The sequence below is a fragment of the Tunturiibacter gelidiferens genome (genome assembly GCF_051013345.1).
In the GTDB taxonomy this organism is placed as follows: Bacteria; Acidobacteriota; Terriglobia; order Terriglobales; family Acidobacteriaceae; genus Edaphobacter; species Edaphobacter gelidiferens_A.
The window spans coordinates 346030-402329 of record NZ_CP132939.1 but is presented as its reverse complement, the minus strand read 5'-3'; the positions used below and the strand labels follow the sequence as shown (position 1 = coordinate 402329).

Here is a 56300-nt window from a genome sequence, read left to right as displayed (position 1 = left end):
GATAGGTGAACTACCGACTGGCTCCCGGCCTCGAGGCGATGCCACACTTCTCAGAGGCCGGGCCGCGAAGCCTCTTTTTCCGCCCGGGCCGACGCTTTCCTAAACAGAAGCGCCAGATTGCCCTAAGCTTCAAATTCAAGGAAAAGTGAATTTTCACACTCACTTTTTTCAGTCTGCTGCATCCTATTCCAGTACACATTTTCAACAGGAGATTTTTATGGCACTCGAGACCCTCACCTTCGACTTCAACGCAACCTTCTTCCCCCTGGGTCTGAACCTACTTGCCGCCTTTGAAAACAGCTCCCTTGATACGGCCGTGCAGTCCTCCACGACCGATTCCTTGAGCGCCGCAAAGAAAGCACTCGACGATGATGGTGACGAGTTTGAGGACGATGACGACGAAAAGGAAGAAGACGAGGATGAGGACGGTGAGTACGAGGATGACGACGAAGAAGTCGATGACGAAGAAGATGAGGATGAGTATGAAGACGATGATGAGGACGATGACGACGAAGAGGAAGACGACGACGATGACGATGTCGACGAGCTTCAGGTTGGACGGAGACGGTAAGCCTGCCGGTCAAAGCGCATCTTGTTAGGAATTTAGCTTCCCTCAGAACTCCGTACTTCTGCTGGCCTGCCTGCCTTAAATGCGTGTCAGGCCAGCACCTCCCCTCATCATTAGAATTGTGGTCTCAGCGGTCGGAGCGAGGGGTAGTAGCCCTCCTGTCCAACTCTTCGCCAGCCTGAAACGCCTCACCTGCTCTGCTCCGAAGCGGAATGCGCGGTGGAAGAACTCGGGTGTCGAGCCACCCACGTGCGGGCGCCTTGATTGCAGTGGGACTCAATCGCTGAGCACCGACTTTCCTGTCAACGAACCGGTCCGCTGGCCCGCCAACCCAGAGCTGATGATGAGCGCCCTGTTATCCTATGATCATTCGCAGCGTAGGCAATGAGAGACGCTCAGCCAGGTGCGAATTTGTACGTCCAACTTTGTATCTGAGGAAATTATGGCTGTATTAATCGATGCCATCGCCGTAAAACGCAAGATGTTCTTCGAGTTCGAAAACGTTCCGTTCTGCTGCCTGGAGTCTGACATTTCTACTCCGACGGCTCGGGGTGGGCAGACGTTGGTTCGTTTGCGGATGCGCAACATGCTTACACGCGCGGTCTTCGATAAGACGTTCAAGGCCAGCGACAAGTTCAAGGAACCGGACCTGCAGACGGTTGGAGCATCCTACCTCTACAGCGACGGAGATGGCTCGTACTTTCTGGACCAGGAGAGTTTTGAAACTCTCTCCCTCAGCGATGAGATTGTAGGGGATGCACTGGACCTGCTGGTTGAGGGGGTTCTGATTCAGATCGACAAATATAACGGCAATCCCATCGGGCTGCAGCTGCCGGTCCAAGTGGAACTGTCTGTTGCGTACACCGAACCAGGCGTTCGCGGCGACACTTCGAGTGGAAGCGTGACTAAGCCAGCCAAACTGGAGACAGGTGTGGAGATTCGCGTACCGTTGTTCATCAAGGAAGGCGAAAAGATCAAGGTGAATACAGAGACGCGAGAGTTCGCCGGGCGAGCCTGATTCATCGGAGCGCTGTTTGCGGAGTCGGGGATCTCTCGAAGGGATTGATGGATGCCTGACTTGCCTAAGTGCTCTTTCGAGCACAAGATGTTATGGAACGTCTTGCCGGAACGCAATCCCAAGGGGGATTCGTGGAGCGCTGCGATCAGCCGCCGATCAAAGAAATCGATGTGCTTTGGATTGCCGCGGGGCTAGGTTGCGACGGAGACACAATCGCGATGACGGCCGCAACGCAGCCCAGCATTGAGGATGTGGTCCTAGGGGAATTCCCTGGATTCCCAAGGTGAACTTCCATAATCCTTTTCTATCTACCGAAGTTGGCGAAGACTTTCTGTGCCGCTTCCATCTGGCTGCGGAGGGGAAGCTGGAACCCTTTATCCTTGTGATTGAGGGTTCCATCCCGAATGAGAACAATAAACCGGAGGGGTACTGGGCGTCGCTCGGCACAGATGCGACTACCGGGCAGCCAATTACGACGTGCGAGTGGATCGACCGTCTGGCCCCCTATGCCTGGGCGGTGATTGCGGTTGGAACCTGCGCGACCTACGGGGGAATTCACGCGATGGCGGGCAATCCAACCGGGTGCATGGGGCTGCCTGACTATCTGGGATGGCAGTGGAGATCAAAGGCTGCGGTGCCGATCGTTTGTGTTCCGGGATGTCCTGTCCAGCCGGACAACTTTATGGAGACTTTACTGTATCTGCTTTACATGGCTACCGGACATGCACCTATAATTCCCCTCGATGAGCAGTTGCGTCCTACCTGGCTCTTTGGCAGCACGGTGCATGAGGGCTGCGATCGTGGTGGTTACTACGAGCAGGCGCAATTTGCAGAACAATATGGTTCGCCGTTGTGCATCGTGAAATTGGGTTGCTGGGGGCCTGTGGTCCAGTGCAATGTCGGCAAGCGTGGATGGATGAGCGGGATTGGCGGCTGCCCGAATGTAGGAGGCATCTGCATCGGGTGCACGATGCCAGGATTCCCGGATAAGTTTATGCCATTTATGGACCAGCCACCCGGATCGCTTCTGTCCTCAGCAGCTATTCAGACTTATGGACGAGCAATTCACGCTCTGCGCAAATTCACCCAGGCATCGCTGAACAAGGTGCCAAGCTGGCGGCAGCAAAGTACTTCCTAGGGTAAACAACGCTGATCACGAAGCGCCAAGCAGAAGGGAGCGAAGAATGGCTTCACTTGCAAAGGCCGACTGGGAAGACCGCAAGGCTACTAGCGTTGAAGACATCACGCTGCTGCCAGACCTGAGCGGGGCGGAGGCGGTTCTGCTCGAGTTGGCAAGTCTGTTCGAGGGCAAAATACAGTCTTCACCCTCCGAGAGTGAGCAGCCAACTGACGATCCATCAACGCAGGCCCCTGAGGTTCACACTTCGAGCCTCGAAGCCAAATACCGCGCGCTACTGGAACAAATTCCTGCCGTGGTTTTCATGGTCTATCTGGATCGCGGCATCAGCGAGGCCTACGTCAGCCCTCAGATCGAGGCTGCGCTCGGGTTCTCACGAGAGGAGTGGCTGGAGGACCCTATCCGCTGGTATGAACACATTCATCCGGACGATAAGCAGCGCTGGAGCCTGGAGGCCGCGGGCATGTTTCTCTCAGGCAAGCCGCTGCGGTCGTCCTATCGTGTGATCGCACGCGATGGGCACGTGATCTGGTTCCACTGCGATGCGAAGATGATGCGCCGGCCCGACGGCCAGCCTTGGTTCATTCACGGTGTAGCCTTTGATATCTCTGACCTGAAGCACACGGAGGAGGCGCTCCACCAGGAGCGCAACGTCGTCTCTGCCATTCTCGACACTGTCGGTGCGCTGGTCGTTGTTCTCGATCCCGATGGACGCATCACGCGATTCAACCGAGCCTGTGAGCTGACCACTGGATATTTGCTGGAGGAGGTTCGGGGCAAGCGCATCTGGGATTTTTTCTTGTCCCCGAGGAGGTGGACCGCTTCAAGTCAATTTTTTCGCAACTGAGCGCGGATCTGTTACCGGAGGACTACCAAAGCTATTGGGTAACGCGGCACGGGACGAAGCGGCTCATTGCCTGGTCAAGCACCATGTTGCCGGGCAATAATGGAACGCCGAACCACATCATCGCTACCGGCATCGACATTACCGAGCGCGAGCAGTTGGAGAAAGCTCTCCTGAACATCAGCTCAAGGGAGCAGCGGCGCATCGGTCAGGACCTCCATGACGGTCTGGGGCAGCATCTGACGGGCATCGCCTTTATGGCGAAGGTTCATGAGGCGAAGTTGGCGGAAAAATGCCTGGCCGAGGCCAGCGATGCAGCCAAGATCGTCCGGCTGGTGAATGAGGCGATTTACAAGACGCGAGAGTTGGCGAGAGGTCTACTTCCAGTCGTCTCCGATGCCCATGGACTGATGTCAGCGCTGCAGCTCTGGGCTGCGGAGGTAGAGGATATCTACGGAATATCCTGTCGTTTCGAGTGCGAAGCTGCCGTTTTGATCTATGACGACGCGATGGCCACCCACCTCTACCATATCGCTCAGGAATCCGTGAACAACGCCTTGAAGCATGGCCACGCACGTAAAATCCTTATTCGCCTGTCGGGTGAGAATGACCGCGGTACGTTGTCGATTAATGACGACGGAGCCGGCATCGACGAACGCCGCGAAAACAATCATGGCATGGGACTTCACATCATGAACTATCGAGCAGGCGTGATCGGCGGAACGCTCGAGGTTGCACCTGAGCTGCCAGGTGGAACGACAGTGATCTGCATCTTCCCGCTCAAAGCCGGCAGGTAGACTATGGCCGCGACAAACATTCCGGAGCAATCTCATGTGGGCAAGAGGACCGTCTTCGTAGTCGACGACCATCCACTTTTGCGTCAGGGACTGGCTCTATTGATCAACCAGCAGAAGGATCTTGAAGTCTGCGGCGAGGCCGAAGAGGCGCAGGCTGCGATGCAGGCGATCTCTCAGAAGAGGCCAGACATCATGATCGTAGACATCTCTCTCAATGGTCCTGATGGGTTGGACTTGCTCAAAAATATTCGAGCCTCTTATCCAGATCTACCGATATTGATTCTCTCCATGCACGATGAGGCTATCTATGCGGAGCGTGCACTGCGCGCTCGCGCGAACGGCTACATCATGAAGCAGGAGGCTACGGAGAAGGTGCTGATTGCCGTGCGCCGCATTCTTGGCGGCGAGGTATATCTAAGCGATCGCATGGCCAACAAGATGCTTCAACAGTATATTGGGGGCTCTCCGGCGGCGCTCCACTCTCGAATCTCCACGCTCTCTGATCGAGAGTTGGAGGTGTTCTGCTTGATCGGCGAGGGCCGCGGTACGCGCGAAATTGCCGAGGAGTTGCACCTCAGCGTCAAGACCGTTGAGACCTATCAGGCTCACATCAAAGAAAAGCTCCACCTGCACAGCGGGCGAGAGCTAATCCAGCATGCAATTCAGTGGAAGATCGACGAGAAGACAGGTTGAGAGGTTGAGTGTCTGTGAGACCCCGAGTTAGTCCCTGTTGGGCTAGACGGCGCGACGTTTCGTTCATGTCAATTTCTTTGCAATATCTGGATCCGATGCTATTCGCATAGCAAACGTTTTTGCAGAATTCGCATCGGGTAATCCCCTATTCCCTGGTAAGTAAAAAGTATGAGAAAGAAATAGGGCCAGTCCCGCTTGCGGGTTCTGCATGGCGACCTCTCTACTGGCTACGCTTCGCCGATCGCAGGAGAGTCCCGCCCAAGCGATTCGCACCTCAGGTTGGCGTCTCGGGACGCGGCCTGCATCTTCAGCAAGACCAGCCCAAATCCGAAGAGGAGAACCAGATTATGGCTCAAGAAACAGTTCCTTACGGCCGAGTCACTCAGAAGAATCCTGCTGTGGCTGAACTGCATATTCTGTGGATTACCGCTGGTCTGGGTTGTGATGGAGACTCAGTATCCATCACCGCGGCTACACAGCCTAGTATCGAGGACGTTCTCCTGGGAGCGATTCCCGGTCTGCCCAAGGTCCACCTGCACAATCCTGTGCTCGCGTACGAAGTTGGCGATGATTTTATGAAGTACTGGTACATGGCAGAGGAGGGAAACCTCGAACCTTTCGTGCTGGTAGTGGAGGGGTCCATCCCCAACGAAAAGATCAAGAAGGAAGGCTACTGGGCCGCACTGGGAACAAATCCGAACACGGGCCAGCCGATTACTACCAATGAGTGGATCGATCGTCTCACACCCAAAGCGCTCGCTGTCGTGGCCTGCGGCACCTGTGCAACCTATGGAGGTATTCATGCGATGGAGGGCAATCCCACGGGCTGTATGGGGCTCGCGGATTACCTGGGCTGGGATTGGAAGTCCAAAGCTGGCCTTCCGATCGTAAATGTTCCAGGGTGCCCGGTGCAGCCTGACAATTTTATGGAGACACTTCTTTATCTCCTTTATCAGGTGGCCGGTCTAGCGCCGATGATTCCTCTCGACGATCAGCTGCGGCCAACATGGCTGTTCGGCAAAACAGTTCACGAGGGTTGCGACCGAGCGGGATACTACGAGCAGGGCGACTTCGCCACTTCCTATGGTTCACCGAAGTGCATCGTCAAGCTGGGGTGCTGGGGGCCTGTGGTGAATTGCAACGTACCGAAACGCGGCTGGATGGCGGGCATCGGCGGTTGCCCCAACGTCGGCGGTATCTGCATTGGCTGCACCATGCCGGGTTTCCCAGACAAGTTCATGCCGTTTATGGATGAGCCGCCTGGCGGCAAGCTGTCGAGCGGCGCGATCGGCGTCTATGGCAAGGCGATTCGAGCTTTGCGTAAGCTGACCAACGACACGGTAAACAAAGAGCCGAAGTGGCGGCATCGTCGCGCGGAACTGACCACAGGCTACCAATCCAAATCCTACTAACGAAGCCAAGGAGAGATCACGATGGGTACGATTACCGCTGTACATACAGAGGCAGAGGCCGACAAGAGCCAGTTGGTAGAGATGAACTGGGATCCGATTACGCGGATCGTCGGCAGTCTCGGCATCTTCACGAAGATCGACTTTGGCAAACGCAAGGTTGCAGAGTGTCACAGTACCTCTTCCATCTTTCGCGGCTATAGCATCTTTATGAAAGGCAAAGATCCGCGCGACGCGCACTTCATCACCAGCCGTATCTGCGGTATCTGTGGTGATAACCATGCTACGTGCGCGACGTATGCGCAGAACATGGCCTTTGGTGTGCGGCCGCCGGCCATCGCAGAGTGGATCGTGAACCTGGGCGAGGCCGCCGAGTACATGTTCGACCACAACATCTTCCAGGACAATCTCGTCGGCGTGGACTTCTGCGAGAAGATGGTGAAGGAGACCAATCCGGGCGTCTGGGAAAAGGCAACAAAGACCGCTGCGCCACATGCGGAGCTGCATGGCTTCCGCACCATCGGCGACATCATGACTGCTCTTAATCCGTTCACGGGATCGTTCTATCGCGAGACGCTACAGGTGAGCCGCTACACGCGCGAGATGTTCTGCCTGATGGAAGGCCGTCATGTGCATCCTTCCACTCTGTATCCGGGCGGCGTAGGTACGGTGCCTACCGTGCAATTGTTTACGGACTATATCGTCCGGCTGATGAAGTATGTGGAGTTCATGAAGAAGGTCGTGCCGCTCCACGACGATCTCTTCGACTTCTTCTACGAAGCTCTCCCCGGATACGAAGAGGTTGGCCGTCGGCGGATTCTTCTCGGATGTTGGGGCTCGTTCAATAATCCCGACGTCTGCGACTACACCTATCAGAAGATGACGGATTGGGGCCGCGGGATGTTTGTCACGCCGGGCGTCGTGGTCGATGGCAAGCTGGTAACGACAGATCTGGTGGATATCAACCTGAACATCCGGATTCTGCTGGGCAGCTCCTACTACGACGACTGGCAGAACTCCGAGACCTTCGTCAGGAAAGATCCGCTGGGCAATCCAGTCGATCAGCGCCACCCCTGGAACCAGAGCACGCTGCCCAGGCCGCAGAAGCGCGACTTCAAGGATAAGTACACCTGGGTGATGTCTCCGCGTTGGTATGACGCGAGGACAAAAGACTACCTTGCACTCGATACGGGCGGCGGTCCGATCGCGCGCTTCTGGGCAACCGCGTTGGCCGGCATTGTGGATATTGGCTATGTGAAGGCAACTGGGCACAGCGTCAAGATCTACCTGCCCAAAACTGTATCTCTTCCGGAGGTAGAGCTTGAGTGGAAGATTCCCAAGTGGAGCAATGCCATTGAGCGAGATCGCGCTCGGACTTACTTCCAGGCTTACGCTGCGGCGGCTGCACTTTATTTTGCCGAACAGGCGCTGGCGGAGTTGCATGCCGGCCGCACGAAAACCTGGAACGATTTCAAGGTGCCCGAAGAGGCGATCGGCTGCGGCTTCCACGAAGCGGTGCGCGGAGTCTTGTCACATCACGTGGTGATCCGCAATCACAAGATCGCCAACTACCACCCTTATCCGCCTACTCCGTGGAACGCCAATCCTCGCGATATGTACGGAACTCCTGGGCCTTACGAAGATGCGGTGCAGAATACGCCGATCTTCGAGGAGAACGGGCCGGATAAATTCAAGGGAATCGATATCATGCGCGCCGTGCGCAGCTTCGATCCGTGCCTGCCTTGCGGCGTTCACATGTACCTCGGGAATGGAAAGGTACTTGAGACCTCCCACTCGCCGATGTTTGGCTTCCAGCCGTAGTTCGTGCTCGTGACGATCGAGAGTTGAAGGAGGCGTGTGGCTAACGACGGAGAGTTCCAAGAACAAGTCCGGCAGTTGGGTAAGTTGGTCGCGCAATTTGACGAGCTGCCGGATAGCGCCGCAAAGACTGCGGGCAGGGAGTTAGTGCAACTTCTTATGGAGGTGCATGGGAGAGGCCTGGAACGGGCGATGGAGATCGTCTTCGATGCTGGCAATTTTGCTCCAGGTATCGTTGACAAGATGGGCCAGGATCCAATGGTCGGTAACTTATTGTTGCTTTACTCTCTGCATCCGGACGAGTTCAAAACCCGCGTACAAAAAGCAATAGAACGCATGCGTCCTCGTCTACGCAAACTCTCCTGCACGGTTGAACTTGAGGGCGTGCACGAAGGTGCCGTTCGTGTTCGTCTGTCGACTTCGGGTCATAGCTGCGGATCTTCTACGACCGATCTGCGGTCGATTGTGGAAGGCGGAATGTATGAGTTTGCGCCGGACGTGACATCGTTAGAAGTTCTTGGGCTTGAGGAGCCAACACCTGCAGGCTTTGTGACACTGGAAAGTCTAATGGGTCAGCGACTCGCCGGCAATTCGCTGGGCGGCAATTTCCTGGAAAGAGAAGGTGTCGATTGAGAACGTCTTCGACTACTACGAAAAGGGTTTCGCTATGAATGAAGAGCCCCTGCCACCATTCGAACAGGCCTTCGGAGCGCTTCGTCAGTTCACCCGTGCGCGACGCTCCGCATCGCGTCCACTGGAGCAGTGCGAGTTGTGCAGCGCTGGACTGGAGCAGGACCACCCGCATTTGGTGGGACTGGCATCACGGCAGATACTCTGTGCCTGCGACGCATGCGCGATGCTCTTCGACGGAATGGAGAAGTCAAAGTATAAGCGTGTCTCCCGACGTGCTCAGTATCTGACTGACTTCGAGATCACCGACGGACAGTGGGAGAGCCTGCTCATTCCGATCAATATGGCGTTCTTCTTTCACTCGAGCATTGAAGGCAGGGTCGTCGCGCTCTATCCGAGTCCGGCGGGAGCGGTCGAGTCGCTGCTTCCACTGGAAGCGTGGAATGAGATTGCAATGGGCAATCAAGCGTTGAGCCGACTCCAGCCCGATATCGAAGCTCTGCTGGTCAATCGGGTAGGCCATGCTCATGGGCTTGCACGGGCAGAGTACTACATCGCCCCGATCGATGAATGTTACAAATTGGTGGGGCTGATCCGTACCAACTGGAGAGGCCTCTCCGGCGGAGCCGATGTCTGGTCAGAGATAGGCCGATTCTTCTCCGATCTGCGATCGAAGGCGGATGCGGTTAGCGGAGAAGCCAATGCCTGATCTAAGCTTTCAGATCGATGGAGCGAGCGTTGTTCCATTTGCAGCTGCGCCCACACTTGCATTCAGACTCCAGATCAGAAATGCAGCGGCCGATGAGACGATCCACACCATCGCTCTACGTTGTCAGATTCAGATTGAAGTGACTCGTCGACGCTATGCTGCAGAGGAGCAAGAGCGCATGCTTGACCTCTTCGGAACGCCCGACAGGTGGAGTCAAACGCTGCGCAGCCTGCTCTGGACCAACCTCAATATGGTCATTCCTGCTTTCGCAGGCTCAAGCACGGTTGCTGATCTTCACGTCCCCTGCACGTTCGACTTCAATGTCGCTGCCACCAAATATTTTGAAGGGCTAACGGATGGGGACATTCCTCTCAACGTCTTTTTTAGCGGCACAGTCTTCTATGCTCTGCCGGATAGGGGACTGCAGGTCGCGCCTATCTCCTGGGAGCAGGAGGCGAGATTCAAACTTCCAGTTAAGGTCTGGCGCGAGATGATGGATGTGTATTACCCCAACAATGTCTGGCTCAGTTTGCGTCGCGATGTGTTCGATCGCCTCTATCGCTACAAGATGCAGCACGGCATTCCCAGCTGGGAGCAGACGCTTGAACAAGTTCTCCCCATGGAAGTGGCGGTGAAATCGTGAATCTGGATCGGGTGGAAAAGATCGCTGAGGCTGTGCTTTACGAGGGATACATGCTGTATCCATATCGGCCGTCTTCTGTCAAAAATCAGCGACGCTGGAACTTCGGAGTGCTTTGCCCCCGGGCTTACTGCGAACTGCAGCAGGGATCAGAGGCATGGATGATGCAGACCGCGTGCCTAGTCAAGGCCACTCCATCCACAGCGCTCACCGTGAAGCTACGTTTCTTGCAGATAGTGAAGCGCTCAATCGGCAAGCTTCGCGCTCCAGGACAAGAGGAGCCTGAAGGTGTGGAACCGGAGTTCATTCCAGTCGATGGTCTCGAAATAGATGGCCGTGTCTTTCAGCCATGGCAGGAGGCTGTTGAACGGGAACACATCTCCGCAGCACTCGACCCTACGACGCTCTCGTCGCTTGCTTCTCTCTATCTGGCGTTTCCGGCGGGGAAAAATTTTGAGTATCTGCATGATGAGCAGGGAAGGGCTATCGGAGTGATTGTGCGCGAGTGGGAAAACCTGATTGCATCGATACAGTTCGGTTCAACACAGAGCCGGGACGGAGTGTTCAGGGTAACGGTCCTTGTCCGCAATCTCTCTTCCTTCGAACCTCTGGCAACTACGGACCGTGAAGACGCACTCGCGTTCTCGCTGGTGTCCGCCCATACTATTCTGGGGATAGAGCAAGGGGAGTTCATCTCCCTGCTCGATCCTCCGGCAGAGTTCAAAGATGTTGCCGCCCTGTGCAACAACATCGGGACATGGCCAGTGCTGGTTGGAGATGGTGCGCAGACTATACTATCGTCGCCTATCATCCTCTATGACTATCCGCAGATCGCTCCAGAGAGCGCAGGCAATCTCTTTGACGCAACCGAGATCGACGAGATTCTCTCCCTGCGAATCCTCACACTGACGGACGATGAGAAACGCGAGATGCGGCAATCCGACGACCGTGCACGAGAGATTCTGGAACGCACTGAGACTATGCCGGACGAGCAGTTCATGAAACTTCATGGCGTGTTGCGCGGGTTGACTCCACTCAAGCAGGAGGCGCGATGAATCAATGGGAATGGAGCCTTCTCGAAGATAAGGAGCAGGTCGACCATGTAATGATTGGAGGAGCCGAGGTGCGGACAGGCTGTCGCGTCCGCCTGCATCCCCATGAGGGTGGGGACATACTTGACCTTGCGCTACGCGGCCAGATCGCGACTGTCGAGAGCATCGAACAGGACTACGAAGGCCAGCAACACATCTGTGTGGTTCTCGAGGACGATCCTGGCCGTGACCTAGGGATGATGCGTCAGCCGGGTCACCGCTTCTTTTTCAAAGTGACAGAAGTTGAACCGCTCCCGGAAGAAGAACAGGGTGACAAAAAAGATGCTTTGCAACCCCGTATTTTGATCGCCGGCATCGGCAACATCTTTCTTGGAGATGACGGCTTTGGAGTGGAAGTTGTGCGTCGCCTCGCGGGCTGCAGGCTGCCCAAAGAAGTACGCGTTGTTGATTTCGGTATCCGCGGCTTTGACCTTGTTTACGCCTTACAGGACCGTTATGAGACCACCATTCTCATCGACGCCTATCCCCACGGACAAGCGCCGGGAACAGTCTCCGTAGTTGAACTGGACCCGAACGAAACTGTCGAACCGTCGGGCAACTTCCTTGAACCGCACAGCATGCATCCGATGAACGTCTTGCGCATGGCGAGCGCAATGCATGGGCCTCTAAAACGAGTTCTGTTGGTTGGCTGCGAACCGGCCACACTGGGTGGGGACGAAGGATATGTGGGTCTCAGTCAACCTGTTGAGGTTGCCGTGGAGCAAGCGGTGAAGACGGCCGAGACGTTGGTTAAGAGAATCCTGGAAAGCGAACCCGTGTGAGGGCTATTTGAAAAGAAAACTGCGGCAAAGGAGCGTCGATATGTCGATGCAACTGGAAGGGTCAACGACCGACGGAGTAGGCAACGATAAGGAAACTCTTTACATGCTGGGAGGTGTGGCCCTGGTGGTGTTTGGAGTTGGATTGATTCTTTCCAATCCGTCCATTCGCCGGTATATGTCCCAAATAGGAATCGGCAATCTCGCCCAGGTAGCGATGCCTGATGTTCAACGCTATCTAAAGATGCGGGCCATGTAGAGAGACACGGCGCGTAGCAGGATGGAGCCTGCAGCATTGTGACAAGTTCAATGGAAACAATAAAAAACACGCGGGTTCGTTACATCGTTGACGCCAGGACGAGCCGATTCACCGTGCAGGCCTTTGCCACTGGACTGTTGTCAGCAGTGGGACATAATCCGACTATCGGCGTCCGCAACTTCAGCGGCGACGTGAACTTCAGTTCGGAAGCGATCCAGGGAAGCGAATTCCGAATGAGCATCAAGGCGAATTCGCTGAGCGTTCAGGACGACATCTCCGATAAAGACCGCCGTGAGATCGAGAGGCTGATGAACGAGCGAGTGTTGGAGACAGCTAAGTATCCCGAAATCGTTTACGAAGCACCTCTGTTCTCAATCACCAGGATGGGAGAGTCTTTGTACACCGCCAATCTAGATGGCAGCCTGACGCTCCACGGCGTCACGCATAGGCTGCCGGTCACCGCTCGTGTCGCTATCTTCGGGACGGTGTTGAGAGCTTCGGGCGATTTCACTCTGAAGCAAACCGACTACGGGATCAGACCGATCTCCGTGGCAGGAGGAGCGATCAAACTCAAGGATGAATTGAAGTTTTGCTTCGAGATGGTGGCGCGGGAACAGGAGTGATAACTATGAGCTTCATGTTAGAGAATCGTGCGTCCGGGAAGGAGCTAGCCAATGTGCCTAGCCATACCAGGCAAGATTATCGAGTTGGTTTCCGGTCCTAATCTTGTAGGCGTCGTGGAAGTAACCGGAGTGCGGCGCAAGGTCCAGCTTGGTCTGCTCGAAGATGACATGCCGAAGATCGGCGACTGGGTTTTAATCCACGTCGGATTTGCTATGTCCAAGATTAGCGAGCAAGATGCTGCAGAGCAGATGCGCCTGCTCACAGCTCTGGGCGAAGTCGAACAAGTCTTGGAAGAAGTGCGGGGGTATGGTCTGGAAGACGGCACAGACCGTGCCGGTCCGACCCCACTGAACGGGAGGCGTTACGCCTAGGGGAGATTGAGCATGCAATATGTGGATGAATTTCGTGACCCTGAACTGATCACCAAAGCCTCCGAAGAGATTCGCCGTCTCGCCGATGCTAAGCGGCATTACCGCATCATGGAAGTGTGTGGCGGTCACACTCATGCCATCTACCGCTTCGGGCTCAAGGATATCCTGCCTTCCAATATCGAACTTATCCACGGCCCCGGCTGTCCGGTCTGCGTCTTGCCCATGGGAAGGATTGACGATGGATTGGGTATCGCCGAAGACCCAAATACCATCTTCGCGGCCTTCGGCGACATGATGCGGGTACCGGGAGCGCACGGCAGTCCGCTGGAGCACAAGGCTCGCGGGACCGATGTGCGGATTGTGTACTCTCCTGCGGACGCGTTGGAGCTGGCTAGAAAATATCCTGAGAAAGAAGTCATCTTCTTTGCGATCGGATTTGAGACGACGGCTCCCTCCACTGCGCTCACGCTGATGAGCGCCAAGGCTGAGGGCATCCATAACTTTTCTGTCTTCTGTAATCACGTCACTATTGTGCCTGCAATCCGCGCCATTCTCGATTCTCCGGATATGCGTCTCGATGGGTTCATCGGGCCGGGGCATGTCTCAACGGTGATCGGTTGCAGACCTTATGAATGGATAGCCAGAAATGAAGGTAAACCCGTAGTTACTTCGGGCTTTGAGCCGCTGGATCTGCTGCAATCCATCATCATGCTTTTGAGGCAGCTACAAGCGGGCGAGGCCAGAGTCGAAAATCAATACAAGCGCGTGGTGCCTTGGGAGGGCAATCGCGCAGCTCTCAAAGCAATGGCCGAAGTCTTCGAGCTGCGGCCCTACTTTGAGTGGCGGGGACTAGGATTTATCTCCCAGTCAGCATTGCGTATCCGCGACAAGTACGCAGCGTGGGACGCTGAGCAACGCTACTCCGTCCCGGAGACGCGAGTGACTGACCCGAAGTCGGCACAGTGCGGAGAAGTGCTGAAAGGTGTTTTGAAACCGGCGCAGTGTAAGTTGTTCGGGAAAGAATGCACTCCTGAACATCCGATCGGCGCGCTTATGGTTTCGTCAGAGGGCTCATGCGCAGCATATTACAACTACGAGTACCGCAAATCGTTGGTTACCAGGATCAGCTCCGTGGCCTGAAGGTCGAAGCTACGGCGGCAAGTTCGCCATCTGTGGTTCGATTTCGCGATGCACAGATTGAGATGGCGCACGGAGCCGGTGGGAAGGCCAGCCGCCGACTGGTCGAGGGCCTGTTTGCGCCGCTTCTGTATCCCGGCTCTCGAGAGCCGCTGAGCGATGCGGCACATCTCGAGGTGGGGGCGCACGAATCGCCTTCACAACCGACAGTTTTGTCGTCAAGCCTCTACGTTTTCCCGGTGGCTCAATCGGCGAACTTGCCGTCAATGGAACTATGAACGATCTCGCAGTCTCCGGGGCCAAAGGCACTGCCATGACCGCGACCTTCATTCTCGAAGAAGGCCTTCCTACGGCGGACCTAGAAGCCGAAGTCATCGCGATGTCTAGAGCTCTTAAGCGGGCGGGAGTCGTGATGGCGGGTGGAGATACGAAGGTTGTCGAACGCGGCAAAGCGGACGGGATGTACATCACCACTGCAGGGATTGGTACGCCGCTACCTGGCGTCAAAGTTGATGCGCGTTCCGTACGTCCAGGTGACAAGATCCTCTTGTCCGGTCCGATTGGCGATCACGGAATCACCATTCTTCTGGCACGCGGTGAGCTCGACTTCGAAGCAGATTTGTCCTCCGACACGCGGTCGGTTCTGCCGTTGGTCGAAGCGCTGGCGGCAGAATGCGGCCCCGGAATCCGCTGGATGCGCGATCCGACGCGGGGAGGCGTAGCTACTGCTCTCAATGAGCTGGCGCGCGATAGTGGCATGGGCATTGAGTTGCTAGAAGAGGAGATCCCCGTGCACGATGCGGTTCGAGGCGCCTGCGAACTGCTTGGTCTGGATCCTCTCCACATCGCGAACGAGGGTCAGTTTCTTGCTGTCGTCTCTCCGGAGTATGCTGATATCGCGTTAAACGCGTTGCAGCAGACCGCGGACGGTGAAGAAGCCCGGATTGTTGGACAGGTCCGAGTCGAACCAGCCAATGCCGTTCTGGTCGTCACTCGTTACGGAGGCAGTCGGATGGTAGATATGCTGGTCGGCGACCCTCTGCCGCGGATTTGTTAGGACCTCGTATGCAAACCGCCGTCAATCTCGCAGCACACATCGAAGAACGGTTGCTCATGCGCAACGAGATTCTGGAAAGCTTTTTTCTCAAGAGGCTCGGTCATTGGCAGTGGCCTGTCGTGAGATGTCGGAACGCTTTCTAAGAGGCGGTCGTTTGCTGGCATTTGGACGCGGACCGTACTCGACCGATGCCCAGCACGTCTCCGTCGAGTTCGTTCATCCTGTGATCGTTGGCAAACGCGCTCTCCCTGCGCTCGACCTCTCAGCGCTCATGCGCCCGTGGATCGATGCCATTCTTCGCTCGGAAGATATCGTGATGGGCTTCGGTCCACCGGAGGGAGATCCTGAGGTGTGGGAAGCTTTAGCCTCGGCGGAGGCGCGAGGTGCGATGACCTTCGCGTTGCCCGGCCCAAACGGATTCTACGCACTCAAGGCAGTGACTCAAGACCCCTTCATCCACCAGGAACTGGTCGAAGTTTTTATCACACCTTATGGGAGACGGTTCACGTCTTTTTGGAACATCGCGAGCTGGGTCAGGATGTGGGTCAAACAGAATTTCTCTATCCTTTCCTGGGCCAGAAAAAACAGGAGACTGCGGGCATCGTCGATGATGTCGCTGCTTCCATCCAAATGAAAGTTCACGACGACACCCTGTTGCGGACCCGCCTCGCCACAGAACAATCCGAACAGATCGGTGCTACGGCTCTTGCAATACGAGATTGCCTGTTGCGTGGCGGAAAGTTGATTCTCTTCGGTAACGGCGGCTCCGCGACGGACGCGAACGATTGGGCGATGGACTGTGTGCGTCCTCCAATCGGATATCAAACCATCCCGGCAATATCTCTTTCTATGGAGCCAGCCAACATAACAGCGCTGGCCAACGATGTGGGTGTAGAGGTTATCTTCTCGCGCCAACTCCTCGCACACGCGAAACCGCAGGACGTCGCGATCGGAATCTCCACCAGTGGCGGTTCCCGCAATATCGTGATGGCCCTTGAAGAAGCGCGCAAGCGTAACCTGCTGACGGTCGCTCTCCTGGGCAACGACGGCGGAGAGATTTATCGCCGGGGGCTGGTTGACCATCCAATCATTGTTCGCAGCGACTATATTCCGCGCATTCAAGAGGTGCAGGCGTCCGCGTATCACGTGCTGCGGGAGGCGTTGGAGGTGTTGAGCCATGGCCAATCTTGAGCTCTATGGGAGTGCTCGATGCCCATATACGCAAGAGTTACGTGAGTGGCTGGAGTGGACAAGGCGCGTCTTCACAGAGTACGACGTGGAAGCCGATCCCGACGCACGTGCTCGCATGCATGCGCTCGATAGCAGCGTACGCACGGTTCCGGTGCTGGTGGAAGACGGCAAGGTAATTCAAGTTGGGTGGCAAGGCAGGGGTTGCGTCGTGGGGTCAGAATGAACATGGCAAGCGCCTGCTCAATTCGGGTACGCGGCGTGGTGCAGGGTGTTGGCTTTCGCCCTTTTGTGTACCGTCTGGCGTATGCCAACACACTGGCGGGGTGGGTACTCAACGGCGACCAGGGAGTGGAGATTCATCTCGAAGGCGCTGAGCAGGACATGGAAGTGTTCGTTCAAGAGATGCGAAGCAAGCATCCGTCGGCTTCCACGATCTCCGAAATTGAAGTAGAACCCGCACACTGCGAGGGGTTGAACGAGTTCACTATTCGAGAGAGTCACCGCGCCGGACGCCCTATTGCCCATGTCTCACCCGATCTCCCTGTCTGCGAAGACTGTTTGAACGAATGCTTCGACCCGTCGGATCGGCGTTATCGATATCCCTACATCAACTGCACAAACTGCGGACCTCGCTACAGCGTGATCCTCGCCTTGCCTTACGACCGAGCCAGCACCACCATGATGGCGTGGCCGATGGATGCATACTGTGACTCCGAGTATCACGATCCTGCGAATCGCAGGTTTCATGCCCAACCCGTAGCTTGTCCCGAATGCGGGCCGAATTTAACTTTCCGCCAGAACGGACTCGACCTTGCCAGGGGTTGGGATGCGATTCGAAGAACAGCAGAACTTCTCAGTGAAGGAGGAATCGTCGCGATCAAGGGGCTTGGTGGATATCATCTAGCTTGCGACGCACGCAACCCCATAGCGACCGCTGCCCTGCGCGATAGGAAATATCGCAAGGAAAAGCCGTTTGCCCTCATGGTCAAAGATATCGAGGCAGCATGCCGTCTAGTTTTTCTTACCTCCGATGCCGAGTGGTTGCTTACTTCCTCAGCTCGTCCGATTGTGTTAGTACAGGCTCGGTTCGAACTCGAAGGCGTGTCGCCTGAAAATCACGACCTCGGTGTGATGTTGTCTTACACGCCCATTCAGCACCTTCTCTTCGCTGCGGGCGCACCGGAGGCGCTTGTAATGACCAGTGCCAACCGCTCGAACGAGCCCATTGCCTATGAGGATGCGGATGCGCTGAGGCGGCTCTCCGGAATTGCAGATGCGTTTCTAATCGGCGAACGCCCGATTGCACGGAGAGTGGAGGATTCAATAGCCCGCGTCGGAGCATTCGGCTCGGTTATTCTTCGTCGCTCTCGTGGATATGCGCCGAGCGCGGTGGCGAAGCTGCCGATCAAGCGTCCAGTGTTGGCCCTGGGATCGGACCTAAAGAACACGATCACGCTGGTAGTTGACGGCCACGCTTTTGTGAGCCAACACACTGGCGATCTCTCGCATTATCAGGGATTCCACGCTTTTACAAAGACCATTGAGGATCTCATCTCGATGTATGACATCGATACTGGCGATCTGCTTGTGGTGCACGATTGTCATCCTCAATATGCTTCAACAAGTCATGCCGCTACGCTTCCGGCTCGGGAGACGCGGGCGATACAACATCATCGGGCTCACCTGGCTTCCGTCCTTGCAGAACGCGGCGAGTGGGAGAAGAGGATTCTAGGCGTGAGCTTCGACGGGACCGGCTTCGGCGACGATGGCAGCATCTGGGGCGGCGAAATATTTATCGGAAGTCTCGAAAGAGGTTTCGAACGCGCTGCCCACTTGCGCACAGCGGCTCTCGCCGGAGGTGATGGCGCTGCACAGTATCCAGTGCAGGCCGCAGCCGGGTTCGTTGTTCAGATCGATGGTTTGCCGGACTTGAGCGAGCCGCCTTTCAACTTTACCTCGCGCTATCGGGACGCGATTCAACTGATCAACCGTGATGTGCGCACCTTTTCGACGACGTCCATCGGCAGGCTCTTCGATGCGGCTGCCGCACTGTTGGGTTTTGTGAGAGAGAGTACGTTTGAAGGCCAGGCTGCCATTTGGCTGGAGCAACTGGCACGCGACTCTTCGGCCGCAGAAGCCTATCCTTTCCCCAACACGAATGAGGAACTCGATTTCCGCCCTCTGCTCGAAGCAGTCATCCGCGACCGGCTGCGCGGACGCGGACTATCTGATATCGCGCGCTCTTTTCAACGTGGGATAGCTGTGGGAACCACCGAGCTCATTTTTGAACTTTGCCACAGCCACGCGATTGATACGGCTGTGCTCTCGGGAGGCGTCTTTCAGAATGAACTGCTGCTCGAGGACATGAAATCACTCCTCCTACCCCACGGGCTCGAGATCTGGACGAACCACGCAGTTCCTCCTAACGATGGCGGGATCAGCCTTGGGCAGGCCGCGCTTGCTGCCTTCGGGAACTTCAACGATGCGAAGCATTCCGTTGGTGAAGGAGACCTTCATGCATGAGCTTTCGATTGCGATGAGCATCGTGGATATGGCACAGGAGGAGGCGGAGGGCCGCAACGTGCACATAGAAGCGGTCCACCTGGAACTTGGAGCTCTCTCGGGCGTGGTGAAGGAGGCGCTTCTGTTCTCTTTCGAAATAGCTTGCGACGGTACCCCGCTACAAGGCTCACGTCTGGTAGTGAAAGATGTGCCCATAGAGATCTACTGTCCGGCATGCAACATGCCAAAGTTCCTGGCATCGATGCAGTGGTTTTGTTGCCCTGACTGCGGTACCCCGGCGTCTGAAGTGATCCATGGAAAAGAACTCGTCATCACCGCACTGGAGCTTAAGCTATGAGCCCTGAACCACGCCTGTTAGAAGTTCGCAAAAACGTTCTCAAACAAAATGACGTGATCGCGCGCGCTCTGCGAGACCGGTTTCGTGCCCAGGGAACATATGTCATCAGCCTCGTCTCGAGTCCCGGAGCGGGTAAGACTACATTTCTCGAAAAGACTCTTACCCTGCTCAGGCCCCATTATCGGGTAGCTGCGCTGGTGGGCGATTTGGCTACTGAGAACGACGCAATGCGGCTCGCTCGCAGCGAGGTTCCCGTCAGGCAGATCACTACCGGCACGCTCTGCCACCTTGAAGCGTCTATGGTTGAGCGTGCATTGGAGGGTTGGAATTTAGGGCTATTCGAACTCTTGTTCATCGAAAACGTGGGCAATCTGGTCTGCCCCGCGTCCTATGATCTGGGGGAAGATCTGAGGCTGGTGCTGCTTTCCGTAACGGAAGGTGAGGATAAGCCGCTCAAGTACCCGACTATCTTCAACAGCGCCGACGCAGCGGTCATCACCAAAATCGACCTGGCAGCGGCGGTCGAATTCGATGAACTGACCACCAACGCGAACATCCAGGCCGTGCGGCCAGGGATGCGCGTGTTCAAAGTGTCGGCAAAGACCAACGAGGGGATGGACGGCTTCTTGCAGTTTCTTGCGCAAACACTTACTCGAAGCTCACAGAAGATTCCTGTATAGACGCCGGCATGCTGAAATGCATCGAAACAGGATACAAGCGGGCAACAAACTGGACGAGGTGATTTACATGATGAAACTTATAGCTGCCGCCGCAGGAATCGGCGCAATCGTAGTAATGATATTGATAGCTCCCGACGTATCCCGTTATCTCAGAATCCGGTCCATGTGAAATCCCTGAACAATCGCTCACGTGGCCCTCTTCTTTATATAGCGATGTGCCCGTAGTTTGGTTGTCAGGCCGCCTGAGGGGGCGGTGTGGCTATCAAACATGAACAAATATGAGAGCTCGCGACTGATAAGATTGCTCCCTCGCGAATACCTCTACCTCAACTATTACCGAACTCTTACCTGCGTCCTCTAGCCATGCTTCGTGTCCGGCGTTAGCCTCGACCCTAGAGGAAGGCATGCCATGGCGACTCTTGTAACCCAACCGCAAAAAACTGGCAGTCCCGAAATAGTCGAAGTGGTACAGACTAAGTCGACAGAGTTTAACTGGATTTTCTTTGTCGTCATTGCGGCATTTCATGTGGGCGCTATAGCAGCGCTGTTTACCTTTTATTGGTCTTCTGTCGTCATTTTTCTGGTGATGTGGCTATTCGGTCAGAATGTAGGCATTGCCATCAGCTATCACCGCCAGCTCACTCATCGCAGCTTCACCACGCCCAAGTGGCTGGAGTATGCCATGGCGATCTGTGGGACGATGGCGCTGCAGGGTAGTCCTACGTACTGGGTTGCCGTACATCGTATGCACCACCAGTACACCGACAAACCTGGCGATCCGCACTCTCCCCGGGATGGAAAGTGGTGGTCGCATATGGGCTGGATCCTGCGCGGCTCTGTTCATAGCGAAACCACAACGCTCACTCACTATGCGCCGGATCTGCATCGCGATCGCTTCTACCGATGGCTGGCCGTTTGGCACTGGCTTCCCATTACCCTGACCGGAGTTGCTTTACTGGCTGGGGGCACCGCTCTCGGCGGATGGAAGCTTGGCCTCTCGTGGTTACTATGGGGCACATTTCTTCGTATCACCATTGGTTTCCACGTGACTTGGCTGGTCAACTCGGCGACCCACTTGTGGGGTTCGCGCCGCTTCAAAACGCGTGACGACTCAACTAACAACTGGTGGGTTGCACTTTTGACCGGCGGAGAAGGCTGGCACAACAATCACCATGCACATCCTGTGTCGGCGAGCCATGGAATGGCCTGGTGGGAAGTGGATTTCAACTACTGGGGGATCAGACTATTAGCGTTGCTCGGTCTGGCAAAGAACGTAAAAGTGGCACATCTCCCGGAGGCACCTAGTACGCGATTAAGCTCTCTATGATTCTCAAACGAAAAAATCGCCTAACGGACAGTCATCGAGGGCGCTCGTAGGCGCCCTTCCATTTGGCGACAGCCATCTAGGGATAATCACCGTTCAAATCAATCGACTGTCTCTCCCGTTGTCCCGCTGTCGACATGGATCGTGCCCGGCGAGGAAGTCAAGCCACCTTGTCTTTGGTTATCGGGTGTCCAGTTGAACGTGTAGATTTTGCCGGCAGCGTAGGGATTAGGTTCGGTCCCCTCCGGATAATTCGCTGTGTTCGGCCATGTTTCATTTAGTCTCAACGACTTGTTGTGGGGCAGGTGTGGGCAGAAATACTTCGAATAAGTGCTGGTGAACACCCCTGAGACTTCAGCGACAAACTGGAGAGTGTCCGTAGCTTCCATGTTGATTTCGATTGGATCGCCTGAATCGGTAAGAGGAACAACAACGATCGACAAGATAATTCTCCTTTTGTTGAGGTGGCGTTTATTGAGTTAGAGTGATGGTTTGCTGGCATGAAATCCGGGGTCTCGCAGAAGATCCCGCATGTCCGGATCGTTTTCGAGTTGGCTCAAAGGAAAACCTTTGTGCAAGGCCATCTCGAGATAACCCAGCGCCTGTTTACGATCACCGCACATCTCGTAGGACCCCGCGACGTTCACGAGGATGCCGGGATCATCAGGGGAGAGCGCTATCGCCGTCTGCGCGTGTTCCAGCGCACTCTCCCGCAGTCCGTCCTTTGCCTGCATCACAGCCAGCAGCGAGTGCGCCTGCGCATCTTGTGGTTTTAGCCGGATATTCTGCTCCAGCAGCGGCACGATTCGTTCCCGCACCGCCTTGGCCTTTGAGCTGTCTCCAAGACGCTCATACGCGATGAGCAGGTTATTCCAAACCATGTAGTCGTTCTGATTCAATCGCAGAGCCTTCTCGTTGACCTCCGCGGACTCCCGATACCTCTGCTGAGCAAGATAGAGGCTTGCAAGATTTGCATATGCAGGATAAGTTGGCCCCAGTTCAACTGATCTCTTTAGAGCCTGCTCTGCGGCCGGAAGCGCCGCGCTATCTCCTGAATCCACATAAGTCGCGCCCAGATTGAGATACACCTCCGCATTGTCCGGAGTCATATCAATCGCTCTCCTCAGTGCAGCGATCGCATCGGGATATTTGCCTTGGCGGTCGTAGAAGTTACCGATGAGGTTATAGCTCTCCCAATCGTCGGGCTTCAGCGCGACTGCCTTTTTGTAAGCAGCCTCTGCATCGGCTACACGACCGGAACGCTCATACGCGCGTGCCATCCCCCTCATCGCCATCGCGCTTCGCGGATCGAGTTCGAGAGCATGTTGAAACTCCTGCAGTGCAAGCTCCCGCTTCCCACCCACGTCATGAATTCGTCCAAGAGTGACATAGGCCGCAGGCAAATTACTGTCGAGCTTGATTGCCTTTTCAAGGTTTCCCTGGGCTTCGTCGAGCCAGTGCTGATTCCTATCAAGTTGATACTTAAGCCGATATGCCTCTCCGAGCTGGCCGTAGCCGAGCGCGAACTTCGGATCGGTCTTGATCGACGCATTCAACACTTCGATTGCCTGATCCAGATTTCCCGCTTTGTCGTAACGCTGCATATAGCCCAACGCGGTCAGATAGTTCTCATATGCTGCAGGCACAACGGATCCGCCGGTATTGTGCAACATCTCGGCGGACACAGGCAGGTCCATCAAATGCGCGAGCCGTGATACCGCTTCATCTTGCAGCGCAGAGAGGTCTCCAATCTGATCCACAACATCGACAGAACCAATCAGGCGAAGATTCTCCGTATTGATCAGGTTGAGATTAAGATTTACGGCGGTTCCATCGCGTCGAATGCTTCCGCTGATTACCAGATTTGCGCCAAGCATTTTGAGTGCGGCGGCGGGGTCGGTCACTTTTAAACGCCGGATCTCGCTCGCCGGAATCACCCATAGTGCCTTGTTTCCAACATCGAGATCGGAAAGCTTCCCCGCGAGCGTATCCACCAGGCCTTCGCTCAGTGCTTCGTTCTCCGGATTGTTCCCGATGTTGGTGAAAGGAAGAACTGCGATATGCTCTTCCCCCACCCTTATGCGGGAACCAAGAAGTCGTTCGCGGATCCTAGGAAAGAGAAACAGACAGGCCAATAGAACGAGCCCACCGAGGCCGAGGCCCAGTGGCAGCCATCTGTTCCGAGGCTTTTGTGCCCTGGACCAGGTAGAGATGGAAGCTTGCTCCACATACTTGCGGATGTCGTTGGAACGATTCGTGGTCTTCCTGCCAGTCGCTTCTCTTAGGTTGGTTGAATCGTTCGAAAGCTCCGTTTGTGCGGCTTGCAGATCCGCCAGCATCTCTGAGCAATGCTGATATCGCTTCTCGGCGTCCTTCGAGAGAGCGCGGTAGATGATTCGCTGCAGTGCGATGGGCAAACCGTCAAGCGACTGCGGCGGCTCGCTAAGAATCGCAACCAGAATCGCCGGAATCGTTCCGCGCTCGAAGGGATTACGCCCCGTCAGCATCTCCGCTAAAACTACTCCAAGAGACCATATATCTGTTCGCTGATCGGTTCGATGGCCCAACGCCTGTTCCGGCGATACGTACTTTATCGATCCCACGATACCGCTCGCGGTCGCGGTCTCCGCGCTGATCAGGCGAGCGAGTCCAAAATCGACGATCTTAACAGACCTTGTGTTCGTCAGCATCACGTTCGACGGCTTGATGTCGCGATGCACGATTTGGTGCGAGTGGGCTTCGCATAGGCCGAGCGCGATCTCAATAGCGACCTCGACGGCTTCCACCGTGCTCAGCGGACCTTTGGCAATTCTTTGAGCCAGAGAAAGACCGTCATAGAAGCCCATGACGATAAACGCGTGGCCGTCCGTCGTCTCTTCGATGCCGTGGATGACGCCGATGTTTGGGTGATCCAGGGACGAAGCCATTCGAGCTTCGAGGACAAAGTACTCTCTCTCGCGAACGTCAGCATTCAGGAGGGTGGGTAGAAATTTGAGCGCAACCGTTCTCGCGAGCTTGGCGTCCCAGGCACGATAAACGACGCCCATTCCGCCTGCACCGGCGATGCCCAAGATCTCGTAGTTATTCCCAACCAGTTCTCCCACCGGGAGAGCGTTAGTAACCTCTGCCATTTAGATTTCGCTCACGTCCAGAAATAGGAGGCAGTTATTCAGGCTCGAAACCCTCCTAGGGTATCATTCAGAATCACGTGAGCTGCAATTAGGCCCTAGGCTATTGGCCGGTCATCAAAAGTAGATCTTTGCGGCAAGCTCGATCCGACGCGAGCCAGGGTTTGGATTCGGATGGTCAGGTTCGGCCTTGCGTGATAGTCGTCCTGGAGGTATATCGCCTGGAAATTTCCGGCATTCCCCCACAAATTCCTGAAGGTACTACGGCTGGCACTGAGAGGATCTCCCAGCAGAGAGTCAGCAAGTTGTCGCCGGAGTATGATCCGTTAAAGTTGAAGGTTCCTACCGAGTTGTTGCCCGCGACAAACGTGTTGGTATTGAGGGATAGCTCATAGCCAAAACGAACGTCGTGTTTTCCACTCGCGTAGCTCACGCGGTCGATATACTGTCACGAACGGCTCTTGTTTTGCTTCGGATAACTCTTATTCGCCTGGCCGTTGAAGTTCGAGTAGTTGGCGATCCGAGTGGCTGATGGAAAGCATTCACCAGGGCGATCGCAGGTACGCAGGGTCCAACTCCTTGCGTTTAGCCGACTGCCGAATGTTGCCCAGTGTGTACTGCTACGCTTTGAGCGGAAGGGCAACCGTTGGTTTTGTGATTTTTATGAGTCATCTGGAGTTGCAAGGATTCGAGAAACACTCATCTACCGTTCCAGCGAGACGGTCGTTTCGCTAGCTATGCGCGGTGGAGCAATCATAAATTACGAAAACCGCGTCCGTCTCTACCGGGAAATGAAAATCGGCCACGGCAGCATCCTGCTGAATCTCACCTCCGAACAGTACAACAAGCTGATCGCCGCGTAGGAATCTGCCGACTCATAAATCGGCTGTGCGTAGGCTTACCACATCACCCTGAGAGTGAAGGATTCCAGTGGCCGTGCTCAATGGCCTCGGAATCCTTCACTTTAACATCCACCACCGACAAAGTGCCTTGAAGTGGGCCACTGGGCGCTATATGGCTCGTAGATCTGTTAGACAGCAACGGCACGCACTCGACCACGCCATCGTAGAACTGCTTCCCTCCATCCGCCCACAAGACGCAACAAGTTAGGGAGAAGACGGAAATCACGGAAGAGCAATACTTACGAATCAAGGACAGCCTGCCGGTACAGCGGGGAAATGTGCGTTTATCCAATCTGCAGTTTCTGCGCCGAACGTGTGCACGACTCTGCCATTCTGCAGGAGGGGAACTTGAACAGATTCAGTTCTTGCTCGGCCACCGGTCTGTAGAAACCACAGAACGATATCTCGGTTCCCGGCAGAGACTTGTACAGGCAGTCAACGATCACCTCGGGATCAAACCGCAGTGCAGTTCGTAAGTGACTTTCCGGCCCATCCGGAATTGGCCTCTCGGTTGACATCGATGAGCGGAAACGAGCAGAAGACCGTCTTCGCGACACTCGTATCAAACTCGCGAAAGCTTCGCGGCTGACGACCGTCGCTGAACTTGCAGGCTCGATCGCTCACGAACTGAACCAGCCGCTCATGTCGATACTTGCAAACGCGCAGGCGGCGAAGAGGTGGTTGAATGCCGCTCCGCCAAATATGACGGACGTGAATTCGTCGATTGAACGCACTATACGAGACGCCCGTGCGGCTGACGAGACAATGAACATATTCGAGCACTCTTCAAGCAGGAGTCCTTCGAGAAGAAGGATGTGAACATTCCGAACATACTTCGTGAAGTTGTACGAGTTGTACAGGAGGACCCCCAAAAGCGTGACGTACCCATCGAGTGCCGGTTCGAAGAGTCTCTCCCTGTGGTGAATGTCGACCGGATTCAAATCCAGCAGGTCTTCATTAATCTGATCGTGAATGCTATTGAGGCATTGGAGGAACAACAAGTGGATGTTAATCCAAGTGATCGATAACGGGCCTGGAGTCGATGACCCGGACCGAATCTTTGACGCCTTTATGACAACAAAAGAGAAAGGCATGGGTATTTGCTTGGCGGTGTCGCGCACCATCGTTGAATCCCATGGTGGTCGGCTTTGGGCTGAAAATAACATAGCTGGCGGTGCAACCTTCAACGTGGCTTTGCCGCTAACTCACACGAATCGCATCACGCTTCAAACCCAGGAATGTGCTGAGCCGATCTGCCAGACTTGCTGCCTACACCGTGCTGGTACCAACCTAGGTTAGTGGCAATAGACCAACGCACCTATCGACGAGTTCTGGCCTTGTCGTCGCCTATCCGGAAACAATCCACCGACCGACTATCAGAACGTCGAGTCGTAGTTCCTTGAAAACCGGGGCGGTCTCAACCGGTCGGTGCAACACCATTTGATATGAATTCATTTTCTAAAGGTGGTGTTTATGGCACAGGAAAACGGAACAGGCTTTCCATTGAGCAGAGGACGGAGATGTGGCGCCGTTGGAAGTCGGGGCGAGTCGTTGCATGAGATTTGGCGCGCCTTCGGTAAGGGCATGGTTCCATTCGGTTCCTGTTGACGCAGCGCGGAGGTATCGTTCCTGCTGCTCGTCGGCGTTCACCGCGAACGCTGACGCTGGCCGAGCGGGAAGACATCTCACGAGGGATTGCTTCCGGTTCGTCGATTCGGGAGATAGCCAGCGGGTTGCAACGGCCTGTGTCGACAGTGAGCCGGGAGGTGGTGCGTCACGGTGGCCGGCCACTCTATCGAGCCAGCGAAGCCGACCGTCAGGCATGGAACTCAGCTCTGCGACCCAAGGTGTGCCTTCTTGCCATCGAAGAGAAGTTGCGGACGATCGTGGCCAGTAAACTGATCCTGGACTGGTCGCCGGAACAGATTTCGAAATGGCTGAAGGTCCACTCTTCCAACAACGAGAGCATGCGTGTGTCCCACGAAACCATCTACCGCAGCTTATTCATCCAGGCCCGCGGAGTGCTGAAAAAAGAGCTGGTTGAGCACCTCAGGTCCAAGCGGCTTATACGTCGCTCACGGCACTCGCGCGCTGCGGGACAGTCTCGAGGTCAGATCGTCGATGCCATCTCTATTAGCGAAAGACCTGCCGAGGTTGAAGACCGCGCTATTCCCGGTCATTGGGAGGGCGATCTGCTCGCAGGCAGCAAAAACAGTCATATCGCAACCCTGGTGGAACGACATTCGTGTTTCACCATGCTGGTCAAAGTGCCCAGCAAAGACACAACGACGGTCGTCGCCGCGCTGAGCAAGCACGTGCTCAAACTGCCCTCCACCCTGCGGCGCTCCTTGACCTGGGACCGGGGGCACGAGATGGCCAAACACAAGAGCTTCACGGTAGACACGAATGTAAAGGTCTACTTCTGTGATCCGCAGAGCCCCTGGCAGCGCGGCACCAATGAAAATACCAACGGACTATTAAGACAGTACTTCCCCAAGAAGACCGACTTGTCCGTCCACTCTCAAGCCGATCTCAACAAGGTAGCCCTGCGCCTCAATCAACGCCCGCGAAAGACCTTGGGCTTTGAAACTCCGGCGAGTAAACTGCAAGCCAGTGTTGCATCGACCGGTTGAGCCCGCCCGACTTATAGGAAACCTCGACAACGAAATTGCCGCAAACGGGACTTTCCGGGAGTTGATGCGGTTTTACTCGGCGCGTCGCAGAGTACCGTCCGGCAATCAACCATCGATCACATTGTTATTCAGAGTGGGAAGTTTGCCTGGTAAGGATCCAAACGTTGTGCTCATTCCCTTCGGACGTCACTTCCTGCTCGTCTTCCACCAAAGTGTTGCCGCCGTTTGGCAGGCCCTAATGCACGGTGTTTGTCGCCTTCTCTCCCGTGTCTGCGACGTACTCTTCCCTCAAAACGATCACATCACCTTCCCGATCTACTCGGGTCTTGATCGTAAGGGGCGGCTCACGCTTGATGCGGTACTCTTCTGCCCCTACGATCATCGAAGTTGCCCAGGTTTCGGGCTTTTTATGTAGGTATCGGTGTGTTCTGGAGAACTTCCACACTTTGCCGTCGTACTGAATCGTTGCGACGCTTGCGATGGGACGATGCTTCGCTTCAATCTTGTTCTGCTTCACGTCCAAATGCCACACACCACTAAAAAGGGGAGACCGTTTTGAGCGTGGGCTATAGCAAAGGCGATTGCGAATGCTAGCGCCAGTGCCCCTATGGTGGTCTTGTCGGTGTCAAGAGTCCGATCGGCGATGTTTTGATTGATCCGAGCTCTCAGCATTTACACCCAGTCGTCGAAGGCATGGGACGCTCCAACACACCATGTGACTGCCGAACGCGTGGTCGGTGTCCTGTATGTGAAAAATGTTGAACGAGGAATCCCTCGCTGATGGCTGTCGGCTGATTGGAAAGGTGAAAGCTCTTCCATGACACGACCAGCCACGCACTCAGGCCGGATGACTGCTTAGCCCGAGAGAAATTAACTTCATAACCTCCTCACGTCTTTCTGTGCGCTTCATTGCGCTGAAGATGTCCAAAAGTTTTATGACGGGCTACATAAATATGTAGCACTCTAGCGCGCAACGTTTCGGATGAATGGGGATCAAACTAATGTAGCGAAAAGGAGCTGTGCCAGTGGGGACAGTGATCACCGAAATCGCAATACTTCTTCTTGCGTGCGCCTGTGTCTGGAGTGACAGACCTCTCTAATCGCACTCGTGAGTCAGTCAAGCTCTGCCAGTTCGTCCCAGACTTTGTCCTGCTCTGATTTGGTGGTTGGCGATTCAGGCGGAAGAATGTTCAGCTCGGAGCGGTTTACGGGATTGAGTGCCAGCTGGCTCGAAACGTTTGCAAGCGAGTTATTCTCTGAGGGTTTGAAACAGCCCGTCCTCATTCGCACAATTAGCCGGCAACAGAAACGATCCCTGTTCGAAGACATCCGCTCTGGCCTTCAACCCCGGACAAACGGTCCCTCTCGTACCCGATAAGCCAAAGTCCACGCATGGCTTGGCACTCGGTCTTTGATGGTCGTGCCCGAGCGCGACTGGCACGCCGGCTCGGACTTCTGGCGTACAGATCGACTCTTCTGCGCTCGCTGCGGCATCGGATGCAGCCGACCGCCGTTACAACTCCGCGCGTGCTCAGGATCGATGACTGGGTCAGTTGATGACAGCAAGAATTCCTGAAAGATGTGCTTTCGGGCTATCGCAGGTGCGAGCAGGCTTCGTGCTGTCTTCACAGACTCTCACTGGCCGTTGCAACAGTTGGACCTCAGGAGCACCAACCAATGTATAAGGGACGCTGCAAACCCGCGCCACGGGGATCTTTCCCGGCGACACTGTTGCCACGTGCCTCCATTAACTCCGTGGGGTCTGATCTGGGCGCCTGGACGGAGCAGCTATGTTGAACTCCTGCCGATACAGCGTCACGACATCCTTCAGCCTCTCGTAGAAGGCATCTGCGCCAAACAGCTCCCGGAGCGGGTCGTGTGTATGGGTTATGAGCTCCTCCATTTCGTGTGCAACGACCAGGCGAATGCCTTTCGCCTTCAACTTCGCGTGAACCGACCGGAGGGTTTCAACCGCGGAGTAGTCGACATCGTCCACTGCGCCCGCGTCGAGGCAGAGCCAACGCAGGGGTGGCTCCGTGCTGCTCGCCAGCAACGAGACCTCATCCGAGAATTGCTGGGAATTCGCATAGTACAAGCTGTGCGTGAATCGGTAGATGACCAGACCGGGCGCGGCCTGAGCAGCCGTGGCCACTGGCTTCGGCTGCCAGCTGTCCGATTCGTCCGGCACGAGCACCGCGTTCTTCGGTCGATACCCGTGCCTCGTGTGGTCGACGAGCGACAACGCGATGGCGAGCAGGATCCCCTGTTCGACTCCAACGAACACGACGGTCAACGCGGTGACCAGTGCCAACCAGAACTCCGACCGCCGTTGTTCGAAGACCCTACGCATCCCAGCGAGATCGATCAGGCCGACTCCGATCAGAAATACGATGGCCGACAAAGCCGCCTCTGGCAGGTACATCAGCGCTCGAGTTAGGAAGAGCAGGATCAGCGCTACCATCGCCACCATCACCAGGAGCGACAGTTGGTTGCGACCGCCGGCGCTGTCGACGATTTGCGTTTTCGTTGGACTACCGTTGACGACGAAGGTGCCGGACAGGCCGGCGCCAATATTGGCCAGGGCCAGACCGACCAGATCAGTGTTCTCGCTGAACCTCTCGTCGTAGCGCGTGGCAAAGGCGCGAGAGGTTGCCGCGCTCTGTGCCAGGATCACCACAAACATCGCGAAGGCCGTCGGAATCAATGCCGCCATGACTTGCCAACTCCAGACGACCTTTGGCAGACCCAGGGGTGGCAGACCACTCGGAACAGCGCCGACCACATGCACTTGCTTGCCGAGTCCGAACGCCCAACTTACGACCAGGGCGCCGATCGCCGCGATCAGGGCTCCCGGAAGTTTCTTCGAAACCATTTTGAGGCCGACGATCACCACCAGCACGCTGAGCGTGATCATCAGCTCATAGCGGTTGACCTGTCCGACTTGTAGAAGGTCGTTCCAGACCTTCCCCAGCGTGCCGTGGCCGCCACCCTTCAGGCCAAGCATGCCGGCGATCTGTCCCAGCGCGACCTGAATGCCGACCCCGGTCAAAAACCCGATCAACACGGTGCGAGAAAGGAAGTCGGCCAGGAATCCAAGGCGCATGAGACGCGCCAGAATCAAGAAGCCGGCGGCCATCAGCGCAAGCACGCCGGCCAACGCCACGTATTCAGCCGAGCCGGTTGATGCGATCCCCACCAGAGCGCCGGCCAGGATGGCCGCCGTCGCTGAATCGGCGCCTACTACCAGGTGCCGTGAGGAGCCGAACAAGGCGAACAGCGTCGTGGGGATAAGCATGGTGTAGAGACCGGTGATCACCGGTGTGCCAGCGATCTTGGTGTAGCCCATCACCTCTGGAACGGCGATTGCGGCAAGCGTGATACCGGCAAGGATTTCAGCCGGAATCTGAGCGGCCGTAATCGGCAGTACCCCTGCAGGATGGGAAAGCGCGCGCGGGCGGAGTGATCGTGTGGTGAGGTCATGGCTGTCCCCCTATCGAAGCGGCTCTTAGTTTTGGAGCGCTTTGTGTGGCTCGTTATTGTTGGTAGACCAACCGAGGTCCACTAACCTGCTTCGCCTTGAGGTCGATATCCACCTCAACGTGGTCAGCGATCTTGATGAAGGGGATGCCGCTATTCATCCCGTAGTCCTTGCGGTCGAAGGCCATTGTGCCGGTGATCACGCCCGAACCTGTCCCCTTGCCAGAAACCGTCAGCGTCAGGGTTTCCTGCTTAGAGACGCCGCGTTCCGGACTCTTTCGACTCCGCCAGCCGACCATAGACGGCGGCATCCCTGGAGACTATCTAGTTGCCGTCCACGCGTTGCGGTTCGAGGGAGGCCTGGAATCGATCGCCCACCTGATTCTGCGTGGAATCGATTGCATCGATGGTGCGCACGGAGATACGCGTTCCTGCCGGGATGGTGACATATGCCGGTGTCTTCATGCCGGCATGCTCTGCCGGCTGCGGTTCGCTGGGAAGCGAAATCGTCGACGGCTTCGGCTGGTCACTTGCTGCCCTTTCGGAATCAAACTTGAGCGAAACGATGTCAGCGAGGTTGTACTTCTGCACTGAGGAGCCGACCTGGAAGCTGATCTCACTCTCCGTGCCACCCATGAACTTGCCCCTCATCAGGCTGCCATTCTTCAGTTCCAAAGAATCGGCCCACGCAAGGGACGCCCCCAGCCACAGGGCAATGACCAATCCGCAATTCAGCTTTAACTTCACGTTGGCTTCCCCTCTGCAGCGTTCCTGTTTCCTTCTCCTGGTTGGAGTCGATGGGATGGCTGGGGATCTCACGACCGTACGCACCTAGTTTACTTGGACATCTTTCCGGTTTCCTGTTCGGAGACCAGGTCGGTCTGCTCTGGCAGGGTTGACCGTTTCAAAGTCGCTGCCACATTGTGTGCCAGGTTCTGGGTAGCACGCAAGTTCCCCCGATGAACCGGACCTTGCCATCGACAACATTCTCCAGCACTACGTGGCCCTCTCGTGTGACCAACTGAATGCGAACGTTCAATTTGGTCGCTCCATTCACGGTAGTGACGGCCCGTCGAGTCTCGCTACCGGGCGTATATTTTTGCACTGTTGTCTTCAGAACGAGGAGACTGGGAACATCGTTCGCGTTGCGATCCCCGCTACGGAACAACTGTTTGAACTGCTCAGTTTTGGCTAGTTCTTCCAGGAGATTCTCGTAGATGGCACATCCGAAGGAAGACTCGAGGCCGACATCGCCGGGGTCCACCCTGTCGACCTGCACGCTCCATGGCTGGGCACCTCCGCTTTTTCCAACTGCGGAAGATTCCGCAAGCGCAGTTGAGACGAATAGCTGAAGCTGCAACGCGCCGAGCAGCAGGACGAGAGCCGCAAGTGCTCCGCGCTGCCTGTTTGGCCGGTAGAAGGCGGGCAGGCTAAACGTGGTCTTCGTTGCGGCAAGGGAAGTGTCTCTATTTGTTTTCATGCTTGACCTCGGGAGTGCTTTGCGTGGTGGCTCGGCCGTCCGGGGACGAGATGTGCGCGCCGTTGGCTACGAGGTCCTTCTTGAAGGTTTGTCCTTGCCCTTTGTCGAGTTGGAATATGGCACCGTGAAAACCACCGTTGTTATCAAGGTATTCAACTGTGAGGAAGTCATATTTCTTATGTGCGAAAAGGCTCACCACACGCCCTCCACCAAACGGAGCTGCGGTTTTGCCCAGCGTCATCGCCGTGCCGCCTACCTGCTTGTCTTCATCCTCGACAAAGATGTCCTGAATGGAGCTTATGTTCACCTGGGCAGTCGGACTTCCATCCCTCTGAAATTGCACCGCGTCACCCTGAATTTTTAAGTCTCCGGTGGCGTTATGCCGCGCACCTTCAAACCCCAGGACATGCGTGACATGGATGGCCGACCCTGGGACCGGACTTTGTGCTTCGCTCTGAGTCTGGCCTGTCAATCCCGCGCATAACGAGAGGAGAAGAGTCAGGCAGGCTAGTCCACGCCCAACCTGAAGCGAAGTAACCGGTGTCTGCCTGGACGGTATTGGATTACGATTCATGATTTCTCTCTTGTAGCCGCAATGATGGGATAACTTCTTCGATTCACAAAAACTCTCGCTCCGAGACGATCGGAGTGTAGGGAGCGTTGACCATCGTCGTCTCCGTGGTCCCAACCCCCATCGCGGGCGGATCCGGTGCGTGTGAGGCTTCTTGACCCAAGACCGGATGCTGAATGCGTATACACAGATGCAAATCAGGTTTGCTGGAATAAAGCCAAACTGAGACGTTCGAAAGCCGATCACGCAAACGATCATGCTGTTGACAATTGATATCAGAAGTCCCGTCCACGATTTCCGACCGAGGAGGACAGTCGCCAATATGGTGAGAAAGCAAGAGAGATAATCTAAATGAAACATGGCGACTTCGACCTCAGGTGGCATTCATATGAACCGCGTAGATTGCTTCCTCAAGTGCCATTGCGAACCTCTCGTCAGCTATTCTTGCGCTGTTCAATGATCAACCGGTCACCGCGCTTTGCACTGAGGTACGTCCAGAGCTACTGGAAGTGGACGCTGAACCGCAAGCTGCTGGCTCCCTTTACACCTATCGTCCATGTCTGCAGTGCCGAACGTCCTAACTCCACGTAATAGCGTGAGAGTAGCAGTCGCGCACCGGCGAAACAATTACATGTTCCTGTAATAAAGGTTGAATAGGACACATCGACTCGGCATTCTGTTCGCTTCAGCGCTAACCTGCGACTGTGATTCGCCATTTGACGAGACGAGTGAGTTCCGTTGCGGACGCCCTAGCTCATTCAATGACGAAGATCCTTGGCTATGCTGCCACCCAGTGCAAAGTTGTGATGCCATCCAGTGCAACGGAATGCGGCCAATATTCTCGGAATATATCTAGAGCTAGTTGCATAAATGCCTCAAGGTGATGAGGAGGCATGCGAAGTGGAAGAAGCCTTGAAAGACGGCAAGCAAGCGGTCGTAGCGGACCTGGATGCGGCGGAAGTTCTGCAGCCAGGCGTTGGTGCGTTCAATTTTCCAGCGTTTGCGGTATCGGCGCAGCTTACGTTTGTCTTCGAAGCGGCGATGACGGTTGTTGCTGCGGTAGGGAGCAATCAGCTCTGTGCCGCGCTTTTTCAGCCGTTCGCGCACCGGATCGGCGACGTTGTACCCTGCGCCATGCGCGCCAACATAGATCCTCGCGAGAACCTGCAATCGATCCGGTTCAAATACACGCAAATATTCGGCACCGCTCAAGACCCGCAGTAAGTCAAAACTGCTCAGGGTCATAACCACGCAGATGACAGCCTCCATCATCCTCCAGAGGACCGCGAGCAAGGCAAGATTCGGATTCACAGCCTTAGAACTACGCAGAGTGCTGTGATCAGTATTACCGTGGAGGTCATTTCAAGTAGATCGAAGGCGATACCTATGCGAAAGAGCCGTTCGTGCGCCACGATATTCCGAGCTGTTTCCGCGGCATTGTTGGCGACAATCAGACGGCCGCGGACATGCATCTCATCAAATACTGCTGTAAACCCGAACAGGTACATTGCGCTCACGACTTTTGCAGCTCTGCGTTGCGATTCGTCAATTGGTGGAGGATATTTTTGTGTCGGCGGATGGTGGAAGTTCGCGGCGGGTGCCGGCTATGACGGAGTTTGCGCGGGTGGATGGGGTAGGGTTTGGTGTCCGGGGAGAAGGTGGCGCTGTCTTTTGAGGGGAGTTCGGCGCTTTAGCTGTGATGTTTCAAGAGGGTTGGGCGTCAAAGAGTCGTGCTCGCGTATTCTATTGGGATATGCGGGTACAGGTTCTTTATTTTGGGGTGTTGAAGGAGATCTTCGGGCGCGAGAGCGAGGCTTTGGAGCTTGAGGATGGGGTTTCGGTGGCGGATTTGTTGAGGATTTATCGGGGCAGGGAGTTGGGAGCGGCTGGGTTCTGCGAGTCGATTGCTGTGGCGGTGAACCAGGAGTATGCGCGCGGAGAGGATGCGCTGCGGGATGGTGATGAGGTGGCTTTGCTGCCTCCGGTGAGTGGTGGAGCTGAGGACGTTCGATGAGGATCGAGATTACAGATGGGGTGATTCCGGCTGCGGAGATTGTGGCGGGGATCAAGGCAGGGTCGGATGGTGCGGTGTGTGTCTTCGACGGGATTGCGCGGGACAATACGCGGGGGCGGCGGACTCTGTTTCTGGACTATGAGGCTTATCGAGAGATGGCTCTGGGGCAGATGAGGGGGCTGGCTGCTGAGGCGGTGACGAAGTTTGGGGTAAGGGATGTGGCACTGGTGCATCGGCTGGGGCGGCTCGAGGTGGGCGAGACGAGTGTGCTGATTGTGGTGGCTTCGGCGCATCGCGGGGCTGCGTTTGATGCCTGCAGGTGGCTGATCGATACGCTGAAGCAGACTGTGCCGATCTGGAAGAAAGAACACTTTGTCGATGGTGCTGTTTGGGCTGATGGCGAGCCGTTTCCTGAGGAGATTGCGTCTAGCGTGACGGAGAAGCAGGGATGAGGTTTGCTGGGCTCGTGCTGGGTGGAGTGTTGGCGTTGCAGGCTCCGATTGAGCGGAGGCCGCCGCAGCAGTCGCAGGAGGTGCCGACGATTCGAGTGGAGACCGGCTAGTGAATGTGGCGCTGAATGTGGTGGACGCGAAGGGCGCTCCGGTGGTTGGGCTGAACAAAGGACGACTTTAAGGTGTTTGAGGATGGGAAGCCGCAGAAGATAGCGATCTTTGAGAAGGAGTCTTCGACGCCGCTGTCGATTGTGCTGGCGATTGATGCGAGCGAGAGCCTGCTGCGGGAGGAGCGGCTGGAGAAGAATGCGGCGAAGCGATCTGTCGACGCGTGAGAGCGATGGACCCCATCGACATGAGGGCCGCACAAGCGTCCGCTGTAGTCATTGAAAATAAATGGCACGAGCGGTAACCCATAGAAAAACTTTCGGAAATGGCCTAAGTGCTGACTCTTCGGCTGCTGCGGGCGATGGATACGCAAAGTCCTCAGCCAGATTGGCCTGGCAGGTTCCGGACTTGGCGATCCAGGAATTACCGCAGCCAGCGGGCCGTCGCTCCGGGGGCAGGCTCGACCGACCCGGCTGGTCGACAACCCGCTGTAGCTTTTCAGCAGGGTGTTTCCGGCTGTTTGGACATAAACGTGCTGGTATACCCGCAGGTGCACGAGCTCAGCGTAGTCGAGGGAATTCGGGAGATTGCGATGCGTCACGCTCGCTTAGCTGGAGTGTCGCGCATTCTATCGGTTCGAGTAATAATCGGTGAATTCTCGAGTTACGTGGAAGATGCTCTGGCGATGTTCTGGGATGAGGTTTGCAGGGGAACGGAAGCCGCTGGCGCACGGATCGAGTTTCATCGCATCCCTGGAGAGTCACTGTGCCTACAGTGCTCGAGCAGATTTGCCCGTAGCGGCAAGGACTTTCGATGCCCCGCTTGCGGAAGCGAGTGGTTGAAACCCATCATCGGCCAGGAATGTTACGTCGAGTCGATCGAGGTGGAATGAGCGGAAGGATGACATGACAGTGAGAACCATACAAGTTACACAGAACGTGTTGAGCGCGAACCAGGAGACCGCCGAGCGGAACCGGGCGGCGCTGGATGCAGCGGGGATTGTGGCGTTGAATCTGATGGCCTCCCCGGCGCGGGCAAGACTTCGCTGATCGAGAGGACCATTCACGCATTCGAAGGCCAGCTGCGGATCGGCATGATCAATAGCGATACGAGTCCGGCGGACATGGACGCGGAGCGCGCCGAGAAGGCGGGGGCTGTGACGGTACATCTGAACACCGCGGGCAGATGTCATCTCGATGCGGGGATGGTACGGAGCGCAATCGATTGTTTGCCGATAGACGATATCGACCTTCTCTTAATCGAGAACATCGGCAACCTGGTTTGTCCTGCATCGTGGCAACTGGGCTCGCACTTCAGCGTGCTCATTGCATCCACGCCAGAGGGCGACGACAAACCTTACAAATACCCGAGGATGTACAGCGGTGTGGATGCCCTTGTCGTCAACAAGATCGACCTCCTGCCGTATGTTTCCTTCGATCTAGACTACTTCATGAAAGGAGTCGAAGGTTTGAACCCCGGACTAGTGAGTTTTCCGCTCTCGTGCCGTTCCGGCCAGGGGCTCGGTCGCTGGTTCGACTGGATTGAGTCCGTAGCAGTTCGCAATCGCACGGCGCGTCCAACAGCTTTGAGATGAATGTCTTATGTGTCTCGCAATTCCCGGCAGATCGTGTAGCTCTAGGAGAAGGGCTGCATGCGGATGGGTCGGATCGATTAGGCCGGCATCACACGGAAGCCAGCCTGCAGCACATTGTCGATCGATCAAGGTGTCCGGCTTAACAATCGCAAGTTGCACTCTTCCACTTCGAACAGCCTCGACCACGATCGAGGTTCAACCGCCAATCGCGCTCATCGGACGCGGCGGAGCCACGAACTGCGTGCTGTTGATCGAGTGGCCTCGCCACTTAGCGCGCACGCAACCGAAGATCGCTTCGGCTATGGCGTCGTCGTCCGGGGACTGCAGCAAGGGCCGCAGGTCCGTCTCTTCAACGGCAAAGAGGCAGTACCGCAGCTTGCCGTCGGAGGTCAGGCGAAGCCGGTTGCAATTGCCGCAGAACGGCTTGGTCACCGATGAAATGAATCCGACTGTGCCGGCGCCGTCCGCGAACCGGAATTCAGTCGCCGGGGCGCGCTCGTCAGTTGCAGGCACGGGAACCAGTGGCCCGATCGCCCGTTCCAGAATTGCGACCATTACATCGGCCGAGAGCACCTTCTCCGAATTCCAGAGTCCCTGGGAATCGAGAGGCATGAACTCGATGAAGCGGACCTGCATTCCGGACTGGCGCCCAAACCGCGCGAGGGCCACGATGTCGTCCTCCGATTGCCCCTTCACGGCCATGGCGTTGATCTTGATCGATTCGTAACCCAATTCGCTGGCCGTCTGCAACCCTTGCATGACCTTCTCGAATGCGTCGCGGCGGGGGATGCGCCGGTAGGCGTCGCGGTCCATTGTGTCCAGGTGTACGTTGATGCGGCGCAATCCGGCGTCGTAGAGTTCCTGCGCACGATCGGCCAGTAGGACCCCGTTAGTGGTCAGCCCGAGACTCTCCACTCCGTCGATGTCCACCAGACGTTTTATGAGGACGCCCAAGTCCTTCCAAACGAGCGGCTCGCCACCGGTCAAGCGGAACTTGCGCAATCCGAGCCGCACGGCGACACGCACAATCCGCTCGATCTCGTCCACCGAGAGTAGTCCCGCACGCGGAGCGAAGATCGTTCCCGTCTCCGGCATGCAGTAGTAGCAGCGTATGTTGCACCGATCGGTGACGCTGATCCGCAGCTTGGTGTGTACACGACCGAATGCGTCGATGAGTGGCGTTCCGTAGACCATCTTAGACCCCACCCAGCGCGCCACGAGACTGCGAGCCAATTGGTGGAAGACGGCAAGGTAATCCAGGTGGGCTGGCAGGGTCGCGGCTGCATCGTAGGGTCAGAATAGACATGGCGAATGCCTGCTCAGTTCGTGTGCGTGGCGTAGTGCAGGGGTTGGTTTTCGCCCTTTTGTTTACCGTTTGGCGCATGCGAATAGCCTCGCTGGCTGGGTCCTCAATGGCGGCCAGGGAGTGGAGATCCATCTGGAAGGCGCCAAACGAGACATGGAGGCGTTCGTTCAAGAGATGCGAAGTAACCCTCCGTCGGCCTCCATGATCTCCGAGGTTGAGGTCGAACCCGCACCCTGTGAAGACCTGAAGGAATTCAGCATCCGCGAGAGCCATCACGCGGAGCGCCCTACGGTCCATGTCTCGCCAGATTTGCCTGTCTGCGAAGACTGCCTGAAAGAATGCTTCGACCCTTCCAACCAACGGTATAGATATCCCTACATCAACTGCACGAACTGCGGACCTCGCTACAGCGTCATCCTTTCCTTGCCCTACGATCGCGACAACACCACCATGAGTGATTGGCCGATGGACGCGTATTGCGATGCGGAATACCGCGACCCTGCAAACCGCAGATTTCATGCACAACCAGTAGCCTGTCCTGCATGCGGCCCGAATTTTGCTTTGCGCCAGAAGGGCGCCTTGGTCGCGTATGGCTGGAATGCTATCAAGAGGACAGCAGAACTTCTTTGTGAAGGTGGGGTCGTCGCGATAAAAGGGCTGGGTGGATATCATCTGGCCTGCGATGCACGAAATTCTGCAGCAAACGCTGTTCTGCGCGAGAGAAAGTTCCGCAAAGAAAAACCTTTTGCCATCATGGCCAAGGATATCGAGGTTGCAAGCCGGTTGGTTTTCCTCACTGCCGACACTGAGGTATTGCTCACGTCTCTGGCTCGTCCAATTGTGATTGTACCGGCTCGATTCGAGCTCGAAGGTGTTGCGCCGGACAATCGCGATCTCGGTGTAATGTTGCCTTACACACCACTGCAGCACCTACTCTTCGCCGCGGGCGCTCCGGAAGCGTTGGTTATGACCAGCGCCAACCGGTCGAGCGAACCAATTGCATATAAAGACGCGGACGCATTGCAGCGGCTCTCCGGAACCGCAGACGCGTTTCTAATCGGCGAACGGCCAATTGCGCGCCGGGTGGACGATTCAATTGTTCGAGCTGGTGCATTCGGCCCGGTAATTCTCAGACGTTCTCGCGGATATGCGCCCGGCGCGGTGGCGACGCTGCCGATTAAACGCCCTGTGCTGGCGCTAGGAGCGGACCTCAAGAACACGATCACGCTGGTAGTCGACGGCCACGCATTTGTAAGCCAGCATATTGGCGACCTCTCGCACTACCAGGCATTCCATAGCTTTACAGAAACTATCAAAGACCTAATCACGATGTATGACATCGACACTCGCGACCTGCTTTTAGTGCACGATAGTCATCCTCAATATGTTTCAACCATCCATGGCGCCACGATGCCCGCCAACGAGACACGAGCAATACAGCACCATCGAGCGCATTTGGCTTCTGTTCTTGCGGAGCGCGGCGAATGGGCGAAAAGGATTGTTGGTGTCAGCTTTGACGGAACCGGCTTCGGGGACGACGGTAGCATCTGGGGGGCGAGATCTTTGTGGGGAGCCTCGAAAGCGGCTTCGAACGTGCTGCACACTTGCGCGCCGCCGCTCTTCCTGGCGGCGATGGTGCGGCACAATATCCGGTGCAAGCCGCAGCCGGCTTTCTCGCACAGATCGACGGCTTGCCCGATCTAACCCAGCCGCCGTTCAACTTTGGCTCGCGCTATCGAGACGCGACGCAGTTGATCCGTCGTGATGTGCGCACCTTTTCAACGACGTCGATTGGGAGGCTCTTCGATGTCGCTGCCGCGCTGCTCGGTTTTGTGAGGGAGAGTACATTTGAAGGTCAGGCCGCAATTTGGCTCGAACACATAGCCCGGAACTCCTCAAATTTAACCCCTATCCTTTCCCGATAACTGGCGGGGATCTCGATTTCCGTCCGCTGCTAAATGCAGTCATCCGGGACCGGCTGCTCGGACGGGCAATATCTGAAATTGCGCGTTCCTTCCAACGTGGCGTAGCCGCGGGATCGGTCCAGGCAATTGTGCGGCTATGCCAGAGTCATGTGATAGATACAGTCGTACTTTCCGGAGGTGTCTTCCACAACGAGCTGCTACTTGAAGACCTGCGATCACTCCTCGAGCCCCACCGGCTTGAGATTTGGACTAACCACGCAGTACCTCCGAACGACGGAGGAATCAGCCTTGGCCAGGCGGCGCTAGCCACATTCGGCCACTTCAATGAAACAAAATCTTTCACTCTTGAAGGGGCGCTGCATGCATGAACTTTCGATCGCGATGAGCATCGTGGATATGGCACAGGAAGAAGCAGCGCGGCGCAAAGTCTATATCGAGGCCGTTCACCTCGAGCTTGGTGCTCTCTCGGGAGTGGTCAAGGAGGCCCTTCTTTTTTCTTACGAAGTAGCTTGTGGCGGCACGCCACTCGAGGGCTCGCGCCTGGTCGTCAAAGAGGTACCAATCGAGGTTTACTGCCCGGCATGCCAAATGCCCAAGACCCTGAAATCGATGCAACTGTTTTGTTGTCCCGACTGCGGCACGCAAACGCCTGAAGTCATTCACGGAAAAGAGCTGACTATCACTGCCCTGGAGCTGAAACAATGAATCCGGAACCGCGCATGTTAGAAGTTCGCAAGAACGTTCTCAAGCAAAATGATGTGATCGCACGTGCACTACGCGATCGCTTTCGCGCCCAGGGAACACTTGCGGTGAGCCTCGTCTCGAGCCCTGGCGCCGGCAAAACCACGTTTCTCGAGAAGACCCTTACCCTTCTCAAGCCGCGCTTTCGGGTCGCTGCGCTGGTTGGCGATCTGGCCACGGAGAACGATGCACTGCGGCTGGCGCGCAGCGAGGTGCCCGTAAGGCAGATCACTACCGGAACGCTCTGCCATCTTGAAGCAGCCATGATTGAGCACGCATTGGAAGACTGGAATCTGGGCCAACTCGACGTACTTTTCATTGAGAATGTGGGCAATCTGGTTTGCCCTGCCTCCTATGATTTGGGTGAGGATCTCCGCATGGTGTTGCTGTCAGTAACGGAAGGCGAAGATAAGCCGTTGAAGTATCCCACCATCTTCAACAGTGCCGACGTAGCGGTGATCACCAAGATCGACCTGGCAGCGGCAGTCGAGTTTGACGAGCGCGCAGCCAACGCAAACATTCAAGCAGTACGGCCTGGAATGCAAGTGTTCAAGGTCTCTGCAAAGACTAACGAGGGGATGGACGACTGTTTGCAATTCCTTTCGGATGCGTTGACAGAGCGATCGCAAAAAATGACCGTGTAGACGATGGCATAATGAAATGCATCCAAGAAGGAAGTTAGCAAGCAAATCGGTTGAAGCAGGAAAATCGGTTCGAGTCTCAAGACAGGCAGATCGCATGACGAACTTGCTGGCAGTAATTAGCGTCGGATTCCTTCTTGGAGTCCGCCATGCCACCGATCCCGATCATGTCATTGCCGTTTCAACGATCGTGAGCCGTCAGCGAAGTGTCCGGCAGGCAGGTCTAATTGGCGCATTCTGGGGAGTAGGCCACACCATCACGATCTTTCTGGTGGGAGTGGCCATTATTTTATTCAACCTGGCAATTCCGCCTCGCGTCGGCCTCGCTATGGAACTGGCCGTAGGCTTGATGCTGATTCTCCTTGGAGTCCTTAATCTCACCGGCGTCACGCAGTGGATAACCCATAGGTTTACACCGGTTCATAGCCACATCGGAGTGGGAATTGTGCACTCCCATGCCCACGAACATGAGGGTGTTCTCCACGACGAGCACATTCACAGCCACGCGCCGGAGATTCACGTGCATCTCGACCAAAAGCCCAGAGGTCCATTTCAGATTGCGTTGCGGCGGTTAGGGCTGTCTCAGTTTCTACGGCCCCTGGCAGTTGGACACATTCACGGACTCGCCGGATCGGCCGCCGTTGCTCTACTTGTCTTGACCGCAATTCGCGATCCTAGGTGGGCGATCGCCTATCTTCTGGTTTTTGGTCTGGGAACGATCGCTGGAATGATGCTGATCACAATGATTATTGGTGCGCCGTTTGCTTACACAGGCAAGCGGTTTGCACCCTTAAATCGCAGCCTCGGACTAGCATCGGGATTGGTCAGCATAGCCTTTGGCCTGTTTATCACCTTTCAGATCGGCTTTATGGACGGACTCTTCACCCCCACCCCCATTGGGCACCGCATTAATCAAAAGTTTTGTGGTAGTTCCGTGACGATCTCATCGGCCTGTTATCGCCGACTGAGCCAATTGTGCACACGGTGCACCGAAATCAGCAGATCGCCGGTGGCATGGAGAGCGTGCCGATAACGCAGCCCGATTCGTCGGATACGGGGTGCCGGTCGTTGAGAGGGCGCTTGAATGTACACCCAACCGGGCGACGCTAGTAGGCTATGGGACGCTGCAGCCTGACACTGCGCCCCTGGACACTTAGGGGAAAGACTACGAAAAGGTAAAGCAGAAATAGGATTGCAGTCGACCTTTGCCGCATTCGCGAGCTGGTGAAAGGCACCGTGCGGAACTGCCAAAAGAAAAGAACGGTGAGGAATACACACCACACTTCCAATACGATTGCATCACGAGGAACCGAGCCGCTTTGCTGAAGGCTGCGGGGTGTTAGGTCTAAGACAAAACATCGTACAGTTGAAAGGACCTTCGCTTCCATTGATCGCGAAGGGTGCTGGAGCACCAACGGGATCCGTTTGGATTGCGTCAACACAAAGCGGCCTGCTTATTTCTGGAGCGGTGCAGGAGCAGGAACCGCACTTTGCGGTGGGTAGAGCTGACCTACTGGCCTCGGACCATGTAGAAGTTTGGCTTGCAGCGGCGGAGGATCCACAGTTGCCGCTAATAGGCTGGGGAAACCAGTTCGGGGAGACGGACCTGGCATCTCCCGCTGAGTGCGACCAAACGTCCGATGGACTGGGGTTCGAGAAAAAGGGAGATGCGGCGACCCGGTGCAGAGCGTGGTACGACGCTCAGGTGAGCTATCGGGCTTCGTTACTGCGCATGTTCTCCCGCAGTGGGTGTTTTCGGGCGATCAGTTGTTGCACTCTTCTACCGTTGCGGAGATGTACGCGGCGCCAGCATATGCCCAGATTGATGGAGTTCCCGATGAGCTTGCGCCTCGCGATGGGTTGCGTGTTTCGATGGATCGAAGCTGGGCTTTACCGGCGGCGGGCTCGAAGCCGGGTGAACCGAACAGAATTTCCGGTTTTCAGTTTAGTTTGTTCGTTCCTTGGCAAGCATTTCCCCCGCAACGGCAGCTTTCATTACGTGACCTACGTTTGAAGGTAGATGTGTTTGCTAAGGCCCCAGAAGGACGCAAGATGGGAGCATACGCGACGACCGCCCCGCTTGGTGAATGGGGTAAGCCAGCGACGTTCAACAGGGTTCGCTTAGCGAAGCCGTACGAAATGGTTCTTTCGCCTTGCGGTGTTTCGCTCGAGGAAGAGGACCAGAGCGGCACTCCAGCGTCATGGCTTGAGCGTGTTGCCGCAATGCGACGGTAATCAGGAATGCAAACGGCGGTACGGGAACTACGATTACGAAAAAGCGAAAGGGGCTTCTCTCTTTCGAGATCTCGCCCCCCGCTTTCCGACATATAACCGGCGACAGGATTCTTCAGCACGACGGTTCGTGCCGTCGCCACACATTCCGGATGGCACCGGAGCGCTTCCAACTGCTCAGCCTTGGGGTGTTGACTAAGTGGGCGTCGAGTCTTCCCCTCGGACGCGAAGCCGTATACGATCCGCTCACGATTGGAATTCTAATCGTAACCGTAGTTCTTCTCCTCTTGCGCAAACTGGATAGCCTCTGGATCATCCTGGGGGCGACGGCACTGGAACTCGCTGCCGCATCGACACACGTCATCTCAGGATTGTAGGAGCAGCAGCTTCTCAGGGTTGAGCTCAACGTGCCACGGCAGAGGCCGTGATTGCAACTCACAGTAGGCGTCTTTAGCCAGTTCGACCTGTAGGTGGGGAGCTTCATCTCCAATCGGAGAGGTGTTCAAGTGCAGATATATGGTGATCTCGAAGGGAGCCTCACTGGTTGCGACAGGCCAGCAGGGGAAAGTATTGACCGCATCGGGTGTCTTTGTGAAGACAAGGTGATGAGCACGGATTCCGACATGAGTCATGGAATCGCCCACATCGACTGCTGAACTGAGCTGGCAGTTCCATTCTGCTACTTCAATTTCCCTAGAGGAGAGGCGCTTCGCTGCCGCAACATTCTTGCAGCCGGTGAGCCGCGCGGCTGTGACTGTTCCAGGCCGCTCAAACAACTCTTGCTTCGGGCCTGCGGAGATGATCTTTCCATAATTGATAACCGCGAGATCGACGCAGAAGCGAAATGCTTCCCCCACATCGTGCGTCACAAACAATACGACGCCTGCATATCCTGCAAGTGCTTCCCGTAGTTGCTCTTCCATTTGCCGTCTCAAGTGAGGATCGAGGGCAGCGAATGGCTCATCCAGCAGTAGGACATCGGGTGCGGTTGCCAAGGCGCGGGCGAGCGCGACGCGCTGGCGCTGGCCTCCAGACAATCGCCCTGGATAGCGATCGGACAAGTCAGCGATATGAACGAGCTGGAGTTGACTTATCATTCTACGGCTGCGTTCTGAAGATTCGAGCTTGTTCAGTCCGAAAGCGACGTTTTCCGCAACCGTCATATGGGGAAACAGGGCATAGTCCTGGAAGACTACGCTCACTCGCCGCTCTGCCGGGGGCAAATTTACCTTGTCTGTGCTGGCGTACAGAACTCTTCCATTCACAACAATGCGTCCGCGGTCGGGAGTGACCAATCCGGCAATTGCGCGTAAGGTCATGCTTTTCCCGGACCCTGAAGCACCCAGCAAGCCGAGTGTGCCGCGATTGGCCATGAGTTGAACGTCCAGCGGAAAACTCTGCAACTGCATTGCAATCGCCATCTCAAGCCGAGCGCTTTGGACACCTGGGATAGTCTCTGCCGGGCTGGTCGCGATTGAGATAGGTCCAGTGGAAGATCCCGTGGTCGGCTGGGGTGGAGACGGCCGTCCCGTGCGCTCATAGTTCAGCAACGCGATGATCCCGAAGGAGAGCGCAATGATGAGGAGAACCCATACGGTTGCTGTCCGCATGTCCCCACCTTCAGCAGCGGAAAAGATAGCAATCGGCAGCGTCTGCGTCCGTCCCGGAATGTTGCCTGCCAACATAAGCGTCGCGCCGAACTCGCCCAACGCTCTGGCCGAGGCAAGCACGGTGCCGGCAAGTACACCCGGCCACGCCAGAGGCAAAAGCACCCGCCGGAAGACACGCCACTCCGATGCTCCCAGCGTGCGCGCAGCCTCAAGCAGAGTTGGATTTACCTGCTCGAATCCACCCAGAGCCGTGCGGTACATCAATGGGAAGGCCACGACAACCGCCGCAATTACGGTCGCGGGCCAGGAGAATGCGATAGTAAATCCGAGATGTTCGAGAGCCTGGCCGATGACGCTTCTTCGTCCAAAGGCGAGCAGCAAAAGAAAGCCAACTACGGTCGGAGGCAAAACAAGAGGGAGAGTCAAAACACCATCGATCCAGCCTCGCATGCGGCCTTTGGTCCCGTACATTGCTTTGGCAGCAAGAACGCCAAGCACAAAGGTGAACGCGGTGGCAACAACCGTCGTCGCAAACGAGATGCGCAGTGGAGATAGATCCAGAGGCATGGTTATTTCACCGCGACAGTGAAGCCATGCTTCTCAAAAATTCTTTTGGCGGTCGAACTCTTCAGGAACTCCTCGAATGCGATGGCCTCGGTCTTATGCCTACTCTCCTTCAAAACGGCGATTGGGTAGACGATGGGCTGATGGGTGTTCTCTGGAGCCGTGGCGACTATCCGCACCTGCGGCGCAATGAGTGCATCCGTTGCGTAGACGATTCCCACGTCCGCATTGCCCGTCTGGACATAACTCAGAACCTGACGCACATCCTTGCCGAACACCAACTTGGGCTTTATTTGATCGAAGAGGTGAAGAGCAGCAAGGGACTGCTGACCATATTGCCCGGCTGGGACGCTGGCGGGGTCGCCCAGCGCGATCACACGCACGTTGGGATTCGTCAGACCTGAGAAATCGGTGATGCGAGATTCCTTCGCAGCAACCAGAACCAAACTGTTTCGAAGGAGATCCGCACGAGTGCCCGGTTCCAACAACTCCTTTCGTTCGACATCATCCATCGGCTTCGCTGCGGCTGACAGGAAGAGGTCCACTGGCGCGCCCTGCTCAATTTGCTGAGTGAGTGTGCCTGATGATCCATAGTTGTTCTCCAGAGTGATCTCGGGATGCTGTCGCGCATAGGTAGTCTCGACCTCGCCCATCGCATCTTTGAGACTGGCCGCGAGAGAAAGAGTCAGCGTCGTGATCTTCGGATGCGAGTTGCATCCGCTCAAAGCGACGCAGAGGACGAGGAGAACAAAACAGATCGATTGTCGTTTGACCATATTTTTCATTACGGCAATTCCTCTAGAAAGCCTCCTCATTAGGTAAGGACGAATTGCCGGGAACAGCCTGCTGACATCATAATCGTCCGTTCCGAAAGACTCCGTGATGGCGTGCAGCAACAGCTTCCGACTCTCACGACTGACCATGCAACGAAGCTCTCGCCTGAATAAACGCGTAAGCGTCAAGAATACTGTGAGGTGCAATAAGTATTGCGGACAGAGTTTTTCAGCATCGTTGTCTGGAGTGGGCTCAATTTTGGACTGACTACAAGAAGATGACACTCGCACAAGGATCGAGTTGCGTGAACGCGACCTCCGCGATTGGAAGCAGAGAACCTGGGCCGACATTTATTTCAAGGGTGATGAAGCCTACGACGCACTTGATGCCTTTCAGGAACAGCACGGCGACTCCCCAACGCCGTTGCAAACCTACGATGAACTAGTCAGCTTTACCAAAGACAGAAATGACGTGATGAACCTGCTTCGTCGGGTCAATTCGATGGCCGCCCTCTTCCCCCAAAATGCGGTTATGAACGAACTCTTTGCCATCACTGGAGGAATGAAAGAGAACCCCCAACTTCTTTCCCCGAAAACCTCGAAAAGCTGTTCGAGGCCATAGAGAACGTGAGGCAGAAAGCGCTGATAAAGGACCCGGCGATCCTCGATTGACTACGTCTTCGGGCAATTCTCAATGCATGGCAGGTCGAAAGTTGAATGTTCACCTTGTTGGGCCGGGCGTCACGTTCGGTCAGATTTCCGCTCGGATGAAATAGTCCGACCGCTCCCAGCAATCACCCCCACAACGAAACAGGAAGGTTGACCGAGACCCTATCCTCAAAACACGAAAGCCCTCCGATTTTCGGAGGGCTTTTTTTCGTCGACTGCACGTGCTCGTCGACGCTATGATCTCGTCAGTGCCTTTTCGGTGTCCTGATTCGAAGTTGCTTTCGCTCCGAGTACTCTCTGTAAGTATCTGATTCTAAGAATGATGATTTGGTGGACCTGATCGGGATCGAACCGATGACCTCTTCCATGCCATGGAAGCGCGCTCCCAGCTGCGCCACAGGCCCACTCTCAGGAAGGACTCTTTCTATTCTGGCCGAGAGCTTCAGATTAGTCAATGTGCGCGGGAACTTATCCGCCATGCTCCGGTGTCTAAAGCTAATAGAGTGAGCGAGCACTCGGCCGCCGGCGGCGCAGTTTCTAACACCTTCTGGAGAGTCGCGCCCTCGAAAGTTGCATAGCGATTCATCACGTCGTAATGTAAAGGACACCCGATATGCAGGCGGGCACGATAGTGGGCAATCTAGCTAGCGCGATAGGCATCACCACCGAAGACGTTGCTCTCATCGCCGACCTAAAAGCCGGATCCGAGGAAGCCTTCGCTGTGCTGATCGCGCAGTACCATCAGCCGCTTTACTCTCTCATCGCACGCAGCCTCAACGACCCAGCCGACGCCGCAGACATCACGCAGGAAGTCTTCATTAAGGTATTCCGCAGCATCCGCGGCTTCCACGGAGAGGCCAGTCTGCGGACCTGGCTCTATCGCATCGCGCTTCACGAGGCCTCCAACCAGAGACGCTGGTGGTCACGCCACAAAAAGCAGGAGATCACCATCGACTCCTCCTTCGAGTCAGATCCCGACGCCGAAAATAGTCATCAGAGCCTTGCTTCTACACTCGCGGACCAGTCCGATTCTCCCTTCGACCACGCCGCCCAGGCCGAAGTTCGAGAGCGCGTTGAAGCTGCTCTTCGCCAAATTCCAGAAGCCTTTCGCACTGTAGTCATCCTGCGCGAGATCGAAGGCTTCGCTTACGAAGAGATCGCCGAGATCCTCAATGTCAACCTTGGCACTGTGAAGTCGCGACTCACCCGTGGCCGCGCCGCCCTTCGCACCATCTTGAACGCCGGCGTCGCAATCGCTGCAACCAATTCTGCGTCTTCCACAGACTCCCAGACATCCAAGTTGGAGGTGGCCCAATGACCTACCCGACCTGTCTGAAGTGCCAGTCTTCTTTCTCGGCGTATCTCGATGGTGATATCAGTGGACGCCAGATGCATAAGATCGCGTCGCACCTGGAGAGTTGTACCGAATGCAAGCAAGAGTTTACCGCGTGGCGTGCCACTCAGCAGGTGCTCTCAAGCGTAGGACCCGCGAAAGCCCCTGCAGACCTGGCGCTTCGGCTTCGGCTGGCCATATCGCATGAGCACTCCAAGCGCAAATCGAGTTGGATCGATACAGTTAGCCTTAAGTGGGACAACACCGTTCGTCCTATGCTTCTGCAGGTCTCTGCAGGTTTTGCAGGCACGGTCGCTCTCGTCGGCGGCATCGCGCTTCTGCTCGGACTTTTCGCTGCGCCGGAGCCCGTTATGGCAAACGACGAACCACTCGGCGCGATGACCTCTCCCCACTATCTCTACTCCTCAGTCAACCCGCACGCCATCGTCACCGATCACGACGGTGTCATCATTGTCGAGGCCAGCGTGAACTCAGAAGGTAAAGTCTACGACTACCGCATCGTCTCCGGGCCCGAGAGTCCAGTGGTCCAGAGCCAGGTGGTCGATCAGCTTTTGACCAGTGTCTTCCAGCCGGCCAGTGTCTTCGGCGCTCCGGTGCGCGGGCGCGTCGTGCTGACTTTCTCGGGCATCTCCGTCCGCGGCTGAAAGGCCGATCGCCCCACATCACCTTGATCCAAGAGTGGAAGTCCATGCAGAGTGACCGCGAACTTCTCGCCTCCGCCTACAAACACTTCAACGTCCGCGACATCGACTCCGTACTGAACCTCATGTACCCCGATGTAGATTGGCCCAATGGGTTGGAGGGTGGTCGTGTCCACGGTCACACTTCAGTGCGGGACTACTGGACCCGTCAGTGGGCCATCCTCGATCCTCATGTCGAACCGACAGGCTTTGCCTCCGACGCGGACGGTCGCACGATGGTTCAAGTCCATCAAGTCGTTCGCGATCTGGCGGGCAAAGTCCTTCTCGATCACATGGTGCAACACGTCTATCTTGTGCAAGATAGTCTTATTCGCAGCATGGAGATTCGCGAAAGTCCGCTCTCCTGAGCTGGCGCATCCCGCGGACAGGTTGCCTGTCATACCTTCGCTCCCATAAACTTCACGGGGAGCGTCGAATCCATATCGTGTCCTTTCCAGCAAAACCGTCTTTCTTTCGCCATCACGCATTTTTCGTCGCGTGCCTGGCGTCTTCCTTGCTCCTGACCCCGCTCAACGTCAAGGCTCAGTCAAGCTCCTCTAGTAGCAGTTCGGATGGGACTCCCGACGCGACGGTTTCGAAAGAAGCGCCGACCAAAGCCGCGCCCCGCATCGCTCAACCCGAAGCGGGTGGCTCTGCGATTACTCTGGAAAACAGCGAGCCTCTCTTCGATCTCGCTGTTGCGCTAAATGTCTGCGGATACGACGACGGCCTCGCCAACTCCGCCCCGGTGCGCCACAAGATTCGCGATGACATCAACGCACAGATTGCCGCCTCGGCCGACACCCGCACCAGCAGAGATGCGCTCTGCGCCTACGTTCGCGGGCACACCCTCGTCGATGCCAACCTCAACCTTGCCCAATACATCTCGCTGGCTCTCTATCTGTCGCCGCCCCCAGCCTCTCCCCGATCGTCGGTGAGACCGAGTTGCCACCCGACTCCACCCAGGTCGTCAACATTCTCCCCTGCTAAGAACCTTCGCCGACGACGTACACCTCCACGCAATCTGGATCGAACATCGCGCTGAGTATGAAGACCTCCTCAAGCGTGTCCACGACCCACTCACGCGCACAATTCTCAGCACCAACATCTACCTCCATCTCCCGGTCAGCAGCTACGACGGCCGCCGCTTCCTCGTCCTGCTCGAGCCCATGCTCTCTCCCTCCACCACCAACGCACGCATCTACTCGAACGACTACATCGTCGTCACCTCACCCGCAGGTGAACCTCTCGGCGCAGTCCACATGGACGACATTCGCCATAGTTACCTGCACTACGAGATTGAGCCGCTGGTTTACTCTCGGGCCTCGGCGATGGAACGCCTCCAGCCTCTGCTCAAAGCCGTTCAGGATGCGCCGCTCGACTACACCTACAAAACCGAGATCGTTCCCCTCATCACCGAGTGCCTGATCAAAGCCGTCGAAGACAGAACGATGGACGTAGGGATCCCCAAGCCAACCAAGCCCACTGCCGTAAAGCAGCGCGCCGAGATCGAGCAGTACAACGCCGACCTGAGCGCCTACGAGCGTGAAGCCGAAGCCACCCGCCGCAAGGCAGTCGACCTCGCCATGCGCCAGGGCTGGGTCCTCACCGAGTACTTCTACAATCAGGTCGGCCAGATGGAGAAAGAATCCGTCAGCCTCAAGGAGTACATGGGCGAGATGGTCTATGGCATGGACGTAGACCGCGAGCGTCATCATGCCCAGCAGATAGCCTTTCTGCCCTCCGGCAGCCGCGATGTCCTCCGTCGCGCCCCGCAGCAGCTTACCGGTCTGCAACTCGCCGAAGAGAAAATCTTCAAGGGCGATCTCGCCGGCGCCTCCGATATCGCCAACAAAGTACTCGCCGACCCCAAAGGGGACCACGCCCAGGCCCACTACGTCCTGGCTCGAGTCAACCTTATGCAGCGCCAGCCCGGGGCCGCCTTCGCCGACTTCCAGGAAGTCCTCGACTCTTCCAAGGATCCCCGAACCCTCGCCTGGTCGCACATCTACTTAGGCCGCCTCTACGATGTAAGAGACGATCGCAAGAAGGCTGTCTCCGAATATCAAGCCGCACTCACCGTCCGCGATGCCCAGCCTGACACCAAGGCCGCCGCTGAAAAGGGAATCAAGGAGCCCTTCGTCGCGCCAAAAGCCGCACACCCAGCCAAGGACGAGGACGATGACGACGCCCCGCTGGATCCCAGCGGCAAAGCCGAGAAAGACGCCTATCGTCCCCCGCCTCCTCGCTAGGCCATCGCCGTCCGTGGCCCGGATAAAGCCCTTGGCGGCATGGGAACTTCGCCCCGAACAGGTGTCCTTTTAACCGCCGCAGGAGTGAGCTTTCCCTGCAAATCCGCTTCATTCCTCTCCCAACGAGCGTCTACCCTTAGCACGCCGCACCTTCCGTCCGGTAAAGTAGAGCAGGGGATTCTATGACGACGCGCCACAGAAAGCCCGGACGACCGCAGTCGAACGGTGCCCCCCGGCTCTGTTCGACCACATCTTCCAGCGTCCCGACCTCCTCACCTGGGCCCTCACCCACCGTTCGCTCGCCTACGAGACCAACCCCGAAACTCTCCCCGATCCAGCCGCCGACAACGAGCAACTCGAATTCGTCGGCGACGCAGTCCTGGGCCTCGCCGTGGCAGAGGCATTGTTCCGCCGCTTCCCGGCCTCGCGCGAGGGAGAACTCACCCGCCTCCGCGCCTCTCTCGTCAGCCGCCGCCACCTCGGCGAGGTAGCCGCACGCATCGACCTCGGCTCGTTCCTCCGTCTCGGACGCGGCGAAGAACAAAGCGGCGGTCGCAAAAAACCCGCTCTCCTTGCCAATGCACTCGAAGCCGTCATCGCAGCCCTTTACCTCGACGGCGGCCTCGACGCCGCACGCTCCTTCATCGAAAAGCACATCATCGAGCCCGCTCTCCCAGACCTTCATATCGCCCTTGCCGGCAGCAAAACCTTTAGCGGCGCCATTGGCGACCACAAATCCGCCCTCCAGGAGCACCTCCAGGCTACCGGAGCCGGCCAGCCCCACTACGTCCTCACCGACCAAAGCGGCCCCGACCATCAAAAACGCTTCCGCGTCGAAGTCCGCATCGACGACAAATCCGGCGGTTCCCGTGCCCTCGCCGAATCCGAAGGCTCCACCAAAAAACAGGCCCAACAGGCTGCGGCCCGCCTGGCATTCGAGCGCCTCGTCGCAGAAGCCCGCATGGTGGCCGAGACCTCCTCCCTTGAGGTAACAGCGGAGGTGGTCGAATGACCCAACCCGCCGCCGTCTCTAACAATTCCGCTATCCAAGACCCTTCCACATCCAACACTCCACAAACTCGTCCACCGACCCCTCACCTGTCGCCAGGTCAGCCACGCCACCCGGCGCATCACGACAGACCCAGCGTCTTCACCGCACTCCAATCCCTTCTGCACCTCATCGTCATCGCCATCTTCATCATCAGCTTCTGCGTGCAGCCCTTCCGCATCCCCTCCGAATCCATGGAGTCCACTCTCCTCGTCGGCGACTTCCTCCTCGTCGACAAGCAGGCTGCGGCACCCGACGGCGCCGGCACCCTCCTTCCCGCCGCCGCCATCCGCCGTGGCGATATCATCGTCTTCCACGACCCCGTCGATGCCACCCTCCACCTCATCAAGCGTGTCATCGGCATCCCCGGTGACCACCTCCGCCTCCGCCAGGGCCGCGTCTACATCAACGACCACGTCCTCGCCGAACCCTACGCCGTCTATCGACCAAGTCCACCCGACAACTTCCGCGACAACTTCCCTCGCCTCCAGAGCGCCGACCCCGAGATCGACTCCCACTGGTGGATCCGCATGCGCTCCCTCATCGAGAACAACGAGCTCATCATTCCCACCGGCAATTACTTCGTTCTCGGCGACAACCGCAACGACAGCGAAGACAGCCGCTACTGGGGCTTCGTCCCTCGCGAAGCCATCGTAGGCAAACCCCTCGTTATTTACTTCTCCCTGCAGCCCCACGAAGCTGACGACTCCGACGCCCGCGGCAGCATAGCCCAATCCGCCACCGCTAATCCCAGCCGCCAGCGCGTCAGCAAAATCGACTCCGTAGTCGACTTCGCCCGCTGGGGCCGTACCTTCCAGATTGTCCGCTAGCTTCACACCCATCGCGTGGGGGAGATTTTAGGCCTCTCTTTTCGCGCATCCCGCTACAAAATGCTCGCCCGTGCTTGCATGTAACTTCGAAGACCTATTACTCAACTTCGAAAGCCACATATTGCAACACCGACTGGCGTTCTACCTCTAACGCCACGGAATCGCCAGGTTTGAAGTTCGCAAGCTGCTGCCGCAACTCCTCGGAGGAATTGAGCGGTCTCCCATTAATTGAGCGGACGACGTCTCCTACCTCCAGATTGGCGAGGGTAGCGGGTTCTCCCGCCAGAACACCGGCTACTACAACTCCACGCTTAGAGCGCAGCCCAGGCAAGGCTGCGGCGATAAGATCATTGAGGTCGATCACAAAGACGCCGAGAGCTGGAATCAAATCTTTCGTCGGATTCGTGAGGTCCGACAAGCTATCCACGATGGGGAGCGAATCGACGGTGTTGACGGAGAGTGTGACCGGTTTGCCGCCGCGCAAAACCTCCATGTGGAGTGGCGCTCCTCGCTTGTGCACATAGAGATAAGCGGTGTACTTCGGAAAGGAGTCGATCGGAACGCTATCTATCGTCTCCACAATATCTCCGGGGTGCAACCCAGCTCCTGCGGCCGGGCCGGCCGTATCGACATCGGAGAAGATCACACCATGATCCTGAGTTAACTTCAGGCCTGCTGCAAGATCAGGAGTGATCGCTTGTGCATGCGCTCCGATGGAAACGGAAGGCACAAATCCGTGCGCTTTCAATTCGTAATAGACGAAACGAACGACAGGTTCCGGAATAGCAAAGCCCAGACCCTCGCTTCCGCCTCCAGAGCTATAGATAAAGGTGTTGATTCCAATCAAATTGCCATCGCGATCTATCAGCGGGCCGCCGCTATTACCCGGATTGATGGGTGCATCGGTCTGCACGTAAACCATCGGGCGATCCAACTCAGGCTGTCTGCCCACCGCGCTTATGATTCCCTTGGTGATCGTGTGGTCCAGCCCCTGTGGCGATCCAATGGCAATGGCTGTCTGACCTAGGCGCACATGAAATGGCTCCGGCAATGCAATTGCGGGAAGGCCGTGAGCCTCGATCTTGATGACCGCGAGATCCGCATATCGATTCGTGCCTATCAATTTTGCCTCGTACACACGCTGCGGATTCGCCAGTTGAGTGTGCCACGTTACCAACTCGACTGTCGTCGGCGCAACGATCACGCGAATGCGAAGAGCGCCCGCGACCACATGATTGTTGGTAACGATGTAGCCGTCCGGATCGACGATAACCCCTGATCCAATCACGCGCTGTCGTTGCAAGGTCGCCTGATCCTGATCCTCGTCGCTACTCTCTGGTTTTCCAAAGCCGGTAACTTCTATTTGCACCACTGAGTGCATCACCCGTTCCGCAACTTCATCGATGGCCAGGTCGTACTCCCGCAAGATCGTCGACCCGTCGGCGGAGGTGCCGGTCGTCTCTGGGCTCTTCTGGCCAAGTACAGACAACGACGCGGAGATGCATAAAAGAGTAGAGAGGAGAGGGATCGCGAGTTTCATTCGAGGCTCCTACGAGCAAGCGGGCTAATAAACAATCTAAGCGCTGGTGGCTCGAGTGACGGACTTTTTTCGGCGGTGTCCCACTTCGAAATTTTGAGATCAAGAACAAAGATTGCGTACATCACTGGCACCTGGAGTT

67 protein-coding genes, 1 tRNA gene and 2 pseudogenes (1 of these 70 running past the window's edge) are annotated in these 56300 nt (G+C 56.4%); 54 read left to right on the top strand and 16 right to left on the bottom strand.

Annotated features, from left to right (window positions below; all coding sequences use genetic code 11):
• Positions 1-217 precede the first annotated feature (217 nt).
• The 26 genes from RBB80_RS02005 to RBB80_RS01880 all read left to right on the top strand — a co-directional run bounded on the left by RBB80_RS02005 (position 218) and on the right by RBB80_RS01880 (position 21640).
• On the top strand, positions 218-571 hold the full coding sequence (locus RBB80_RS02005; protein ID WP_433966675.1) for a hypothetical protein: 354 nt from the start codon (positions 218-220) through the stop codon (positions 569-571).
• 439 nt (positions 572-1010) lie between these two features.
• The gene (locus RBB80_RS02000; protein WP_433966674.1) at positions 1011-1586 is read left to right on the top strand and encodes an elongation factor P; all 576 of its coding nucleotides are present in this window, start codon (positions 1011-1013) and stop codon (positions 1584-1586) included.
• A gap of 283 nt (positions 1587-1869) precedes the next feature.
• On the top strand, positions 1870-2724 hold the full coding sequence (locus RBB80_RS01995; RefSeq protein WP_433966673.1) for a hydrogenase expression protein HypE: 855 nt from the start codon (positions 1870-1872) through the stop codon (positions 2722-2724).
• 46 nt (positions 2725-2770) lie between these two features.
• Positions 2771-3571, top strand: coding sequence for a PAS domain-containing protein (locus tag RBB80_RS01990; protein ID WP_433966672.1), 801 nt, complete (start codon positions 2771-2773; stop codon positions 3569-3571).
• Positions 3538-4365: an ATP-binding protein gene (locus RBB80_RS01985; protein WP_433966671.1), complete on the top strand. Its 828-nt coding sequence runs from the start codon at positions 3538-3540 to the stop codon at positions 4363-4365. Before RBB80_RS01990 ends, RBB80_RS01985 begins: the two co-directional genes overlap by 34 nt.
• A gap of 3 nt (positions 4366-4368) precedes the next feature.
• Positions 4369-5058 carry a response regulator gene (locus RBB80_RS01980; RefSeq protein ID WP_433966670.1) on the top strand — a complete coding sequence of 230 codons (690 nt, stop codon included), beginning with the start codon at positions 4369-4371 and terminating at the stop codon, positions 5056-5058.
• A 347-nt stretch (positions 5059-5405) separates the two neighbouring features.
• Positions 5406-6470 (top strand): hydrogenase expression protein HypE, encoded by a 1065-nt coding sequence (locus RBB80_RS01975; RefSeq protein WP_433966669.1) that lies wholly within the window; start codon positions 5406-5408, stop codon positions 6468-6470.
• A 21-nt stretch (positions 6471-6491) separates the two neighbouring features.
• The gene (locus RBB80_RS01970; protein WP_433966668.1) at positions 6492-8288 is read left to right on the top strand and encodes a nickel-dependent hydrogenase large subunit; all 1797 of its coding nucleotides are present in this window, start codon (positions 6492-6494) and stop codon (positions 8286-8288) included.
• 36 nt (positions 8289-8324) lie between these two features.
• Entirely contained in the window at positions 8325-8918 is a 594-nt protein-coding gene (locus RBB80_RS01965) for a NifU family protein (protein ID WP_433966667.1), read from the top strand.
• Positions 8908-9624, top strand: a complete 717-nt coding sequence (locus tag RBB80_RS01960; protein ID WP_433966666.1) for a DUF5947 family protein — start codon at positions 8908-8910, stop codon at positions 9622-9624. Before RBB80_RS01965 ends, RBB80_RS01960 begins: the two co-directional genes overlap by 11 nt.
• Complete coding sequence (locus RBB80_RS01955; protein ID WP_433966665.1) at positions 9617-10267, top strand: DUF6084 family protein; 651 nt, start codon at positions 9617-9619, stop codon at positions 10265-10267. Before RBB80_RS01960 ends, RBB80_RS01955 begins: the two co-directional genes overlap by 8 nt.
• A complete protein-coding gene (locus tag RBB80_RS01950; protein WP_433966664.1) occupies positions 10264-11319 on the top strand; it encodes a hypothetical protein in 1056 nt (351 codons plus the stop codon). Before RBB80_RS01955 ends, RBB80_RS01950 begins: the two co-directional genes overlap by 4 nt.
• Positions 11316-12137, top strand: coding sequence for a hydrogenase maturation protease (locus RBB80_RS01945; RefSeq protein WP_433966663.1), 822 nt, complete (start codon positions 11316-11318; stop codon positions 12135-12137). The genes RBB80_RS01950 and RBB80_RS01945 overlap by 4 nt, the downstream gene beginning before the upstream one ends.
• A 40-nt stretch (positions 12138-12177) precedes the next feature.
• Complete coding sequence (locus tag RBB80_RS01940) at positions 12178-12393, top strand: DUF6893 family small protein (RefSeq protein ID WP_433966662.1); 216 nt, start codon at positions 12178-12180, stop codon at positions 12391-12393.
• A gap of 50 nt (positions 12394-12443) precedes the next feature.
• Positions 12444-13016 carry a YceI family protein gene (locus tag RBB80_RS01935; RefSeq protein WP_433966661.1) on the top strand — a complete coding sequence of 191 codons (573 nt, stop codon included), beginning with the start codon at positions 12444-12446 and terminating at the stop codon, positions 13014-13016.
• Positions 13017-13067: 51 nt separating this feature from the next.
• Positions 13068-13388: a HypC/HybG/HupF family hydrogenase formation chaperone gene (locus tag RBB80_RS01930; protein ID WP_433966660.1), complete on the top strand. Its 321-nt coding sequence runs from the start codon at positions 13068-13070 to the stop codon at positions 13386-13388.
• A gap of 12 nt (positions 13389-13400) precedes the next feature.
• Entirely contained in the window at positions 13401-14528 is a 1128-nt protein-coding gene (hypD, locus tag RBB80_RS01925) for a hydrogenase formation protein HypD (RefSeq protein ID WP_433966659.1), read from the top strand.
• 187 nt (positions 14529-14715) lie between these two features.
• Entirely contained in the window at positions 14716-15582 is an 867-nt protein-coding gene (hypE, locus tag RBB80_RS01920) for a hydrogenase expression/formation protein HypE (RefSeq protein WP_433970057.1), read from the top strand.
• A 154-nt stretch (positions 15583-15736) separates the two neighbouring features.
• Positions 15737-16216 (top strand): hypothetical protein, encoded by a 480-nt coding sequence (locus tag RBB80_RS01915; protein WP_433966658.1) that lies wholly within the window; start codon positions 15737-15739, stop codon positions 16214-16216.
• A complete protein-coding gene (locus tag RBB80_RS01910; protein ID WP_433966657.1) occupies positions 16213-16773 on the top strand; it encodes a D-sedoheptulose-7-phosphate isomerase in 561 nt (186 codons plus the stop codon). Before RBB80_RS01915 ends, RBB80_RS01910 begins: the two co-directional genes overlap by 4 nt.
• Positions 16760-16996 carry a Uxx-star family glutaredoxin-like (seleno)protein gene (locus RBB80_RS01905; protein ID WP_433966656.1) on the top strand — a complete coding sequence of 79 codons (237 nt, stop codon included), beginning with the start codon at positions 16760-16762 and terminating at the stop codon, positions 16994-16996. Before RBB80_RS01910 ends, RBB80_RS01905 begins: the two co-directional genes overlap by 14 nt.
• On the top strand, positions 16993-19296 hold the full coding sequence (gene hypF, locus RBB80_RS01900) for a carbamoyltransferase HypF (RefSeq protein ID WP_433966655.1): 2304 nt from the start codon (positions 16993-16995) through the stop codon (positions 19294-19296). Before RBB80_RS01905 ends, hypF (RBB80_RS01900) begins: the two co-directional genes overlap by 4 nt.
• Positions 19289-19633, top strand: a complete 345-nt coding sequence (locus RBB80_RS01895; RefSeq protein WP_433966654.1) for a hydrogenase maturation nickel metallochaperone HypA — start codon at positions 19289-19291, stop codon at positions 19631-19633. Before hypF (RBB80_RS01900) ends, RBB80_RS01895 begins: the two co-directional genes overlap by 8 nt.
• Positions 19630-20313, top strand: a complete 684-nt coding sequence (hypB, locus tag RBB80_RS01890) for a hydrogenase nickel incorporation protein HypB (protein ID WP_433966653.1) — start codon at positions 19630-19632, stop codon at positions 20311-20313. The genes RBB80_RS01895 and hypB (RBB80_RS01890) overlap by 4 nt, the downstream gene beginning before the upstream one ends.
• Positions 20314-20329: 16 nt before the next feature.
• Positions 20330-20482 carry a DUF6893 family small protein gene (locus RBB80_RS01885; RefSeq protein WP_433966652.1) on the top strand — a complete coding sequence of 51 codons (153 nt, stop codon included), beginning with the start codon at positions 20330-20332 and terminating at the stop codon, positions 20480-20482.
• Between the two features lie 240 nt (positions 20483-20722).
• A complete protein-coding gene (locus tag RBB80_RS01880; RefSeq protein ID WP_433966651.1) occupies positions 20723-21640 on the top strand; it encodes an acyl-CoA desaturase in 918 nt (305 codons plus the stop codon).
• Positions 21641-21738: 98 nt separating this feature from the next.
• Here the strand turns inward: RBB80_RS01880 and RBB80_RS01875 are convergent, their stop codons facing one another.
• Both RBB80_RS01875 and RBB80_RS01870 read right to left on the bottom strand, forming a co-directional pair.
• Positions 21739-22080 carry a hypothetical protein gene (locus tag RBB80_RS01875; RefSeq protein ID WP_433966650.1) on the bottom strand — a complete coding sequence of 114 codons (342 nt, stop codon included), beginning with the start codon at positions 22078-22080 and terminating at the stop codon, positions 21739-21741.
• 36 nt (positions 22081-22116) lie between these two features.
• Positions 22117-24768, bottom strand: coding sequence for a protein kinase domain-containing protein (locus RBB80_RS01870; RefSeq protein WP_433966649.1), 2652 nt, complete (start codon positions 24766-24768; stop codon positions 22117-22119).
• A gap of 521 nt (positions 24769-25289) precedes the next feature.
• Here RBB80_RS01870 and RBB80_RS01865 point away from each other — a divergent pair.
• The 5 genes and pseudogenes from RBB80_RS01865 (at position 25290) to RBB80_RS01845 (ending at position 28300) form a co-directional block, all read left to right on the top strand.
• A complete protein-coding gene (locus RBB80_RS01865) occupies positions 25290-25628 on the top strand; it encodes a hypothetical protein (protein WP_433966648.1) in 339 nt (112 codons plus the stop codon).
• A gap of 260 nt (positions 25629-25888) precedes the next feature.
• Positions 25889-25966: pseudogene (locus RBB80_RS01860) on the top strand (IS5-like element ISCARN85 family transposase); the annotation flags it as partial.
• A gap of 343 nt (positions 25967-26309) precedes the next feature.
• On the top strand, positions 26310-26486 hold the full coding sequence (locus RBB80_RS01855) for a hypothetical protein (protein ID WP_433966647.1): 177 nt from the start codon (positions 26310-26312) through the stop codon (positions 26484-26486).
• 186 nt (positions 26487-26672) lie between these two features.
• Positions 26673-26966 carry an ATP-binding protein gene (locus RBB80_RS01850; protein WP_433966646.1) on the top strand — a complete coding sequence of 98 codons (294 nt, stop codon included), beginning with the start codon at positions 26673-26675 and terminating at the stop codon, positions 26964-26966.
• A 221-nt stretch (positions 26967-27187) separates the two neighbouring features.
• A pseudogene (locus RBB80_RS01845) lies at positions 27188-28300 on the top strand (IS30 family transposase).
• A 235-nt stretch (positions 28301-28535) separates the two neighbouring features.
• On the opposite strand, the gene RBB80_RS01840 reads toward RBB80_RS01845, so the two are convergent.
• The 8 genes from RBB80_RS01840 to RBB80_RS01805 form a co-directional block, all read right to left on the bottom strand.
• On the bottom strand, positions 28536-28817 hold the full coding sequence (locus RBB80_RS01840; RefSeq protein WP_433966645.1) for a hypothetical protein: 282 nt from the start codon (positions 28815-28817) through the stop codon (positions 28536-28538).
• Positions 28818-30047: 1230 nt separating this feature from the next.
• Positions 30048-31646, bottom strand: coding sequence for a SulP family inorganic anion transporter (locus RBB80_RS01835; protein WP_433966644.1), 1599 nt, complete (start codon positions 31644-31646; stop codon positions 30048-30050).
• A gap of 187 nt (positions 31647-31833) precedes the next feature.
• Complete coding sequence (locus tag RBB80_RS01830) at positions 31834-32076, bottom strand: YceI family protein (protein WP_433966643.1); 243 nt, start codon at positions 32074-32076, stop codon at positions 31834-31836.
• Positions 32077-32101: 25 nt separating this feature from the next.
• A complete protein-coding gene (locus RBB80_RS01825; protein WP_433966642.1) occupies positions 32102-32524 on the bottom strand; it encodes a hypothetical protein in 423 nt (140 codons plus the stop codon).
• Positions 32525-32681: 157 nt separating this feature from the next.
• Positions 32682-33257 (bottom strand): hypothetical protein, encoded by a 576-nt coding sequence (locus tag RBB80_RS01820; RefSeq protein WP_433966641.1) that lies wholly within the window; start codon positions 33255-33257, stop codon positions 32682-32684.
• Positions 33244-33831 carry a hypothetical protein gene (locus RBB80_RS01815; protein WP_433966640.1) on the bottom strand — a complete coding sequence of 196 codons (588 nt, stop codon included), beginning with the start codon at positions 33829-33831 and terminating at the stop codon, positions 33244-33246. The genes RBB80_RS01820 and RBB80_RS01815 overlap by 14 nt, the downstream gene beginning before the upstream one ends.
• An 855-nt stretch (positions 33832-34686) precedes the next feature.
• Entirely contained in the window at positions 34687-35100 is a 414-nt protein-coding gene (locus RBB80_RS01810; RefSeq protein WP_433966639.1) for a transposase, read from the bottom strand.
• Positions 35101-35135: 35 nt separating this feature from the next.
• Positions 35136-35300: a DUF4386 family protein gene (locus RBB80_RS01805; RefSeq protein WP_433970055.1), complete on the bottom strand. Its 165-nt coding sequence runs from the start codon at positions 35298-35300 to the stop codon at positions 35136-35138.
• 35 nt (positions 35301-35335) lie between these two features.
• On the opposite strand from RBB80_RS01805, the gene RBB80_RS01800 reads away from it, so the two are divergent.
• From RBB80_RS01800 to hypB (RBB80_RS01770), 7 genes are all read left to right on the top strand, one after another.
• The gene (locus RBB80_RS01800; protein ID WP_433966638.1) at positions 35336-35503 is read left to right on the top strand and encodes a hypothetical protein; all 168 of its coding nucleotides are present in this window, start codon (positions 35336-35338) and stop codon (positions 35501-35503) included.
• A gap of 78 nt (positions 35504-35581) precedes the next feature.
• The gene (moaD, locus tag RBB80_RS01795; protein ID WP_433966637.1) at positions 35582-35842 is read left to right on the top strand and encodes a molybdopterin converting factor subunit 1; all 261 of its coding nucleotides are present in this window, start codon (positions 35582-35584) and stop codon (positions 35840-35842) included.
• A complete protein-coding gene (locus RBB80_RS01790; protein WP_433966636.1) occupies positions 35839-36294 on the top strand; it encodes a molybdenum cofactor biosynthesis protein MoaE in 456 nt (151 codons plus the stop codon). Before moaD ends, RBB80_RS01790 begins: the two co-directional genes overlap by 4 nt.
• Before the next feature lie 182 nt (positions 36295-36476).
• Positions 36477-36629, top strand: coding sequence for a hypothetical protein (locus RBB80_RS01785; protein WP_433966635.1), 153 nt, complete (start codon positions 36477-36479; stop codon positions 36627-36629).
• A 134-nt stretch (positions 36630-36763) separates the two neighbouring features.
• Positions 36764-37294 carry a hydrogenase maturation nickel metallochaperone HypA gene (locus RBB80_RS01780; RefSeq protein WP_433970053.1) on the top strand — a complete coding sequence of 177 codons (531 nt, stop codon included), beginning with the start codon at positions 36764-36766 and terminating at the stop codon, positions 37292-37294.
• Between the two features lie 13 nt (positions 37295-37307).
• A complete protein-coding gene (locus RBB80_RS01775; RefSeq protein WP_433966634.1) occupies positions 37308-37451 on the top strand; it encodes a hypothetical protein in 144 nt (47 codons plus the stop codon).
• Entirely contained in the window at positions 37448-37996 is a 549-nt protein-coding gene (gene hypB, locus RBB80_RS01770) for a hydrogenase nickel incorporation protein HypB (RefSeq protein ID WP_433970051.1), read from the top strand. The genes RBB80_RS01775 and hypB (RBB80_RS01770) overlap by 4 nt, the downstream gene beginning before the upstream one ends.
• Before the next feature lie 195 nt (positions 37997-38191).
• On the opposite strand, the gene moaA is transcribed toward hypB (RBB80_RS01770), so the two are convergent.
• Complete coding sequence (gene moaA, locus RBB80_RS01765) at positions 38192-39190, bottom strand: GTP 3',8-cyclase MoaA (protein ID WP_433966633.1); 999 nt, start codon at positions 39188-39190, stop codon at positions 38192-38194.
• A 181-nt stretch (positions 39191-39371) separates the two neighbouring features.
• Between moaA and hypF (RBB80_RS01760) the strand changes: the two genes are divergently transcribed.
• The 8 genes from hypF (RBB80_RS01760) (at position 39372) to RBB80_RS01725 (ending at position 45218) form a co-directional block, all read left to right on the top strand.
• Positions 39372-41006, top strand: coding sequence for a carbamoyltransferase HypF (hypF, locus tag RBB80_RS01760; RefSeq protein ID WP_433966632.1), 1635 nt, complete (start codon positions 39372-39374; stop codon positions 41004-41006).
• Positions 40907-41227, top strand: a complete 321-nt coding sequence (locus RBB80_RS01755; protein WP_433966631.1) for a Kae1-like domain-containing protein — start codon at positions 40907-40909, stop codon at positions 41225-41227. Before hypF (RBB80_RS01760) ends, RBB80_RS01755 begins: the two co-directional genes overlap by 100 nt.
• Positions 41170-41595 carry a Kae1-like domain-containing protein gene (locus RBB80_RS01750; protein ID WP_433966630.1) on the top strand — a complete coding sequence of 142 codons (426 nt, stop codon included), beginning with the start codon at positions 41170-41172 and terminating at the stop codon, positions 41593-41595. The genes RBB80_RS01755 and RBB80_RS01750 overlap by 58 nt, the downstream gene beginning before the upstream one ends.
• Positions 41588-41932 (top strand): hydrogenase maturation nickel metallochaperone HypA, encoded by a 345-nt coding sequence (locus RBB80_RS01745; RefSeq protein WP_433966629.1) that lies wholly within the window; start codon positions 41588-41590, stop codon positions 41930-41932. Before RBB80_RS01750 ends, RBB80_RS01745 begins: the two co-directional genes overlap by 8 nt.
• Positions 41933-41946: 14 nt before the next feature.
• Entirely contained in the window at positions 41947-42612 is a 666-nt protein-coding gene (gene hypB, locus RBB80_RS01740) for a hydrogenase nickel incorporation protein HypB (protein ID WP_433966628.1), read from the top strand.
• 94 nt (positions 42613-42706) lie between these two features.
• Positions 42707-43642, top strand: coding sequence for a high-affinity nickel-transport family protein (locus RBB80_RS01735; RefSeq protein ID WP_433966627.1), 936 nt, complete (start codon positions 42707-42709; stop codon positions 43640-43642).
• 656 nt (positions 43643-44298) lie between these two features.
• A complete protein-coding gene (locus RBB80_RS01730; RefSeq protein ID WP_433966626.1) occupies positions 44299-44844 on the top strand; it encodes a hypothetical protein in 546 nt (181 codons plus the stop codon).
• 149 nt (positions 44845-44993) lie between these two features.
• Positions 44994-45218 carry a hypothetical protein gene (locus RBB80_RS01725; protein ID WP_433966625.1) on the top strand — a complete coding sequence of 75 codons (225 nt, stop codon included), beginning with the start codon at positions 44994-44996 and terminating at the stop codon, positions 45216-45218.
• Here the strand turns inward: RBB80_RS01725 and modB are convergent.
• Positions 45207-47018: a molybdate ABC transporter permease subunit gene (modB, locus tag RBB80_RS01720; RefSeq protein ID WP_433966624.1), complete on the bottom strand. Its 1812-nt coding sequence runs from the start codon at positions 47016-47018 to the stop codon at positions 45207-45209. The genes RBB80_RS01725 and modB overlap by 12 nt on opposite strands.
• A 2-nt stretch (positions 47019-47020) precedes the next feature.
• Complete coding sequence (gene modA, locus RBB80_RS01715; RefSeq protein ID WP_433966623.1) at positions 47021-47800, bottom strand: molybdate ABC transporter substrate-binding protein; 780 nt, start codon at positions 47798-47800, stop codon at positions 47021-47023.
• A 289-nt stretch (positions 47801-48089) separates the two neighbouring features.
• Here modA and RBB80_RS01710 point away from each other — a divergent pair, with 289 nt between their 5' ends.
• Positions 48090-48410, top strand: a complete 321-nt coding sequence (locus tag RBB80_RS01710; protein ID WP_433966622.1) for a hypothetical protein — start codon at positions 48090-48092, stop codon at positions 48408-48410.
• Between the two features lie 375 nt (positions 48411-48785).
• On the opposite strand, the gene RBB80_RS01705 is transcribed toward RBB80_RS01710, so the two are convergent.
• Positions 48786-48861, bottom strand: a tRNA-Ala gene (locus tag RBB80_RS01705).
• Between the two features lie 209 nt (positions 48862-49070).
• Here RBB80_RS01705 and RBB80_RS01700 point away from each other — a divergent pair.
• The 7 genes from RBB80_RS01700 to lepB all read left to right on the top strand — a co-directional run bounded on the left by RBB80_RS01700 (position 49071) and on the right by lepB (position 54621).
• Entirely contained in the window at positions 49071-49775 is a 705-nt protein-coding gene (locus RBB80_RS01700) for an RNA polymerase sigma factor (protein ID WP_433966621.1), read from the top strand.
• On the top strand, positions 49772-50455 hold the full coding sequence (locus RBB80_RS01695; RefSeq protein WP_433966620.1) for a zf-HC2 domain-containing protein: 684 nt from the start codon (positions 49772-49774) through the stop codon (positions 50453-50455). The genes RBB80_RS01700 and RBB80_RS01695 overlap by 4 nt, the downstream gene beginning before the upstream one ends.
• Before the next feature lie 44 nt (positions 50456-50499).
• Positions 50500-50859 (top strand): nuclear transport factor 2 family protein, encoded by a 360-nt coding sequence (locus RBB80_RS01690; RefSeq protein ID WP_433966619.1) that lies wholly within the window; start codon positions 50500-50502, stop codon positions 50857-50859.
• Positions 50860-51005: 146 nt separating this feature from the next.
• On the top strand, positions 51006-51536 hold the full coding sequence (locus tag RBB80_RS01685; RefSeq protein ID WP_433966618.1) for a hypothetical protein: 531 nt from the start codon (positions 51006-51008) through the stop codon (positions 51534-51536).
• A 124-nt stretch (positions 51537-51660) separates the two neighbouring features.
• Positions 51661-52743, top strand: coding sequence for a tetratricopeptide repeat protein (locus RBB80_RS01680; RefSeq protein WP_433966617.1), 1083 nt, complete (start codon positions 51661-51663; stop codon positions 52741-52743).
• Between the two features lie 238 nt (positions 52744-52981).
• The gene (gene rnc, locus RBB80_RS01675; protein WP_433970050.1) at positions 52982-53755 is read left to right on the top strand and encodes a ribonuclease III; all 774 of its coding nucleotides are present in this window, start codon (positions 52982-52984) and stop codon (positions 53753-53755) included.
• A complete protein-coding gene (lepB, locus tag RBB80_RS01670; protein WP_433966616.1) occupies positions 53752-54621 on the top strand; it encodes a signal peptidase I in 870 nt (289 codons plus the stop codon). The genes rnc and lepB overlap by 4 nt, the downstream gene beginning before the upstream one ends.
• 97 nt (positions 54622-54718) lie before the next feature.
• Here the strand turns inward: lepB and RBB80_RS01665 are convergent, their stop codons facing one another.
• Positions 54719-56161: a trypsin-like peptidase domain-containing protein gene (locus tag RBB80_RS01665; protein WP_433966615.1), complete on the bottom strand. Its 1443-nt coding sequence runs from the start codon at positions 56159-56161 to the stop codon at positions 54719-54721.
• Positions 56158-56300 carry the 3' end of an efflux RND transporter permease subunit gene (locus RBB80_RS01660; protein WP_433966614.1) on the bottom strand. Its footprint extends 1384 nt past the window's final position, so 143 of the gene's 1527 nt are visible here — the last part of the coding sequence; the start codon falls outside the window, past its right edge; the stop codon is at positions 56158-56160. Before RBB80_RS01660 ends, RBB80_RS01665 begins: the two co-directional genes overlap by 4 nt.

Bases quoted from the DNA above. Each gene is read 5' to 3' on its own strand.
- RBB80_RS02005 (WP_433966675.1), top strand. From the start codon at position 218: ATGGCACTCGAGACCCTCACCTTCGACTTCAACGCAACCTTCTTCCCC.
- RBB80_RS02000 (WP_433966674.1), top strand. From the start codon at position 1,011: ATGGCTGTATTAATCGATGCCATCGCCGTAAAACGCAAGATGTTCTTC.
- RBB80_RS01990 (WP_433966672.1), top strand. From the start codon at position 2,771: ATGGCTTCACTTGCAAAGGCCGACTGGGAAGACCGCAAGGCTACTAGC.
- RBB80_RS01980 (WP_433966670.1), top strand. From the start codon at position 4,369: ATGGCCGCGACAAACATTCCGGAGCAATCTCATGTGGGCAAGAGGACC.
- RBB80_RS01975 (WP_433966669.1), top strand. From the start codon at position 5,406: ATGGCTCAAGAAACAGTTCCTTACGGCCGAGTCACTCAGAAGAATCCT.
- RBB80_RS01970 (WP_433966668.1), top strand. From the start codon at position 6,492: ATGGGTACGATTACCGCTGTACATACAGAGGCAGAGGCCGACAAGAGC.
- RBB80_RS01955 (WP_433966665.1), top strand. From the start codon at position 9,617: ATGCCTGATCTAAGCTTTCAGATCGATGGAGCGAGCGTTGTTCCATTT.
- RBB80_RS01945 (WP_433966663.1), top strand. From the start codon at position 11,316: ATGAATCAATGGGAATGGAGCCTTCTCGAAGATAAGGAGCAGGTCGAC.
- RBB80_RS01940 (WP_433966662.1), top strand. From the start codon at position 12,178: ATGTCGATGCAACTGGAAGGGTCAACGACCGACGGAGTAGGCAACGAT.
- RBB80_RS01935 (WP_433966661.1), top strand. From the start codon at position 12,444: ATGGAAACAATAAAAAACACGCGGGTTCGTTACATCGTTGACGCCAGG.
- RBB80_RS01930 (WP_433966660.1), top strand. From the start codon at position 13,068: ATGTGCCTAGCCATACCAGGCAAGATTATCGAGTTGGTTTCCGGTCCT.
- hypD (WP_433966659.1), top strand. From the start codon at position 13,401: ATGCAATATGTGGATGAATTTCGTGACCCTGAACTGATCACCAAAGCC.
- RBB80_RS01910 (WP_433966657.1), top strand. From the start codon at position 16,213: ATGAAAGTTCACGACGACACCCTGTTGCGGACCCGCCTCGCCACAGAA.
- RBB80_RS01905 (WP_433966656.1), top strand. From the start codon at position 16,760: ATGGCCAATCTTGAGCTCTATGGGAGTGCTCGATGCCCATATACGCAA.
- hypF (WP_433966655.1), top strand. From the start codon at position 16,993: ATGAACATGGCAAGCGCCTGCTCAATTCGGGTACGCGGCGTGGTGCAG.
- RBB80_RS01895 (WP_433966654.1), top strand. From the start codon at position 19,289: ATGCATGAGCTTTCGATTGCGATGAGCATCGTGGATATGGCACAGGAG.
- hypB (WP_433966653.1), top strand. From the start codon at position 19,630: ATGAGCCCTGAACCACGCCTGTTAGAAGTTCGCAAAAACGTTCTCAAA.
- RBB80_RS01885 (WP_433966652.1), top strand. From the start codon at position 20,330: ATGCATCGAAACAGGATACAAGCGGGCAACAAACTGGACGAGGTGATT.
- RBB80_RS01880 (WP_433966651.1), top strand. From the start codon at position 20,723: ATGGCGACTCTTGTAACCCAACCGCAAAAAACTGGCAGTCCCGAAATA.
- RBB80_RS01870 (WP_433966649.1), bottom strand. From the start codon at position 24,768: ATGGCAGAGGTTACTAACGCTCTCCCGGTGGGAGAACTGGTTGGGAAT.
- RBB80_RS01855 (WP_433966647.1), top strand. From the start codon at position 26,310: ATGTCGATACTTGCAAACGCGCAGGCGGCGAAGAGGTGGTTGAATGCC.
- RBB80_RS01850 (WP_433966646.1), top strand. From the start codon at position 26,673: ATGTTAATCCAAGTGATCGATAACGGGCCTGGAGTCGATGACCCGGAC.
- RBB80_RS01835 (WP_433966644.1), bottom strand. From the start codon at position 31,646: ATGGGCTACACCAAGATCGCTGGCACACCGGTGATCACCGGTCTCTAC.
- RBB80_RS01830 (WP_433966643.1), bottom strand. From the start codon at position 32,076: ATGGTCGGCTGGCGGAGTCGAAAGAGTCCGGAACGCGGCGTCTCTAAG.
- RBB80_RS01820 (WP_433966641.1), bottom strand. From the start codon at position 33,257: ATGAAAACAAATAGAGACACTTCCCTTGCCGCAACGAAGACCACGTTT.
- RBB80_RS01815 (WP_433966640.1), bottom strand. From the start codon at position 33,831: ATGAATCGTAATCCAATACCGTCCAGGCAGACACCGGTTACTTCGCTT.
- RBB80_RS01810 (WP_433966639.1), bottom strand. From the start codon at position 35,100: ATGATGGAGGCTGTCATCTGCGTGGTTATGACCCTGAGCAGTTTTGAC.
- RBB80_RS01805 (WP_433970055.1), bottom strand. From the start codon at position 35,300: ATGCATGTCCGCGGCCGTCTGATTGTCGCCAACAATGCCGCGGAAACA.
- moaD (WP_433966637.1), top strand. From the start codon at position 35,582: ATGCGGGTACAGGTTCTTTATTTTGGGGTGTTGAAGGAGATCTTCGGG.
- RBB80_RS01790 (WP_433966636.1), top strand. From the start codon at position 35,839: ATGAGGATCGAGATTACAGATGGGGTGATTCCGGCTGCGGAGATTGTG.
- RBB80_RS01780 (WP_433970053.1), top strand. From the start codon at position 36,764: ATGGATACGCAAAGTCCTCAGCCAGATTGGCCTGGCAGGTTCCGGACT.
- RBB80_RS01775 (WP_433966634.1), top strand. From the start codon at position 37,308: ATGACAGTGAGAACCATACAAGTTACACAGAACGTGTTGAGCGCGAAC.
- moaA (WP_433966633.1), bottom strand. From the start codon at position 39,190: ATGGTCTACGGAACGCCACTCATCGACGCATTCGGTCGTGTACACACC.
- RBB80_RS01745 (WP_433966629.1), top strand. From the start codon at position 41,588: ATGCATGAACTTTCGATCGCGATGAGCATCGTGGATATGGCACAGGAA.
- hypB (WP_433966628.1), top strand. From the start codon at position 41,947: ATGTTAGAAGTTCGCAAGAACGTTCTCAAGCAAAATGATGTGATCGCA.
- RBB80_RS01735 (WP_433966627.1), top strand. From the start codon at position 42,707: ATGACGAACTTGCTGGCAGTAATTAGCGTCGGATTCCTTCTTGGAGTC.
- RBB80_RS01725 (WP_433966625.1), top strand. From the start codon at position 44,994: ATGGCACCGGAGCGCTTCCAACTGCTCAGCCTTGGGGTGTTGACTAAG.
- modB (WP_433966624.1), bottom strand. From the start codon at position 47,018: ATGCCTCTGGATCTATCTCCACTGCGCATCTCGTTTGCGACGACGGTT.
- modA (WP_433966623.1), bottom strand. From the start codon at position 47,800: ATGAAAAATATGGTCAAACGACAATCGATCTGTTTTGTTCTCCTCGTC.
- RBB80_RS01700 (WP_433966621.1), top strand. From the start codon at position 49,071: ATGCAGGCGGGCACGATAGTGGGCAATCTAGCTAGCGCGATAGGCATC.
- RBB80_RS01695 (WP_433966620.1), top strand. From the start codon at position 49,772: ATGACCTACCCGACCTGTCTGAAGTGCCAGTCTTCTTTCTCGGCGTAT.
- RBB80_RS01690 (WP_433966619.1), top strand. From the start codon at position 50,500: ATGCAGAGTGACCGCGAACTTCTCGCCTCCGCCTACAAACACTTCAAC.
- RBB80_RS01680 (WP_433966617.1), top strand. From the start codon at position 51,661: ATGCTCTCTCCCTCCACCACCAACGCACGCATCTACTCGAACGACTAC.
- lepB (WP_433966616.1), top strand. From the start codon at position 53,752: ATGACCCAACCCGCCGCCGTCTCTAACAATTCCGCTATCCAAGACCCT.
- RBB80_RS01665 (WP_433966615.1), bottom strand. From the start codon at position 56,161: ATGAAACTCGCGATCCCTCTCCTCTCTACTCTTTTATGCATCTCCGCG.